Below are 57,430 nucleotides of genomic sequence, written 5' to 3' on the forward strand. Positions count from 1 at the left end.
AGAAGGTGCAGATCCTCCTCGAGCGCGGCGGCACCCTCGAACAGGCCCCTTTCGACGCGGACAGCCAAGCATGATCGCGACCTATCAGAAGCAGTGCCAGGCCCGCGTCGACGCCGCCCTGGAAACCCTCCTGCAGCCACCGCGCGCCGAACTGCAGCGGCTCTACCAGGCGATGCGCTACAGCGTCGTCAACGGCGGCAAGCGGGTCCGCCCGCTCCTCGTCTACGCCGCCTGCGAGGCCCTCGGCGGCACACCGGAGCGGGCCGAGGGCGCCGCCTGCGCAGTAGAGCTGATCCATGCCTACTCGCTGGTCCACGACGACCTGCCGGCGATGGACGACGACGACCTGCGTCGCGGCCAGCCGACCACCCACCGCGCCTTCGACGAAGCCTGCGCGATCCTCGCCGGCGACGGCCTGCAGGCCCTGGCCTTCGAGGTGCTCGCCGATGCCCGGCGCAATCCTCAAGAGGCCGAGCTGCGCCTGGAGATGTCGCGCACCCTGGCCTGGGCCGCCGGTCCGGCCGGCATGGTCGGCGGCCAGGCGATCGATCTCGAAGCGGTCGGCCGGGCGCTCGACCGTCATGCCTTGGAAACCATGCACCGGCACAAGACCGGCGCGCTGATCGAGGCCAGCGTGCGCCTCGGCGCTCTGGCCAGCGGCCGGGCCGACGAAGCCAGCCTGACTGCGCTGGCCGACTACGCCCGGGCCATCGGCCTGGCCTTCCAGGTCCAGGACGACATCCTCGACGTGGAAAGCGACACCGCGACCCTCGGCAAGACCCAAGGTAAGGACCAGGCCAACGACAAACCCACCTACCCCGCGCTGCTCGGCCTCGACGCGGCCAAGGCCTACGTCCTGGCCCTGCGCGACCAGGCCCTCGCCGCCCTGGAAGGCTTCGACGCCGGCGCCGATCCCTTGCGCGCGCTGGCCTGCTACATCGTCGAACGCCACCACTGAGCACCGCCTGCGACCATTGGCAAGGCCCGAACGCGGTCGACGAATTTCTAGACGTCGCCGCGATCGGGTAAAATGCCGCCTCTTTTTATCTCCCGTAACGATCCTCCGATGCCCAAGACGTTCCACGAGATTCCCCGCGAGCGCCCCGCCACCCCCCTGCTGGACCGCGCCGCGACGCCGGACCGGCTGCGCCAGCTCGGCGAGGCGGAGCTGGAAGTGCTGGCCAACGAACTGCGCCAGGACCTGCTCTATACGGTCGGGCAGACCGGCGGGCACTTCGGTGCCGGGCTCGGTGTGATCGAGCTGACCATCGCCCTGCACTACGTCTTCAATACCCCCGAGGACCGTCTGGTGTGGGACGTCGGCCATCAGGCCTATCCCCACAAGATCCTCACCGGACGCCGCGAGCGCATGCTCACGCTGCGCCAGAAGGACGGCATCGCCGCCTTTCCGCGCCGCTCGGAAAGCCCCTACGACACCTTCGGCGTCGGCCACTCCAGCACCTCCATCGGTGCGGCGCTGGGCATGGCCATCGCCGCGCGGATGAAGGGCGAGCAGCGCAAGTGCATCGCGGTGATCGGCGATGGCGCCATGACCGCCGGCATGGCCTTCGAGGCGCTCAACCACGCCTCGGACGTGCAGGCCGACATGCTCGTGGTGCTCAACGACAACGACATGTCGATCTCCAACAACGTCGGCGGGCTGTCCAACTACCTGGCCAAGATCCTCTCCAGCCGCACCTATGCCAGCATGCGCGAAGGCAGCAAGAACATCCTCTCGCGCCTGCCCGGCGCCTGGGAGATCGCCCGGCGCACCGAGGAGTACGCCAAGGGCATGCTGGTGCCCGGCACCCTCTTCGAGGAGCTCGGCTGGAACTACATCGGCCCGATCGACGGCCACGACCTGCCGATCCTGCTCGCCACCCTGCGCAACATGCGCGACCTCAAGGGGCCGCAGTTCCTCCACGTGGTGACCAAGAAGGGCAAGGGCTTCGCCCCGGCCGAGGCCGACCCCATCGGCTACCACGCGATCACCAAGCTGGAGCCGGAAGGCAGCGAACCGAAGAAGCCCAAGGGACCCAAGTACTCCAGCGTCTTCGGCCGCTGGCTGTGCGACATGGCCGCTACCGACCCGCGGCTGACCGGCATCACCCCGGCGATGAAGGAAGGCTCCGACCTGGTCGCCTTCAGCCAGCGCTTTCCGGACCGCTACTTCGACGTGGCCATCGCCGAGCAGCACGCGGTGACCCTCGCCGCCGGCATGGCCTGCGACGGCCTCAAGCCGGTGGTGGCGATCTACTCGACCTTCCTGCAGCGCGCCTACGACCAGCTGATCCACGACGTCGCGGTACAGAACCTCGACGTGCTGTTTGCCGTCGACCGCGCCGGGCTGGTCGGCGAGGACGGCCCGACCCATGCCGGCAGCTTCGACCTCTCCTACCTGCGCTGCATCCCCGGCATGCTGGTGATGACCCCCAGCGACGAAAACGAGCTACGCCGGATGCTCACCACCGGCTACCTGTTCGAAGGCCCGGCGGCAGTGCGCTACCCGCGCGGCAACGGCCCGAATGCGCCCATCGAACCGGGCCTGGAGCCCCTGCCAATCGGCAAGGGCGTGCTGCGCCGCCAGGGCCGCAAGGTGGCGCTGCTGGTGTTCGGCGTGCAACTGGCCGAGGCGCTGCAGGTGGCCGAGACGCTGGACGCCACGGTAGCCGACATGCGCTTCGTCAAGCCGCTGGACGAGGCCCTGGTACGCGAGCTGGCTGCCGGCCACGAGCTGCTGGTGACCATCGAGGAAAACAGCGTCATGGGCGGCGCCGGCAGCGCGGTGGCGGAATTCCTCGCCGCCGAGAGCCTCGTCAGGCCGATCCTCCACCTGGGCCTGCCGGACTACTACGTGGAACATGCCAAGCCCGCCGAGATGCTCGCCGAATGCGGCCTCGACGCCGCCGGCATCGAGGCGGCGGTGCGCCGACGTCTGACGCAGCCGGACTGAACGGGCCGGACAGGGACGTCGAATGGAAAACCAGCACGCCAGCCGCCGGCGCCGCATGACGCCTGCCCGTCTCGCCCTGGCCGCGCTCCTGCTGCCCGCCCCCCTTCTCGCCGCCGACTCGAGCGACGCCCCGCCGGCCTACCGCCTGCCGGCCCAGCCTGTCATCTCGCGGAAATCGGCGGAGCACGTCGAGCCGACGAGCGCCGCCGCCACGGTGTTCGAGCGCGACGACATCGAGCGCCTGCAGGTGCAAAGCGTGCCGGAGCTGCTGAACCGGGTGCCCGGCGTGGTCATGGCCCAGGCCGGCGGGCGCGGCGCGCTGAGCGGCGCCTTCATCCGCGGCGCCAATCCCGGCCAGACCCTGGTGCTGGTCGACGGGGTGCGCGTCAGTGCCGCCGCCACCGGCCTGGCTCGCCTGGAACTCCTCGACCCCGGACGCATCGAGCGCATCGAGGTGATCCGCGGTCCCCTGGCCAGCCAGTACGGCGCCGATGCCATCGGCGGGCTGATCCGGATCACCACCCGCCGCGGCGAGGCCGGCCTGCAGCCGCGCCTGCGTCTGGCGGTCGGCAACCGGGGCACCTTCGAGCGCGAGCTGGGCCTGTCCGGCGGCGACGGCCGGACCCGCTTCGACCTCGGCGCCAGCCAGGTGGAGAGCCAGGGCTTCGACCGCAGCTCCGATGACCGCGGACGCGATGCCGACCATGACGGCTTCCGCCGCCGCGCCCTCGGCCTGACCCTCGAGCATCGCTTCAGCGACAGCCTGCAGGCCGGTCTGAACCTGCTCGACCAGCGCGGCGAGACCGAACTGGACGACGTCTACAGCTTCAGGCCCGGCGACCTCCATGAGCGCTTTTCCGTCAGCAGCCTCGCCGCCCATCTCGAGGCCCGCCCCAGCGATGCCTGGACCAGCCGCATCGAAGTCGGCCACTTCGAGAACCGGATCGAGAACCACGACGACTACAACGCCTTCAACAACTACAGCTTCGACACCTACCGGGACTCGCTGACCTGGTTCAACACCCTGCGGCTCGACGCGCGCCGGCAGCTGCTGCTCGGCGCCGAGTGGTACGAGGAGCGCCTGCACAGCGAGCTCGACTACGACGAAAGCCGGCGCTGGAACCGTGCGGCCTTCATCCGCCACAGCTACCGGGGCGATGGCTTCGGCGCCGAAGTCGGCCTGCGCCACGACGACAACCAGCGCTTCGGCAGCGAAGACAGCTGGAGCGCGGCACTGACCCTGAACGTGGCGCGCGCCACCGAACTGGTCCTGAGCTACGCAGAGGGCTTCCATGCGCCGAGCTTCAGCGAACTCTACTTTCCGCCCACCCCGATCCACGGCGGCAATCCCGAGCTCGGGCCGGAACGCTCGAAGAGCTACGAGATCCAGCTGCGCGGCGAGCACCGCAAAACCCACTGGAGTCTGTCCGCCTATCGCACCGAGGTGGACGATCTGATCGTCGAGACCAGGCGGGCGGGGAGCCTCTTCAGCCGTCCGGAGAACATCGACCGGGCGCGCCTGCAGGGACTGGAGCTGGCCCTGTCGCGCGACGTCCTCGGCTGGCAGGCGGCGCTGGCCGCCAGCCTGGTCGACCCGCGCGACCGCGACAGCGGCCACACCCTGCCGCGCCGGGCCAGACGCAACCTGAGCCTGGATCTCGACCGCCGCTTCGGCGCTTTCTCCGCCGGCCTCGGCTGGCAGGCGGTGTCCAGCCGCTACGAAGACGAGGCCAACGAACACGAAATCCCCGGCTACGCCCTGCTCGGCCTGCGCGGCAGCTGGCAGATGACCGGCGCACTGCAATGGCAGGTCAAGATCGACAACCTGCTGGACAAGGACTATTCGCAGGTGCTCTACAGCCGGCCCAACACTCCCTACTACACCAGCGTCGGCCTGCACGAGTACCAGCAGGAAGGCCGCAGCGCCCTGCTCTCGCTGACCTGGACGCCATAACGTTCTCGCGGCCGCGGTAAATTGGCTCTATCGCACGGCGAGCCTCGCAAGAACACCATCCGACTGAAGCGGGCTGCAGACTCTGGAAACCGCCTCAGTCCCCAGTGAAGGGAAACAGACAAAGGAGTCGATCAGCATGCGTTCGGACAATCCTCATGCACTCCCGGACGATCTGCCCGTCCCCCAGGACGATGGCGCTTGCGACCACCTCCCCGGCGCACGGCTTCCCCCGCTCGCCTTGCGGGCGACCTCCGGAGAAAGCGTGGATCTTTCCGAGGTCGGAACACCCTGGGTCATCGTCTATTGCTATCCGCGGACAGGGAAACCCGATCAGGAACCGCTCGGCGGCACACAGGCATGGAACGCGATACCCGGTGCCCGTGGCTGCACGCCCCAGTCCTGTGCTTATCGCGATCATCATGCGGAACTCCATGCCTTGGGCGCTACGGTCTATGGCTTGAGCACACAGGATACGGAGTACCAGCGGGAAGCCGTCGAGCGGCTGCACCTGCCGTTTCCGCTATTGAGCGACGCACGACTGGCCTTTGCCGGAGCCTTGCGGCTTCCCACCTTCGAGGTAGCCGGGCAGGAACTGATCAAGCGGCTCACGCTGATCGCGCGCGACGGCAGGATCGAGAAAGTGCTCTACCCCGTCTACCCGGCCGACAGCGATGCGGAACACGTCATGGCATGGCTCGCCACCCAAAGGTGCTAGCGCCCCGGGCACCCGGCAAATTTTCGCCGCTCCGCCGAGCTGCTATCATCCGCAGCCCTTTTGCGCGGCGTGGCGCGCTCTGCCCTGCCTTGCCCCGAACCGGGGGCACCGACGGAGATCCGCATGCTGGAGAAGCTGTTCCGACTCGAAGCGCACGGCACCACGCTGCGCACCGAGCTGCTGGCCGGCCTGACCACCTTCCTGACCATGGCCTACATCCTCTTCGTCAACCCGAGCATCCTCGGCGAGACGGGCATGGACAAGGGCGCGGTGTTCGTCGCCACGGCACTGGCCGCGGCCATCGGCTCGGCGCTGATGGGGCTGATCGCCAACTACCCGATCGCGCTGGCCCCCGGCATGGGCCTCAACGCCTTCTTCACCTACGGCGTGGTGCTGCAGATGGGCCACAGCTGGCAGGTGGGGCTCGGTGCGGTGTTCCTCTCCGCCTGCCTGTTCTTCCTGATCTCGATCCTGCGCGTCCGCGAATGGGTCATCGACAGCATCCCGCTGCCGCTGCGAGCCGCCATCGGCGCCGGCATCGGCCTGTTCCTCGCGCTGATCGCCCTGCAGAACGCGGGCATCGTCGTCGGCCATCCGGTGACCCTGCTGACCCTCGGCGACCTCACCCAGGCCCCGCCGCTCCTCGCCGCGCTGGGCTTTCTGCTGATCGTCACCCTGGAGGCGCGGCGGGTGCCCGGCGCGGTACTGCTCGGCATCCTCGCCGTGACCCTCGCCGCCGTCGGCCTCGGCGTCACGCCCTTCGCCGGGGTGCTGGCGCTGCCGCCGTCGCTGGCACCGACCCTGCTCCAGCTGGACATCGCCGGCGCCCTGGAGATCGGCCTGGTCAGCGTGGTCTTCGCCTTCCTGTTCGTCGACGTGTTCGACAACTCCGGCACCCTGATCGCCGTGGCCCGCCGCGCCGGGCTGATGACCCCGGACGGCCGTCTGCCGAAGATGGGCCGCGCCCTGCTCGCCGACAGCGCCGCGGCCCTCGGCGGCTCGCTGCTCGGCACCTCGACCACCACCAGCTACATCGAGTCCGCCGCCGGGGTGAGCGCCGGCGGGCGCACCGGGCTGACCGCCTGCACGGTCGCCCTGCTGTTCCTGGCCAGCCTGTTCTTCGCTCCGCTGGCCGCCAGCATCCCGGCCTTCGCCACCGCGCCGGCGCTGCTGTTCGTCGCCGTACTGATGGTCTCTGCCCTCGTCGAACTCGACTGGAGCGACCTGACCACCACCGCGCCGGTGCTGCTCACCGCCCTGGCCATGCCGCTGACCTACTCGATCGCCAACGGCATCGCTTTCGGCTTCATCGCCTGGAGCGCGATCAAACTGCTCGCCGGCCGCCATCACGAGCTGAATCCGGCGCTGTTGATCCTCGCCGGGCTGTTCGCGATCAAGCTGGGCTGGTTCAACGCATGAGCCATACTCCGAACGGATTGGACGCGCCTGCCGCGTCGATGCCGGCCCCCTGAACACCAGCAGCCGCAATCAAGCGCCTATCCGCCTCCGCAACCCACGAGTGACCCCATGAGCCTTCCGCACTTCGCCCCTTCGCATTACGACGCCCAACTGGCCGAAAAGAAGGCGCGCCTGATCGAGCTGCTGGCGCCCTTCGCCGCGCCCGAGCCGGAGCTGTTCGACTCGCCCCGCGCGCACTACCGCCTGCGCGCCGAGTTCCGCCTGTGGCGCGAGGGCGAGGAGCGCCACTACGCGATGTTCGATCCCGCCGACAAGCGCCAGCCGATCCTCCTCGACGACTTTCCCATCGCCGGCGAGCGCATCAACCAGCTGATGCCGCGCCTGAAGGCCGCCTGGCAGAACAGCGCGACGCTCGCCTTCAAGCTGTTCCAGGTGGAGTTCCTCACCACCCTGGCCGGCGACGCGCTGATCACCCTGTGCTACCACCGCCCGCTGGACGCCTTCTGGCAGACCGCCGCCGAGCAGCTCGCCGCGGAGCTGGGGGTGAGCATCGTCGGCCGCTCGCGGGGCCAGCGGATCGTCATCGGCCGCGACTACGTGGAGGAGGAATTGACGGTGGCCGGGCGGCGCTTCCGCTACCGCCAGCCGGAGGGCGCCTTCACCCAGCCCAACGGCGTGGTCTGCGAGAAGATGCTGAACTGGGCCTTCGCGGCGCTCGGCGAACGCGACGACGACCTGCTGGAGCTGTACTGCGGCAACGGCAACTTCACCCTGCCGCTGGCGACCCGGGTGCGCCGGGTGCTGGCCACCGAGATCAGCAAGACCTCGGTGAACGCCGCGCTGGCCAACCTGGACGACAACGGCGTGGACAACGTGACCCTGGTGCGCCTGTCCGCCGAGGAGCTGACCCAGGCGCTCAACGAGGTGCGGCCGTTCCGCCGGCTGGCCGGCATCGACCTGAAGGGCTACGCCTTCGGCAGCGTGTTCGTCGACCCGCCGCGCGCCGGCATGGACCCGGATACCTGCGAGCTGACTCGGCGCTTCGAGCGCATCCTCTACATCTCCTGCAACCCGGAAACCCTGGCGGCGAACATCGCCCAGCTCCACGACACGCACCGCATCGTGCGCTGCGCGCTGTTCGACCAGTTCCCCTACACCCATCACATGGAGGCGGGAGTGCTGCTGGAACGACGCTGAGAGCCCCTGGGACGCTCAGTTCTGGCGCAGCTTGTCGGGCCGGCCGAGCGACGGCTCCCGGCGATGCCGCAGGCTGCCGAAGTCGTCGTCGAGCTCTTCCGGCAACGGCGTGATCGCCCGGGGCGGCTCCATCACCGGCTCGGGCTTCAAGCGGTACAGGGCGAGCAGCGCCAGCAGTGCGCTGCCCACCTTGTAGGCCAGCGCGCCGAGATCCAGGCTGCGCAGGGCGCCGCCGTCCAGCCACAGCGAGCCCAGGCGCGCCAGTACCAGCGCCGCCTGCATGACGATCAGCAACACCAGGGCGCTGCGCAGCCGCTCCGGACGCCGGGTCGACCACAGCAGGAACAGCGCCAGGCCCAGCTGCAGGCCGCCGTAGTAGACCCGGGTATTGCTCGCCGAGACCGCCTCCATCAGCAGCATGCCGTTCAGGTTGGCCATTTCGTAGGGGCGCAGCCAGTAGGCCAGGCCCAGCCCGCCCATGACCACCACCTGAACCAGCAGGACGATTCGGGCGAAAAGCATGTCGATTCTCTCCATCAGGGGATGTGCCGCCGTCCAACCGGCACGGCATTTGGCCATCTATGCATCGGTCCACAAAAGACCCGCGCCGGCGTCATTCGTTCGCCGCGCCGAACGTCCCGGCAGGCTTGGGCCGCCGAAAGGGAAGGACTATCCTGCACGCCTTCCGCCGTCGGAGATTCCCATGCGTCGTCTCGCCTTGCTCGCCCTTGCCACCGCCACCGCCGTCCAGGCCGCCGAACCCGCCGCCATCGACGTGTACCGCGACCCCGGCTGCGACTGTTGCCAGGCCTGGGTCCAACACCTGCAGGACCACGGTTTCGCCGTCAACGACCACGCCGAGACGAACCTGAGTGCGCTCAAGTTCCGCCTCGGCGTGCCCTACAGCCTGGGCTCCTGCCACACCGCGGTGATCGACGGCAAGTTCGTCGAGGGCCATGTGCCGGCCGCCGACATCCTCCGGCTGCGCCGCCAGCCCGATCTGATCGGCGCCGCGGTGCCGGGGATGCCGATCGGCTCGCCGGGCATGGAGATCGGCGACCGCCAGGAGGCCTACCAGGCGATCGGCGTCACCCGCAGCGGCGAGTGGCGCGTGCTTGCCGACTATCCGGCGCGCTGACTCTTCCCCGGCGGCGGCGGGCGTCGCCGCGCGATACCGGCCTAGACTGAGGGGTATCGTTCAAGCCAAGGGGATACCGCCATGCGCTGGAAACGGGCACGACGCAGCGACAACGTGGTGGATGCGCGCGGCGCTGGCCTGCGCTTCGGCGGCAAGGGCCTGGGCCTCGGCGGCATCGCACTGGTGGTGATCGTCGGCCTGCTGATGGGCCGGGACCCGGGGCAGATCCTCACCGAGCTGACCACCCAGAGCTCGGTCGACTCGCAGCAGACCGGCGCACCGCCCGTCAACGACGAACAGGCCGAATTCGTCCGTGCCGTGCTCGGCGACACCGAGGACACCTGGCGAGCGCTGTTCCAGCAGGCCGGACGCGAGTACCGGGACCCGGCCCTGGTGCTGTTCAGCCAGGGGTGAACTCCGCCTGCGGCTTCGCCAGCCAGGCGGTCGGCCCCTTCTACTGCCCCGCCGACCAGCGGGTCTACCTGGACCTGGCGTTCTTCGACGAGCTGGCCCGGCGCTTCGCCGCCTCCGGCGATTTCGCCCAGGCCTACGTGATCGCCCATGAGGTCGGCCACCACGTGCAGACCCTGCTCGGCGTCTCCGCCCGGGTGAATGCGGCCCGCCAGCGCGGCGAGCCTCTGGAGGGCGCGACCGGCCTGCAGGTGCGCCAGGAGCTGCAGGCCGACTGTCTGGCCGGCGTCTGGGCCAATCACGCCCAGCGGCGCCTAGACTGGCTGGAGCCCGGCGATCTGGAAGAAGCCCTGAACGCCGCCAACGCCATCGGCGACGACCGCCTGCAGCGCCACGGCCGCGGTCAGGTGGTGCCCGACTCCTTCACCCACGGCACCTCGGAACAGCGGGTGCGCTGGTTCCGGACGGGCTTCGAGAGCGGCGAAGTCGGCCGCTGCAACACCTTCCAGACCAGCAGGCTGTGAGGCGTCCGGCGCCCGTGGCGCGGGGTCAACCGGTCTGCAGCTGCGCCAGCAGCTCGAAGCAGTCGCGCACCTGCCAGTCGGTCAGCTCGGGCCAGGGGTTTTCCGTCGCGCAGACCAGCACGGCGCAGGCTCCGGCGCCGCGCGCGCACTCCAGGTCGTTGCGGTAGTCGCCGACCATCACCAGCGCTCCGGGCGCCACGTCCCAGGCGGCGGCCAGTTGCAGCAGGCCGCCGGGATGGGGCTTGGGCGGCGCCTCGTCGCGGCCGACGATGTCCGCGCGGGCGAAGCAGTCGGCCAGACCGATCGCCTGAAGGGTGAGCAACGCCAGTTCGTGGGCGTTGCGGGTCAAAAGGCCGAGGCGACAGCCGCACCCGCGCAAGGTGCGCACCAGCTCCACCGCGCCGGCGGCCGGACGGGCGGCCAGGGCCAGCGCGCGCTCGTGCTCGAGCAGCCAGGCGTGCTTGGCCGCCGCCTGCGCCGCCGGCAGGGCGGCCAGGTGATGGAGGATGTCGTCCTCCGGCGGGATCTCCAGGGCGCGGCGGATCGCGGCGAAGTCGTGGACGGCGACGGTCAGGGTGCCGTCCATGTCGAACACCCAGTGGCGGGCCGCGGCGAACCTCACTGCCAGTCCTCGCGCCGGCGGATCAGGCCTTCCTGGGCCATGGAGGCGACCAGCCGGCCGCGGCGGTCGAACACGTGGCCGCGGGCGAAGCCGCGGGCATTGGCGGCCCAGGGGCTCTCCACCGCGAACAGCAGCCAGTCGTCCAGGCGCAAGTCGCCGTGGAACCACAGGGCATGGTCGAGGCTCGCCACCTGCATGAACTTCTGGAACACCGACACCCGTGCGGCTGCAGCGCGGTGTTCAGCAGGGAGAAGTCCGAGGCGTAGGCGAGCAGGTAGCGGTGCAGCTGCGGAACGTCCGGCAGGCGGCCGTCGGCGCGGAACCAGGCGTAGCGGATCGGTGCGCAGGGCTCGGGGGAGAAGGGATTGACCCGGGTCACCGGGCGGATCTCGATCGGCTTGGCGCTGATCGCCCAGTCGTGGATGCGCTCCGGCAGCCGGTCGGCGACCTGCCGGGCCAGCTCGGTTTCCGAGGCCAGCCCTCCGGCCCCGGCACCTCGGGCATCGTCGGCTGCTGGTGCTCGAGTCCCTCCTCGCCAGCCTGGAAGGAGGCGGAGCAGGTGAAGATCGGCCGGCCCTTCTGGATCGCAGTGACCCGCCGGGCGCTGAAGCTCTTGCCGTCGCGCAGCGGGTCGACCTCGTAGAGCACCGGCAGGCTGGCGTCGCCGGGGCGCAGGAAATAGCCGTGCAGCGAATGCACCTGGCGGCCGGCCTCGACCGTCTGGCTGGCCGCCGATACCGCCTGGCCGAGCACCTGGCCGCCGAACAGCTGGCGCAGGCCGAGGTCCTCGCTGCGGCCGCGGAACAGGTTTTCCTCGATGGGCTCGAGGCTCAGCAGGGCGACCAGGTTGTCGAGAATCTCCGTCATCGGTTGTATATCCCTCGTGCAAGGCTTGTCGACGGCGGCCGGAGGGCCGCCCTGTGGATACGACTCTGCCAGCGCCGGCCGTCCGGGCCAAGAGGAATACCCTTCCGCTACCAGTAGTTCTCCACCGCCACCTGGCCCGGCTTGCGGCTCAGGCTGAGCTGCAGGTCGCGCGCCTTGAGCAGTTCCCGGCAGTCCTTGATCATCTGCGGGTTGCCGCAGAGCATGAGCCGCGAGTACGCCGGGTCGATCGGCAGGCCGGCGGCGCGCTCCAGCTCGCCGCTGCCGAGCAGCGTGGTGATGCGCCCGTGCAGGGTCCCGGGCGCCGCCTCGCGGGTCACCAGCGGCAGGTAGTGCAACTGCCCGGCGCCGCCCGGCGCCGACATGCGCGCCGGCAGCTCGCCGATCTGCTCGCGGTAGGCCAGCTCGCCGGCAATGCGCACGCTGTGCACCAGCAGGATGTGCTCGAAGCGGTGCCAGACCTCGGGGTCGCGCAGAATCGATAGAAAAGGCCCGATCCCGGTGCCGGTGGCCAGCAACCAGAGGTCGCGGCCGTCGGGGAAGCGCTCGAGGGTCAGAAAACCGTAGGGCTGGCGCTCGACGAACAGCGTATCGCCGGCCTTCAGCCGGCACAGTTCGCTGGTGAACTCGCCGCCCGGCACCACCACGGAGAAGAACTCGAGGCAGTCGTCGGCCGGCGCCGAGACCATCGAATAGGCGCGCCAGACGGTGCCGCCGTCGGCCTTGCAGAGACCGAGGCGGGCGAACTGGCCGGCGCGGAAACGGAACTCCGGCGGGCGCGTGCAGCGCAGGCTGAACAGGGTGTCGCTCCAGGGCCAGACCTCGAGCAGCGTCTGCCGGGTGAACTTGTCTTCGCTGGCGGTCATACTTCGCTCCTCGTTCGCCGCCGGTATCCGGGCGAACGCCATGACTGTGTCCGGGCCGGCGCTCTCGGCAGGGGCGGATCGACCGCCCGGCAAAGGCGCCGGTCTCTCTTTTGGTATAGACAAGCGCCGCCCCGCCATGCCCATTCTCGACACCCCGTTCGCCCACCTCGAGCTGCAGCGCCAGCCGCCGCGGCGCGACGATCCCCTGCAGGCCTTCGATGCCGCCGACGAGTACCTGCTGCAGCACCTGCACGCGCAGGGCCTGCCCGCGGAATCGCGGCTGCTGCTGCTCAACGATGCCTTCGGCGCGCTGGCCTGCGCCCTGGCGGGCCACGCCCGGGTGACCAGCAGCGGCGACTCGCATCTGGGCCGGCTGGCCCTGCAGGACAACCTGCAACGCAACGGCCTGGCGGAGGAAGCGGTGACCTTCGTGCCGGCCAGCGCGGTCGCCGAGGGCCCCTTCGACCGGGTGCTGATCCGCGTGCCCAAGACCCTCGCGCTGCTCGAGGAGCAGCTGATCCGCCTGCACGGCCGGCTGGCGCCGGGCGCCCAGGTGATCGCCGCGGCCATGCTCAAGCACCTGCCGCGCGCCGCCGGCGACCTGCTGGAGCGCTACGTCGGCCCGGTGCAGGCCTCGCTGGCGGTGAAGAAGGCGCGCCTGCTGTTCGCCACGCCGGAGCCGAAGCCCGCACCGCGCTCGCCCTATCCGACCCGCTACCGCCTCGACCGGCCGTCCGTCGAGCTGCTCAACCACGCCAACGTATTCTGCCGCGAGGGCTGGACATCGGCACCCGCGCCTTCCTCCCCCACCTGCCCACGAACCTCGGCGATGCACGGGTCGCCGACCTCGGCTGCGGCAACGGGGTGCTGGCCATCGCCTGCGCGCTGGCCAATCCCGAGGCGCGGCTGACCCTGGTCGACGAGTCCTACATGGCCGTGCAGTCGGCCGCCGAGAACTGGCGCGCGGCGCTCGGCGAACGCCCGGCGGAGATCCGCGCCGCCGACGGCCTGGCCGGGCAGGCGGAGCGCTCCCTGGAGGCGGTGCTGTGCAACCCGCCGTTCCATCAGCAGCAAGTGGTCGGCGACTTCCTCGCCTGGCGCATGTTCCAGCAGGCACGGGCGGCCCTGGTGCCGGGCGGCGCGCTGTGGATCGTCGGCAACCGCCACCTGGGTTATCACGTCAAGCTCAAGAAGCTGTTCTCCCGGGTCGAGCAGGTGGCGGCGACGCCCAAGTTCGTGGTCCTCAAGGCAAGCCGCTGAGCAGGAAACGAGCAATCTTGTCCAAGGCCTGCCACAGGCGGGCCCGCGCCATTCGTGCGCAGCTTATCCACAGGCTGCTTCACAGTTCTGCAGGACAAACCGATGGCATTCCGGAATGCGCCCGCGCGCACGCCGCTTTTCCTTGACGCCAGGAAAACCGCCTGTTCCGGCCATATTCCCTGCGTTCTGCTCACTTTTCGCCCAGACAGGCCGCAAGCCGCGCCGCGCCGCGAACAGCGCAGTTGTTCCCAGTTTTATCCACAAGCATACCTACAGAATTCGGGGAAATCCCCCGCGCTACCGGGGGGCTTTCCCCGCGGTTCGCGCCCGTTCCCACGGCCGGGACACTGCGGCGGCGCTGCCGCCGGAGTACCATGGGCGTCCCGTTTTTCAAGGACCACTCCATGCGCCCTCTCGTCGCCACGGTCGATCTGGCCGCCCTCCGTCACAACCATGCCCTGGCCAAGGGCTGCGCGCCGGGCGCGCGGGCCTTCGCGGTGGTCAAGGCGAACGCCTACGGCCACGGCGTGCGCGAGGTGGTGACGGCGCTGCACGACGACGCCGACGGCTTCGCCGTGGCCTGCCTGGAGGAAGCCGCCGAAGTCCGCGCCCTGCACCCGAGCGCGCGGATTCTGCTGCTGGAGGGCTGCTTCGAGCCGCTGGAATATCAGGTCGCGGCGCACCTCGGCCTGGACGTGGCGCTGCAGGGCGCCGAGCAGGCCGAGGCGCTGCTCTCCGCCGAGCTGGAGCGCCCGCTGAACCTCTGGCTGAAACTGGACAGCGGCATGCACCGCCTGGGCTTTTCCGCGCCGGACCTGCGCGACTGGCACGCCCGCCTGCAGGGCGCCCGGCAGGTCGCCGAACTGAACCTGATGAGCCACTTCGCCTGCGCCGACGAGCCGGGCCATCCGCTCACCGCCCGGCAGCTGGACAGCTTCCTGGGCCTCGCCGATGTGCCGTTCGCCGCACGCAGCCTGGCCAACTCGGCGGCCGTCCTCGGCCTGCCGCAGGCCCATCTCGACTGGCTGCGCCCGGGCATCATGCTCTACGGCGCCAGCCCCTTCACCGGACAGGACGCTGCGACGCTGGGCCTGCGGCCGGCGATGAGCCTGACCGCCCGGCTGATCGCCATCCGCGCGGTGGCGCCGGGAGACACGGTCGGCTACGGCGCGACCTGGCGGGCCCGGAAGCCGGCGCGGATCGGCACGGTGAGCTGCGGCTACGCCGACGGCTATCCGCGCAGCGCACCCGCCGGCACCCCGCTGGCGATCCGCGGGCGGCGCGTGCCGCTGGCCGGGCGGGTGTCGATGGACATGCTGAGCGTGGACCTGAGCGAGTTGCCCGAGGCGCAGGTCGGCGATGCGGTGGAGCTGTGGGGCGCCGATCTGCCGGTCGACGAGGTGGCCCGCGCCTGCGGCACCATCGGCTACGAACTGCTGACCCGGGTGAGCGCGCGGGTACCACGGCGCTACCGTTTCTAGCGCCATCCGGCCGCGCGGAACGACGTCTATAACCGACTGTGGCGCTCGGCCTTCTGCTCATTTTTTGTGCTATATTGCGCGCCCTTCGCAATCCCCTCCGGTCACCGCCATGCACCCAGCCAAGCCGCTCTTCGACTATCCCAAGTACTGGGCCGAATGCTTCGGGCCGGCGCCCTTCCTGCCGACGAGCCGGGAAGAGATGGAACAGCTCGGCTGGGACTCCTGCGACGTGATCATCGTCACCGGCGACGCCTATGTGGATCACCCCTCCTTCGGCATGGCGATCATCGGCCGCCTGCTGGAGGCCCAGGGCTTCCGGGTCGGCATCATCAGCCAGCCGGACTGGCGCGCGAAGGACGACTTCATGAAACTCGGCAGGCCGAACCTGTTCTTCGGGGTCGCCGCCGGCAACATGGACTCGATGATCAACCGCTACACCGCCGACCGGAAGATCCGCTCCGACGACGCCTACACGCCCGGCGGCATCGCCGGCAAGCGCCCGGACCGCGCCAGCCTGGTCTACAGCCAGCGCTGCAAGGAGGCCTGGAGCGAGGTGCCGGTGGTGCTCGGCGGCATCGAGGCCTCGCTGCGCCGCATCGCCCACTACGACTACTGGCAGGACAAGGTGCGCCGCTCGATCCTGATGGACGCCACCGCCGACCTGCTGCTGTTCGGCAACGCCGAGCGCGCCGTGGTGGAGGTGGCCCATCGGCTGGCCGCCGGGGAAGGCATCGCGTCGCTCACCGACATCCGCGGCAGCGCCTTCGTCCGCCGCGATACACCGGAAGGCTGGTTCGAGATCGACTCCACGCGCATCGACCGTCCGGGCAAGGTCGACAAGATCATCAATCCCTACGTCAACACCCAGGATCTCGAAGCCTGCGCCCTCGAACAGGCCAGGGGCGAGCCGGAAGATCCGCAGGCGGCGCAACCGGTCGAGCTGCTGCCGCACCCCAAGCTGAGCCGCGAGCGCACGGTGGTCCGCCTGCCGTCCTTCGAGAAGCTGCGCAACGACCCGGTGCTCTACGCCCACGCCAACCGCGTGCTGCACCAGGAAACCAACCCCGGCAACGCCCGCGCCCTGGTGCAGCGCCACGACAGCCTGGACGTCTGGCTCAATCCGCCGCCGATCCCGCTCTCCACCGAGGAGATGGACTACGTGTTCGGCCTGCCCTACGCCCGGGTGCCGCACCCGGCCTACGGCAGCGAGCGCATCCCGGCCTACGAGATGATCCGCTTCTCGGTGAACATCATGCGCGGCTGCTTCGGCGGCTGCACCTTCTGCTCGATCACCGAGCACGAGGGCCGAATCATCCAGAACCGCTCGGAGGAATCGATCCTGCGCGAGATCGAGGAGATCCGCGACCGGGTGCCGGGCTTCACCGGGGTGATCTCCGATCTGGGCGGGCCGACCGCCAACATGTACCGCATCGCCTGCAAGAGCCGGAAGATCGAGGCCGCCTGCCGCAAGCCTTCCTGCGTCTATCCGGGCATCTGCGACAACCTGAACACCGACCATTCGGCGCTGATCCATCTGTACCGTTCGGCTCGCGACCTGCCGGGGGTTAAGAAGATCCTGATCGCCTCGGGGCTGCGCTACGACTTGGCCGTGGAATCGCCGGAGTACGTCAAGGAGCTGGTCACCCACCACGTCGGCGGCTACCTGAAGATCGCCCCGGAGCACACCGAACAGGGCCCGCTGTCGAAGATGATGAAACCGGGCATCGGCACCTACGACCGCTTCAAGAAACTGTTCGACAAGTATTCGAAGGAGGCGGGCAAGGAGCAGTACCTGATCCCCTACTTCATCGCCGCGCATCCGGGCACCAGCGACGAGGACATGATGAACCTCGCCCTGTGGCTCAAGCGCAACGATTTCCGCGCCGACCAGGTGCAGGCCTTCTACCCCTCGCCGATGGCCACGGCGACCGCCATGTACCACTCCGGGCGCGACCCGCTGCGCAAGGTGACCTACAAGAGCGACGCGGTGACCATCGTCAAGAGCGAGCGCCAGCGCCGCCTGCACAAGGCCTTCCTGCGCTGGCACGATCCGCAGAACTGGCCGCTGCTGCGCGAGGCGCTGAAGGAGATGGGCCGCAGCGACCTGATCGGCAGCGGCAAGCACCAGCTGATCCCGGCCCACCAGCCGGAGAGCGACGGCTACCACAGCGCGCGGCGCAAGAACTCCACCCCGGCCGGCGGCAAGAAGGCCGGGAAACCCTTGCTCACCCAGCACACGGTCTGCCGCCGCGCAGCCAGGACGGCAACCCCTGGGACAAGCGCGAACAGGCCAAGGCCGCCGCCGAGGCGCGGCGCAAGGCCGGCAATGGCAACAACGGCAAGCCGGCGAAGGGCGGCAAGCCCAGGCGGCCGGTGGCACCGCGCTAGGGCCTGCGCTGATCCGGGCTTTCCTGGCGCATCGCCTGGATGCGCCATGGCCGCCAGGCTCCGCCCCTGGCCGGCTATCGGCGGAGCAGGCCGTTAATGAGAATTCCTGCCGTTTGTAAATCTCTCGCGTCCCAGCCGAAAACTCAATAAAGTGCCTGCCCCGTAGCGCCCCCTCGTTCATGCAGGACTTCGCAATGCCCCGCTCCTTCCGGCTCGGCACGCTCCGCCAATGGCACTGGATCAGCTCCGCCCTCTGCCTGGCGGGCATGCTGCTGTTCGCCGTCACCGGCATCACCCTCAACCACGCCGCGCAGATCGAAAGTCGCCCGCAGGTGGAAAACCACAGCGCCCGGCTGCCCGCGCCCCTGCTGACCGACCTGCAGGCGGCGCCGCCGGCGGCCGGCCTGCCGCCAGCGCTGCAGCAGTGGCTGGAGGGCGAGCTGGATCTCCATCTGGAAGGGCGCGAGGCCGAGTGGACGGAGGGCACGCTGTACATCGACCTGCCCCGCCCGGGCGGCGAGGCCTGGCTGAGCCTGGACCTCGCCGTCGGCGCGCTGGAATACGAGTCCACCGACCGCGGCTGGATCGCCTGGCTCAACGACCTGCACAAGGGGCGCCACACCGGCGAGGCCTGGACCTGGTTCATCGACGCCTTCGCTGCGGTCTGCGTGATCTTCAGCTTCACCGGGCTGCTGCTGTTGCAGCGCCAGGCCGCTTTCCGCCCGAGCACCTGGCCGCTGACCGGCCTCGGCCTGCTGCTGCCGCTGCTGATCGTCCTGCTGTTCGCCCATTGAAGGAGTCATCCATGCGTCACCGCCTGCTGCTGCCCCTCTGCGCGCTGTTCGCCGCGCCGGCCTTCGCCGCCGAGCTGGAAATCGGTCTGGAAATCCCCCGTCTCGAGGTCGCCGAATACCACCGCCCCTATGTCGCCGTCTGGCTGCAGCGGCCGGACAAGACGCACGTCGCCGACCTGGCGGTCTGGTATGGCATGAAGATGAAGAACAACAAGGGCGAGAAGTGGCTCGACTCCCTGCGCCAGTGGTGGCAGATCAGCGGCCGCCACCTCGACATGCCGGTGGACGGCGTCAGCGGAGCGACCCGCCCGGTGGGCGAGCACCGCCTGACCTTCGCCGGCGACCGCACACCGTTCAAGGATCTGCCGGCCGGCGAATACCACCTGATGGTCGAGGTGGCCCGCCAGGGCGGCAAGCGCGAGCTGCTGGGCGCGGCCTTCACCTGGCCGCCCGCGCAAGCCGAGCAGCTCAAAGCCCAAGGCAAAAGCGAACTGGGCGCCATGACCATCCGCCTGACGCCCTGAAGCACAGGCCCTCAACGCTCCGCCTGCTGCGGAACGCGCCAGGCCAGCAGTCCCAGGGCGGCCAGCGCCGCGAAGGCGGCACCGGCGAGAAAGGTGGCGGCAGCGCCGAAGCGCTGCCACAGGACGCCGGCGATCACGCTGGCCGCCAGCAGCGCCACGCCACTGAGCAGATTGAAGAAGCCAAAGGCGGTACCGCGCAAGGCCAGCGGCGCGCTGTCGGCCACCAGCTTGACCAGCAGGCCCTGGCTGAAGGCCATGTGCAGCCCCCACAGGGCGGCGCCGGCGAAGGCCAGCCAGGGGCTGCCGGCGCCGGCCAGCAGCAGATCGGCGAAGATCAGCAGCGCCAGGCTGAGCAGCAACAGTCGGCGTGCATCGAGCCGGTCGGCGGCCTGCCCGGCCGGATAGGCGCACAGGGCATAGAACAGGTTCATCACCACCAGGGCCAGCGGCACCAGGCCGAGCGGCACGCCCACGTCCTCGGCGCGCAGGATCAGGAAGGCCTCGCTGAAACGCGCCAGGGTAAACACCGCACCGATGCCCGCCACCCACCAGTAGGCGCCGCGCAACCGACGCACGTCGCCCAGGCGCAGCGGCGGCCGGGCGCCTTCGCCCGCATCGGGTCGCGCCGGCTCCTGCACGTAGCGCAGCAGCAGGGCCACGGCGAGGAAGGCCGGACCACCGCCACCCACATCACCGCCTCGATGTCGTTGGCGAACCAGGCCATGAACAGCAGCGCCAGCAGCGGGCCGACCACCGCGCCGAGCGAGTCCAGAGCCTGACGCAGGCCATAGGCCGCGCCGCGCAGCGCCGGCGACACGATATCGGCAATCAGCGCATCGCGCGGCGCGCCGCGGATGCCTTTGCCGACGCGATCGGCGAAGCGCGCGGCAAACACCCAGTCGATGCTCGTGGCCAGGGGAAACAAGGGTTTGCTGAAGGCCGCCAGGGCATAGCCGAACACCATCAGCCGCTTGCGCCGCCCCAGATAGTCGCTGAGCGCCCCGGAGAACACCTTGGCGAAAGCCGCGGTGGCCTCGGCCACACCCTCGACGAGGCCCACGGTCACCAGCGAGGTACCGAGCACGCCGACCATGAACAGCGGCAGCAGGCTGTGGATCAGCTCGGAGGAGATGTCCATGAGCATCGAGCCGAAACCCAGCGCCCAGATACCCGCCGGCAGGACACGCAGGCCGGCGGTAAAGGAGAAAGGACGCGCCGGAGCAGCCATGTCTGGCCTCCCTGTGCAGAATCTGACGCCTTGCTTGACGCTAATCCGCGCGGGCAGGCCTGTCCAGTGCGCTCACTCGTCGAACTGGTAGCTGCCCGGCGCCAGGTTCTCGAAGCGCGAGTACTTGCCGAGAAAAGCCAGCCGGGTGGTGCCGATCGGGCCGTTACGCTGCTTGCCGATGATGATCTCGGCGACGCCCTTGAACTCGGTTTCCGGGTGATAGACCTCGTCACGGTAGACGAACATGATGACGTCGGCATCCTGCTCGATGGCCCCGGACTCGCGCAGGTCGGAGTTCACCGGGCGCTTGTTGGGCCGCTGCTCCAGCGAGCGGTTGAGCTGCGAGAGGGCGATCACCGGGCAATTGAACTCCTTGGCCAGCGCCTTCAGCGAACGGGAGATCTCGGAAATCTCGTTGACCCGGTTGTCGCCGCTGGAGCCGGGAATCTGCATCAGTTGCAGATAGTCAACCATGATCATGGCGATCTCGCCGTGCTCGCGGGCCAGGCGCCGGGTGCGCGCGCGCATTTCCGCCGGGCTGATGCCCGCGGTGTCGTCAATGAACAGCTTGCGCTCGTTGAGCAGGTTGACCGCCGAAGTCAGCCGCGGCCAGTCGTCGTCATCCAGCCGGCCGGCACGCACCTTGGTCTGGTCGATGCGCCCGAGCGAGGCGAGCATACGGATCACGATGGATTCGGCGGGCATCTCCAGGGAATACACCACCACCGCCTTGTCGCTGCGCAGCACGGCGTTCTCCACCAGGTTCATGGCGAAGGTGGTCTTGCCCATCGACGGGCGCCCGGCGACGATGACCAGGTCTGCCGGCTGCAGGCCGCTGGTCTGCTCGTCCAGGTCGGTGAAACCGGTGGACAGCCCGGTGATGGCGTCGCCGGAGTTGAACAGCGAGTCGATGCGGTCGATGGCCTTGACCAGGATGTCGTTGATCGCCATCGGGCCGCCGGTCTTGGGACGTGCTTCGGCGATCTGGAAGATCAGCCGCTCCGCCTCGTCGAGAATCTCGTCGCCGCCACGCCCCTGGGGGGCATAGGCGCTGTCGGCGATCCGGTTGCTGATCCCGATCAGCTGGCGCAGGGTGGCGCGCTCGCGAACGATCTGCGCATAAGCCTTGATGTTGGCCACCGAGGGGATGTTCTTGGCCAGCTCGCCGAGGTAGGCCAGACCGCCCACCTGCTCCAGGTGGCCTTCCTTATCCAGCTGCTCGGACAGGGTGACCACGTCGAACGGCATGTTGCGCTCGGCCAGCACCGTGATGGCACGGAAGATCATGCGATGGTCGTGGCGATAAAAGTCGCCGTCGGACACCTGGTCGAGTACCCGTTCCCAGGTGTTGTTGTCCAGCATCAGGCCGCCCAGCACGGCCTGCTCGGCCTCGATGGAATGCGGCGGCACCTTGAGGGCGGCGGTTTCCAGATCGTACTGCTCGGGGGGCTGATATCGTTCATGGCTGACGAGGATTCCGGGGGTGCAGAAAGACATCGGGCACGCTCCGCGGTGGCGGAGCGTGCCCGATGTTAGGCGTCTGGCAGCCAGACCGCCAGACGAGATGGCGCCTGTTTAGCCGCCGATCACGACCAGACGGATGCTGGCCTCGACGTCGGTGTGCAGATGCAGAGCCACGTCGTACTCGCCGGTCTGGCGAATAGTGCCGTTGGGCAGACGCACTTCGCTCTTCGCCACGTCCAGACCGGCGGCGGTCAGAGCATCGGCGATATCGGCGGTGCCGATGGAACCGAACAGCTTGCCTTCATCACCAGCGGTGGCGGTGATGGTGATTTCCAGCTCGTTCAGCTGAGCCGCGCGCTCTTCAGCAGAAGCCCGCTTCTCGGCAGCCAGACGCTCCAGCTCGGCACGACGGGCTTCGAATGCCGCGACGTTTTCGGCAGTGGCCGCGGTGGCCTTGCCGTGCGGCAGCAGGAAGTTGCGCGCGTAGCCGCCCTTTACATTCACCTTGTCGCCCAGGTTGCCCAGGTTGGCGATCTTTTCCAGCAGGATGACTTCCATTTGAGTCTTACCTCTTAACTTTTAACCTTCACCGTTCGCAGCTCCGGAGCCACCCTTGGGCGTCTGCCGACCGCGAAAATCAATCAGACTGTCGACGATGGCCAGGACCATCAGCAACGGATAGGTCAGCTGCATGAACAGCAGCAGCGTCACATACAGCCCCACCAGCCAGAACCGCCCCAGCCGCCCCTGCGCCACCAGCCCGTGTATCAGGGCTATGCCGGCGAAGACCAGCGGCACGCTGCACAGCGGCGTCAGCATGGCCATCTGCGCACCCAGATTGGGGGCGAGCAGCATGCCGGCCAGTAGTGCGAGTGCCCACAGACCAGGCAGGCGTAGCGTGCGAAACTCGCCCGCGAAGCCGCCCGGGTTGTACAGCAGGCTCTGCCAGTAGCGACCGAGCACTAGGGCGAGCAGACTGACGATCTGCAGCAGTGCCGCCAGCAGACCGGTCAGCACCGGCACCAGCAGGGCTCCCAGGTGCGCCTGCTCGTCCGCCGAGAGCGGACTGGCCGACTCGAGCACCTGCGGCATGAGCTTCTGCAACTCGCCGGCCATGGCTTCAATGGGGGCACGAAACACCTCCCCCAGCACCAGCGCATAGGCCAAGCCGACCAGCACGCTGCCTATCAGCACCAGCCGCCAGGACACGCTGCTGCGCAGCAGCTGAGCCAGCCCAAAGGTGCCGAGCAACAGCAGCAGGGTGCGCGGCTCGCCGAAATACCACCAGGCGGCTGCCGGAAGCAGGGCCAGGGCGACGATACCGAAGGTGTCGCTCAGGCCACGGCGCAGAAGCACTAAACTGCCCGCCGCCGCACTCAGCCAGAACAGCAGCGGCAAGGCGGCAGAGCCGACGACCACGAAGCCGGCCTGCATGCGACCGCGCATGATGAACTCGGCCAGGGCACGCATGCGATCTATCCCTTACCTGTGTCGACGGCCCGCCATCAACGGCCGTGGCTGTCGGTGTAGGGCAGCAGGGCCAGATAGCGGGCACGCTTGATGGCGGTGGCCAGCTGGCGCTGATAACGAGCCTTAGTACCGGTGATACGGCTGGGAACGATCTTGCCGGTTTCGGAGATGTAGGCCTTCAGGGTGTTGAGATCCTTGAAGTCGATCTCTTTGACGCCTTCGGCGGTGAAACGGCAGAACTTGCGACGACGGAAGAAACGTGCCATGGGAGTTGCTCCTCAATAGATCCGTGGATTACTCGTCAGCTTTATCGCTGTCGCTATCGCTGTCGTGACCTTCGTGGCCGCCGTGTTCGGGGCGCTCACGACGCTCGCGACGCTCGCTACGGTTTTCCTCGGCCTTGAGCATCTCGGACTGGCCAGTGATGGCTTCGTCGCGGCGGATGACCAGGTTGCGGATAACGGCGTCGTTGTAGCGGAAGTTATCTTCCAGCTCGGCCAGGGCCTTGCCACTGCACTCGACGTTCAGCATCACGTAGTGAGCCTTGTGCACGTTGTTGATGGCATAGGCCAGCTGGCGGCGGCCCCAGTCTTCCAGACGATGGATCTTGCCACCATCTTCTTCGATCAGCTTGGTGTAACGCTCCACCATGCCACCGACCTGCTCGCTCTGATCCGGATGGACCAGGAAAATGATTTCGTAATGACGCATGGATGCTCCTTACGGGTTGCAGCCTGCCGACACGGTGCGGTCAGGCAAGGAGTGAATGACTCTCGTTGGACTTGCCAGAAGCGGGGCACTGTGTACCCGGCCTAAAGACAAGGGGCGCAATTCTAGAGAAGGGACTGAAGGGAAGCAAGGCGCAGAGCGCCTTGCCGTCATTGCAGAAGACGCTGACGCACCGCCTCGAAGAGACAGATACCAGTGGCAACCGAAACGTTGAGACTGCTGACACTGCCGGCCATCGGCAGACGCACCAGGTAATCACAGTGCTCGCGAGTCAGTCGGCGCATGCCCTTGCCCTCGGCACCCATGATCAACACGGTCGGGCCGCGCAAATCCAGCTCGTAAAGCTCCTGCTCGACCTCACCGGCGGTACCGACCGTCCATAGACCGCGCTGGCGGAGCTTCTCCAGGGTCCGTGCCAGGTTGGTCACCGCCACCAGCGGAACCACCTCGGCGGCGCCACAGGCAACCTTGCGCACCGTGGCGTTCAGGGTGGCCGACTTGTCCTTGGGCACGATCACCGCCTGCACGCCGGCTGCATCGGCGGTACGCAGGCAGGCGCCAAGATTGTGCGGATCGGTGACGGCATCCAGAACCAGCAACAGTGGCGGCCCCTCGCAACGGTCGAGCAGTTCGTCGAGCATCGCCTCGCCCCACACCTGGCTGGGACTGACCTCGGCGACCACGCCCTGGTGTACACCCTCGGCCCACTCGTCCAGCTCACGGCGCTCGCGCTGGCCGACCGGTACCCGTGCCTGCCGGGCCAGGTCGAGCAGCGCCTGCACCCGCGGATCCTGGCGGCCCTCGGCCAGCCAAAGCTGCTTGACTCGCCGAGGATGATGACGTAGCAGGGCCTCCACGGCATGCACGCCGTAGACTCTTTCCAGATCGCTCATGTCTTGGCTTTGCTCCGGGCCTTTCGAGCGGAACCCTTGTCAGCCGGCTTATGCTGCCGGCCGTTTCCGCTCTTTTCGGCGGAGCCCTTGGTCGATTTCCGGCGCTCCGGCTTGGCAGTCTTGGCCTCGGCCAACAGCGCCTGCTTGGTCTCCCTGCTCTTCTTCACATCGGTGTTACCGAGCATGGCCTCGGCCTGGGCCAGCAGCTCAGAGGCCAGCGGCGCAAGCACCTTGTCCTTGCCACTCTTGCTACGCTCCTTGGCCACACGCCCCTCGTCAGCCAGCCCCTCCTGTTCGGCAGCGCGCCGACGGCGCCCGGTCAATTGCCCGCGCTCCCCCTCGACCAGCTCGAAGTCGATTCGCCGCTCGTCAAGATCGACCCGCATGACCCGCACGGCGACACTATCGCCAAGGCGGAAGCCACGCCCGCTGCGCTCTCCGGAGAGGCGATGGTGAACCGGATCGAAGTGGTAATAGTCGCCCGGCAAGGCCGTGACATGCACCAGCCCTCGACATAGATGTCCTTCAGTTCGACGAAAATACCGAAGCCGGTCACTGCCGTGATTACCCCGTCGAAACGCTCACCGACGCGATCCTGCATGAACTCGCACTTCAGCCAGTTGACCACATCACGCGTTGCCTCATCGGCCCGCCGCTCGGTCATCGAGCAGGCTTGGCCGAGCTGCTCCAAAGTGGCGTCATCATAAGGATAGATACGCGCCCGCGGCATGCTTGCTGCCCCTGCGCGGCGGACATGAGGCGTCTCGCGCTTGGAGCGGATCACGCTGCGGATCGCGCGATGTATCAGTAGGTCTGGATAGCGGCGAATCGGCGAAGTGAAATGGGTATAGGCCTCGTAGTTCAGGCCGAAGTGGCCGTGGTTTTCGGCACTGTATACCGCCTGGCTGAGCGAACGCAGCATGACTGTCTGGATTAGGTGGAAATCCGGCCGTCCCTGGATCGACTCCAGCAGCATCTGGTAGTCCTTCGGTGTGGGACCGTCCTTGCTACGGTGCAAACTCAAGCCGAGCTCGCCCAGGAAGGCCTTGAGCTTCTCCAGACGCTCCGCCGGCGGGCCATCGTGCACCCGGAAGAGCCCCGGCAGCTCGTGCTTCTGCAAGAAAGCGGCGGTCGCCACGTTGGCACAGAGCATGCACTCCTCAATCAGCTTGTGCGCATCGTTACGCTCGGTCGGCAGGATTTCCGCAATCTTGCGACCGGAACCGAAGACGATGCGCGTTTCCTGCGTTTCGAAATCAATGGCGCCGCGTACCTGGCGTGCTTTCACCAGCACCTTGTAAAGCGAATGCAACTGCTTGAGATGTGGCAGTACCCCGGCATAGATGCTGCGCAGCCTCTTGCCTTCGGGGCTCTTGGGCTGCTCCAGCATTGTGCTGACCCGGTTGTAGGTCAGTCGAGCATGGGAATGGATGACCGCCTCGTAAAACTGATAATCGGTCATCTTGCCGGAGCGCGAAATGGTCATCTCACAGACCATGGCCAGCCGGTCGACCTGCGGATTGAGCGAGCAGAGCCCGTTGGACAGCTCCTCCGGCAGCATTGGCACCACCCTCTCGGGGAAGTACACCGAGTTGCCGCGCCGACTGGCCTCTTCGTCCAGTGCCGAACCGACCCTGACGTAGTGGGACACGTCGGCTATCGCCACGTACAGGCGGTAGCCACCGGCAAACGGAGCCAAAAGGCTCTTCTCGCAGTAGACCGCATCGTCGAAGTCGCGGGCATCCTCGCCGTCGATGGTGACGAAGGGCAGATGGCGCAAGTCGATACGCTTGAGCTTGTCCTTCTCCTCAACGTCGGGCTTGAGCTTGCGGGCCTCCTTGAGCACGGCCTCCGGCCAGATATGGGGAATCTCGTAGCTACGCAGGGCGACGTCGATCTCTATGCCCGGCGCCATGTAATTGCCGATCACCTCGATGATGTCGCCCTGCGGCTGGAAGCGCAGGGTCGGCCAGTGGGTGATGCGAATTTCGACGAACTGGCCGACCACGGCATTGGCCGTACGACCGGGGGTAACCAATACCTCCTGCTGGATCTTCGGATTGTCCGGAATGACGAAACCGATGCCGCTTTCTTCGTAATAGCGACCAACGACGGTTTCGTGGGCCCGCGAGACCACCTCGACGATGGCCCCCTCGCGACGCCCACGCCGATCGAAGCCGGATACCCGCGCCAGCGCGCGGTCGCCATCAAATAGCAGGCGCATCTGCATCGGACTGAGAAAGAGATCGTCGCTGCCGTCGTCGGGAATCAGAAAGCCGAAGCCGTCACGATGTCCGCTGACCCGGCCGAGCACCAGATCGAGCTTATCCACCGGAGCATAGGTGCCGCGACGGGTATGGATCAGCTGACCATCGCGCTCCATAGCACGCAGACGCCGGCGCAGGGCCTCGAGCTGCTCTTCTTCGCGCAAGCCAAACTCTTCGGCCAACTCCTCACGACTAGCGGGGCACCACGCTCATCAAGTCGCTGCAGAATCAGTTCGCGGCTGGGAATGGGGTTATCGTACTTTTCCGCCTCGCGGGCGGCCTCGGGATCGAGACTTTGCCAATCGGCCATCAGTGCGTTGTCACCTTATTCATAGTGTCCATTTAAAGTATTCGCCATCTGCTTATTGAAGCGCGAAACCCATCTGTCGGTCAGCTTTACGGCGACAATAATTTTTTTCACCGCAAGGGTTTACAAGCCAAAACCTGCTCCGTATAGTTCGCGCCCACAGCGTTGCAGACGTTGTAGCATGAAATCGACGCGATAGCATCGAGATGCAGTGCCCAGGTGGCGGAATTGGTAGACGCACTAGGTTCAGGTCCTAGCGGTGGCAACACCGTGGAAGTTCGAGTCTTCTCCTGGGCACCATATTCAAAAGCACGCTTCCCTGAAGCGGGCTTTTATAGCGGACAGCAGGCTCCGTGTCGGCCAAACCGATAAAAACTGCAAAAGTCGACGCTTAGTTGTCGCATGTGCCCAGGTGGCGGAATTGGTAGACGCACTAGGTTCAGGTCCTAGCGGTGGCAACACCGTGGAAGTTCGAGTCTTCTCCTGGGCACCATCTTAATCAACGAAAGAACCGAGCCTAAGGCTCGGTTTTTTCGTTTTCGCTACGACCTCTTCCAACGGCAAATCTCAACACGAGAGGCAGCCCGCAGGCGCCCCTCGAGTCGAGCGATCCAGCCTCAAGCAAACGGATGGCGCAGCACAATGGTTTCGTTGCGATCCGGGCCGGTAGAGATGATGTCGATGGGCGCCCCGACCAGCGCTTCGATACGCTTGATATAAGCAAGAGCATTGGCCGGCAGCTCATTCAGGCTCTTGATGCCGACGGTCGACTCCTTCCAGCCCGGCATTTCTTCGTACACCGGCTCGAGCCCCACATAGCTGTCGGCATCGGTCGGCGCCTCGATGATGCCCCCTTCGGCATTCCGATAGGCCACGCACAGCTTGACGACCTCCAGACCGTCCAACACATCCAGCTTGGTCAGGCACAGACCGGAGATGCTGTTGATCTCGATGGCACGGCGCAGGATCACTGCATCGAACCAACCGCAGCGACGGGCACGACCAGTGGTGGAACCAAACTCATGCCCCTTGCTGGCCAGATGCGCGCCAACATCATCGAACAACTCAGTCGGAAAAGGCCCAGACCCCACACGAGTGGTGTAGGCCTTGGTGATGCCGAGGATGTAGTCGAGATACAGCGGGCCGAAGCCGGAACCGGTGGCAGTGCCACCGGCAGTGGTGCTGGAGCTGGTCACATAGGGGTAAGTACCATGATCGATATCCAGCAGCGAGCCTTGGGCCCCTCGAACATGATATCGGCCCCCTGCTTGCGCAGCTCGTGCAGACGCACAGCCACATCGGCGATCATCGGCTTAAGCAGTTCGGCGTAGCCCAGCGCCTCGTCGAGCGTCTTCTGGAAGTCCACCGGCTCGACCTTGTAGAAGTTCTGCAGGACAAAATTATGGTATTCCAGCAGCTCCCGTAGCTTCTTGGCGAAACGCTCCGGATTGAACAGGTCCCCGATACGCAGACCGCGGCGCGCCACCTTGTCCTCGTAGGCCGGGCCAATACCGCGACCGGTAGTGCCGATCTTGCCTTCGGAGCGGGCAGCCTCGCGCGCCTGGTCCAGAGCCACGTGGTAGGGCAAAATCAGCGTGCAGGACGGACTAATGCGCAAGCGTTGACGTACCGGTACACCCTTCTCTTCCAATTTGGCGATCTCGCGCAGCAACGCATCCGGTGCTACGACCACCCCGTTACCGATCAGGCACTCTACATTGTCGCGCAGAATCCCGGACGGGATCAGATGCAGCACGGTCTTCTCGCCATCGATGACCAGAGTGTGACCAGCATTGTGGCCGCCCTGATAACGTACAACGGCCGCCGCCTGATCGGTCAGCAGGTCGACGATCTTGCCCTTGCCCTCATCGCCCCACTGGGTGCCCAGGACCACGACATTCTTACCCATAACGCTTGTCCTCTTCGGAAAAACTGAAGCCGGCCCATGGACCGGCTGAAGAAACTCAGGATGCCAGCGGCAGCACCCGCCACTGACCATCGCTCAGTAGCAACTGCCGATCACAGCCGCAACTTGGAGCATCGACAACCTGCTGGCCCGGTAAGGCCTGGACCACCCGCTCGCCCTGACGTCGCAAGCGCTGCACCATCTGCCAAAGATAGACATCGTGACTGTCCGGAGCCCAGATGCCGACCACCGGCTCGGCCGGCTCCAGTTGCCCCAAGGTCACCAGGGTCTTCAGGTCGGTAGAAAAACCGGTTGCCGGACGGGCACGCCCGAAATCGGCGCCGATATCGTCGTAACGCCCCCCTGGGCGATCGACTGACCAACTCCCGGCACGAAGGCGGCGAATACCACGCCAGTGTGGTAGTGATAACCGCGCAGCTCGCTCAGATCGAAATAAAGCGGCAGCTCCGGATAACGCAGACTCAGAGTGTCGGCAATGGCGATCAACTCATCCAAGGCCGCATGTACTTCGGCAGGCGCATCGACCAGACAAGCCTGCGCCAAATCGAGCACTTCGCGACCACCACAAAGCTCGGCCAAGGCGCACAACATCGAGGCCTGAGCCTCGGGCAGCGCGACGGTCAGGGCTTCCACCTCGTCAATAGCCTTGCGCTGCAAGGCATCGAACAGCTGCTGCTCGACGTCGCCGGAAAGCCCCGAGGCCCGAGCCAGCCCCCGGTAGATGCCTACATGCCCAAGATCCATGTGCACGTCCGGCACCACGGCCTGCTCAAGCACCTCCAGCATCAAACTAATAACCTCTACATCACTGGCCGGACTGGCATCCCCATAGAGCTCTGCCCCCAACTGAATAGGGCTGCGCGAAGTGGACAAAGTGCGCGGCTTCGCATGCAGCACACTGCCAGCATAACAAAGCCGGCTAGGGCCCTCGCGACGCAGGGTATGCGCATCGATACGGGCGACCTGCGGAGTGATGTCGGCACGAAAGCCGATCAGACGGCCGGATAACGGGTCCGTTACCTTGAGGGTGCGCAGATCCAGATCCTGACCAGCGCCAGTCAATAGGGACTCCAGGAATTCAATGTGGGGGTGACGACAAATTCGTAGCCCCAGCGCTGAAATAGATCCAGCATCTGGCGACGCACCACCTCGATACGGGCCGCCTCCGGCGGCAGGACTTCCTCGATGCCATCCGGCAGCAGCCAGCGGTCTACCGTTGCCATTACGCCTTTCCTCTCTCGATCCGGGCGGCAAGCCTTCTTAATTAAGCAAATAAAGGAGGGCGGTTCCCAGCAGCATGCCGGCCAACCCAGTGAGACGCAGCTGGCGATCTGACAGTTGCGCTGCCTGCATGACCGCCCTACGCCAGCGTCGCGGATTGAGAAATGGCAGGATGCCCTCAAGCACCAGCATCAGACACAAGGCAATTGCCAATTCCTGCCACATGATTCCCACGGACGCAAAAAAGCCGGGTTTTTCCCGGCTGGCTCATCATAACACGTTTTTAACTCAGAACATCCCGACGGGGCTTGTGGTCCCGTCGGGCCCGCATCATGGCTTGATCTGCTCTAGATAACGGAAGAACTCGCTCTTCGGATCCAAGATCAGTACATCCTTCTTGTCGGCGAAACTGCTGCGATAGGCCTGCAGGCTACGATAGAAGGCGTAGAACTCTTGGTCCTGTCGATAAGCCTGGGCATAGATATCGGCAGCCCGCGCATCACCCTCACCACGAACCTCCTCTGCTTCGCGATAGGCCTCGGCCAGCAACACCCGGCGCTGACGATCAGCATCGGCGCGAATCCCCTCGGCCAGCTCCTTGCCCTTGGCGCGGTGCTCGCGGGCCTCACGCTCGCGCTCGGTGCTCATGCGCTCGAATACGCTGCGATTGACCTCTTTCGGCAAATCGATGGCCTTCACCCGCACATCGATCACCTCGATTCCCAGCTCCTTGCGTGCCAGCCGATCAAGCATCTGGGTGATATCCGCCATTAGCGCATCGCGCTCGCCGGAAACCACCTCATGCAGGGTACGCTTGCCGAACTGGTCGCGCAGCCCGGACTCGAGACGACGCAGCAGACGCTCGTCGGCAACCTGCTTGAGGCCGGAAGTCGCGGTATAGAAGCGCTCGGCATCCGCCACCCGCCACTTGGCATAGGCATCGACCATTACTGCCTTCTTTTCCAGGGTGAGGAAGCGCTGAGTCGGCGAATCAAGCGTCAACAGGCGGGCATCGAACTTGCGCACCTTGTTGACGTATGGAATCTTCACGTGCAACCCAGGCTGGACATCGGTCTCGACGATGCGGCCGAACCGTAACAGGACGGCCTTTTCAGTTTGCGCCACGATGTAGAAGCTGTTCCAGACGACGATTGCCAGAACCACTCCGACGACCAGGGCAACCACGGACTTGTTGCTCATCAACGCCTCTCCCTTGAACGCAGGTCTCGCTGCTGCAGATCATTGACGACTTGCGAGCCCGTGTCGGCAGCGCCCGTCGCGGCAGGCGTCGGCAAACTGGCCGGAGCATTGCCGGCGCGTCCCTCGAGCATCTTGTCGAGCGGTAGGTAGAGCAGATTGTTCTGTCCACCCTCGGTAGCGACCAAGACCTTGCTACTGTTGCTCAGCACTTCCTGCATGGTTTCCAGATACAGGCGTTGACGCATCACTTCAGGAGCCTTGCGATACTCCTCCACCAGCTTGCCGAAACGCTGCGCCTCGCCCTGGGCGCGAGCCACAACCTCCTCGCGATAACCGTTGGCATCTTCGATGATTCGCTGGGCTTGGCCGCGCGCCTCGGGAATCATGCCATTGGCATAGGCTTCCGCCTGGTTACGCTCGCGCTGCTCGTCCTCGCGCGCCCGGATCACGTCATCGAACGCTTCCTGGACCTCACGTGGCGCCTGGGCGTTCTGCACGTTCACCTGACTCACGACAATGCCTGTTCGGTAGGTATCCAGAAAACGCTGCAAACGCTCCCGGACTTCGCTCGCCAGCAGCTCGCGCCCTTCGGTCAGCACCTGATCCATTTCGGTAGAGCCCACCACATGGCGCAGCGCGCTTTCCGTAGCATGCTGCAGACTGACCTCTGGCTGATCCACATTCAGCACAAAATCCTTCAGATTACCGATCTTGTACTGCACAGTGAGCGGTACTTCGACGATGTTCTCGTCTTCGGTAAGCATCTGCCCCTGCTTACTATAGGCCCGCTCGCGAGTGACATTTTCCACGTACTTGCGATCAATCGGCGGGAAATAGATATTCAGGCCCGGCCCGACAGTCTCGTGGTACTTGCCGAAACGCAGCACCACTGCCTGTTCCTGCTCGTCCAGCACGTAGATTGCGCTGTACAGCCAGAACGCCGCCAGCACTGCCAAGGCGATGCCGAACAGACCGAAACTGCCGCCCCTGCCTCCCGCCCGTCGCTACCGCGCCGTTTGCCGCCCAGCATGCCGTTCAGGCTTTCCTGCAACTTGCGGAACGCCTCGTCGAGGTCCGGCGGCCCCTTTCGGTCACCTCCACGACGCCCCCCCAGGGATCCTGATTGTTAGAATTGCCACCCGGCTCATTCCAAGCCATAGCGCTCTCCATCCGAAAAACACAGACGCACCTACGGCACGCCGCCCCATGCTAACCAATTGCCCGCTTCCAGCGGCAAAATCGCCGGCCGCGCTTTCATTGCAAAGTATGTTGCGCGATGAATTCGTCCGGTCGCAGCCCCTCTCGACTGACCAGACGATTCAGCTCGATCCGCGGCAAACGCACTGCCAGCAGGCTTTCCCCCTCCTCGTCATGCGTTTCGCTGCGCACCGCCCCAAGCGCGAAGAATTGCGCGCGTAGCCGACCCAGCCCCTGTGGTAGGCGCAGGGTTCCGATGAACAGATCATCCCCCAACAGCTCGGCGATGGCCTGGCGCAACAGATCCAGGCCACGACCATCGCGGGCCGAAACCCAGACCCGCTGCGGCTTGCCGCCGGCATCGCGCTGGATCTGCGGCTCCATGCCGTCAAACAGGTCCAGCTTGTTGTATACCTCGAGAATCGGCAGGCTATCGGCGCCGATCTCCCCCAGCACAGCCATGACCTGCTCGATCTGCGCCATGCGCTCGGGCTCATGGGCATCGACCACATGCAGCAGCAGGTCGGAATTGCTCGACTCCTCCAGCGTAGCGCGAAATGCCTCGACCAGCTTGTGCGGCAGATGACGGATGAATCCTACGGTATCGGCCAGCACCAACGCCCCCAGGTCATCCAGTTCGAGGCGGCGCAGGGTTGGATCGAGGGTAGCGAACAACTGGTTGGCCGCATAAACCTCGGAAGCCGTCAGGGCGTTGAATAGGGTGGATTTGCCGGCATTGGTGTAGCCGACTAGGGAAACCAGGGGAATCTCCGCACGCTGGCGACCGCGCCGCGCCTGTTCGCGCTGGCTGCGTACCTTTTCTAGGCGTTGGCGGATCTGCCGGATGCGCACTCGCAGCAGGCGCCGGTCGGTTTCCAACTGGGTTTCGCCGGGACCACGCAGGCCGATACCACCCTTCTGCCGCTCCAGGTGAGTCCAGCCGCGGACTAGCCGCGTGCTCATGTGCTCCAGTTGGGCCAGCTCGACCTGCAACTTGCCCTCGTGGGTCCGAGCGCGCTGGGCGAAGATATCCAGAATCAGGCCCGTCCGATCGAGCACCCGGCACTCGAAGGCGCGCTCCAGATTGCGCTCCTGGCTGGGGTCAGGATGTGATTGAAGATCACCAGCTCGGCCTGCTCGGTCCGGACCAGAGCGTGCAGTTCCTCGACCTTGCCGGTGCCGATCAGGTACTTGGCACTCGGCTGGTGGCGCGCCACACCGACAAACGCCACCACATCGGCACCTGCCGAGCGGGCAAGCTCCTGAAACTCCTGCGGATCCTCACGCGCCTCGGGATCCTGCCCCTCCAGATGAACCAGAATGGCCCGCTCTCCACCACCAGGGCGCTCAAAGAACAAGGCGTGCTCCTATCAGGCGTTGCCAGGCTCGGGCTGCTCACCCTCGCCCGCGGTGGGCAGACGCACGGGGCGGCTCGGCACCACGGTGGAAATCGCGTGCTTGTAGACCATCTGGCTGACCGTGTTCTTCAGCAGAATCACGAACTGGTCGAAGGATTCGATCTGGCCCTGCAGCTTGATGCCGTTGACCAGATAGATGGAAACCGGAACGCGCTCTTTGCGCAGCGTATTAAGGTAAGGGTCTTGTAGCGAATGCCCTTTTGACATGTGGAGCTCTCCTTTCAGGATGGTTTGGAAATCGAAGAAAAATGACAGGCCGCCCCCATGGAAAACCCAAAACGGCAGCAAGGAATGAAGTTCAGGCCAATATGGCGGCCGCCTCGAGGTATTTCAAGGTGCGTTGAAGATTGTCGTCCCCCAGGCTGTCCAACCAGTGGAGGTCGGTCCAGCTGCGCAACCAGGTGAATTGCCGCTTGGCTAGCTGGCGTGTGGCGATGATGCCGCGCTCGACCATCTGCTCCTGCGTCAACCGGCCATCCAGATGCTCCCACACCTGCCGGTAGCCGACTGCCCGCATGGAGGGCAGGCCCTCGTGCAGATCGCCACGCCGCCGCAAGGCCTCGACTTCGTCGACGAACCCCTGCTCCAGCATCAAGTGAAATCGCCGGGCGATCCGCTCGTGCAGAATCTGTCGCTGCGCAGGCGCCATTGCCAGATGGGCGACAGTATAAGGCAAATGCCCGGCCACCGAGTTGCCGGATAAAGGATTTTGCGCGACCTGACGCAACCGATGGGCGGTCATCGACAGGCCACTGACCCGATAGACCTCCAAGGCCCGCACCAGACGCTGGGGGTCGTTGGGGTGGATGCGCGCCGCCGACTCCGGATCGACCGCCGCCAGCTCCCTGTGCAGGGCCGGCCAGCCTTCCGCCGCACCCCGCGCCTCCAGCTCCGTGCGCAGCGCCGGATCGGCACCGGGCATGTCTGCCAACCCCTCCAGCAAGGCCTTGTAATAGAGCATGGTGCCCCCCACCAGCAGCGGGATGCGCCCCCGGGCGCTGATCTCCGCCATGGCCGCCAAGGCATCGGCGCGAAATTCAGCCGCGGAGTAGCTTTGCGCCGGATCGCGAATATCGATGAGGCGATGGGGAAACTCCGCCAGCAGCGCTTTCGAGGGCTTGGCCGTGCCGATGTCCATTCCGCGGTAGACCAGCGCCGAGTCGACACTGATCAGCTCGCACGGCAGGACCCGCGCCAGCTCCAGCGCCAGATCGGTCTTGCCGGAGGCGGTCGGTCCCATGAGGAAGATAGCGGGAGGCAGACGGGACATCAGCAAACTCGGCACAAGTGCGAAAGGGGGGACATAGTTTCAGGCGCCGGGTGGCAGGCTGCAAGCGGCCCCGCCCCTCGGCTAGCGGCCGCGCAGGAACAGCTTGTCCAGCTCGTCCATGCCCAGTTGGGTCCAGGTCGGCCGCCCGTGGTTGCACTGTCCGCTACGCTCGGTCTGCTCCATGTCGCGCAGCAAGGCATTCATCTCCGGCAGGGTCAGGCGCCGGCTGGCGCGCACCGCACCATGGCAAGCCATGGTCGCCAGCAACTCGTTGAGGTGGGCCTGGATGCGATCGCTGCTCCCGTACTCCAAAAGATCGGCCAGCACATCGCGCACCAGCTGGCCCGCTTCGGCCTGGCGAAGCAATGCCGGCGTCTGGCGGATCGCCAGAGTCTCCGGCCCGAGGCGCTGCAGTTCGAAGCCCAGCCGCTGGAACCACTCAGCATGCTCCTCGACGCAGTCCGCCTCGCGCTGGCTGAGGGCCAGGCTTTCCGGCACCAGTAGCGGCTGGCCGCGCAAACCCTCGCTAGCCATGGCGACCTTCAGCCGTTCGTACGTGATCCGCTCGTGGGCCGCGTGCATGTCCACCAGCACCAGGCCGTGGACATTCTCGGCGAGGATGTAGATGCCCTTGAGCTGGGCCAGGGCATAGCCGAGCGGCGGAATACCGCTCAGCGGAGTGCCGCCCCCTCTGGCGGAGTCGCGGGCTCGCCTCCGGACTCGGTCAGTGGCGCGAAAAACTCTCGATAGACACCCGCGGACTCGGCGGAGCGCCCTGCCGGCCGCGGCGAAGGCGCCTGATAGCCGGCGCCCGCTCCCGTCCAGGCGGCCGGCCTTTCGGACTCCCGTTTCGCCAGACGCTCGAACAGCGGTATTTCACCCTGCCCGCGGAACTCGCCAGCGGCCGGTCCGGCCGGCGGCGTCGATGGTGTTACGGCCGCAGGCGCCGCCAGACGGTCCTCGGGCCGCACCTCGCCCAGCGCATGATGCAGGGTGCCATAAAGGAAATCGTGGACAATGCGGCTGTCGCGAAAACGCACTTCGTGCTTGGTCGGGTGCACGTTGACGTCCACCACCGCCGGATCGATTTCGAGAAACAGCACGAAGGTCGGATGCCGGCCGTTGAACAGCACGTCGCGATAGGCCTGACGCACCGCATGGGCAACCAGCTTGTCGCGCACCATGCGCCCGTTGACGTAGAAGTACTGCAGGTCGGCCTGGCTGCGCGAGAAGGTCGGCAGGCCGACCCAGCCCCACAGGCGCAAGCCGCCCCGCTCGACCTCAATGGGCAGCGCCTGCTCCAGGAAGGCCGGCCCGCAGACTGCCGCCACCCGCCGCGCGCGAGCCACTTCGTCGCCGGCCTCGTGCAGGGTCAGCGCGCTGCGGCCGTTGTGGCGCAGGTGAAAAGCCACGTCGAAGCGCGCCAGGGCCAGGCGCCTGATGACCTCCTGCAGATGCTCGAACTCGGTCTTCTCCGCGCGCAGAAACTTGCGCCGCGCCGGCGTATTGAAGAACAGGTCGCGCACCTCCACCGAGGTGCCGACCGGATGTGCCGCCGGCTGTACCCGCGCCTCCATGTCGCGCCCCTCGGTTTCCACTTGCCAGGCCTGCCCGGCATCGGCGGTACGTGAGGTCAGGGTCAGACGCGCCACCGAGCCGATCGAGGCCAGCGCCTCGCCGCGAAAGCCCAGGCTCGTTACCCGCTCGAGATCCTCCAGATCGCGGATCTTGCTGGTGGCATGGCGGGCCAGGGCCAGTGGCAAGTCGTCGGCGGCGATGCCGCAGCCGTCATCGCGTATCCGCAGCAGCTTGACGCCGCCCTGCTCCACCTCGATGTCGATGCGCCGGGCGCCGGCGTCCAGACTGTTCTCCAGCAACTCCTTGGCCACCGAGGCGGGGCGCTCGACCACCTCGCCGGCGGCGATCTGGTTGGCCAGCCGCGGACTCAGCAGCTGGATGCGCGCCGGGCCGCTCATGGCTGGGCGGCCAGGGTGGCGGCCGGGATGTCGAGGACCTGGCCGACCTTCAGCTCGTCGCTCTTCAGCCGGTTGGCGCTACGCAGCGCCGCCGTGCCGACCTGATAGCGCTCGGCGATCAGCGCCAGGGTTTCGCCGGAGCTGACCACATGCTCTTGCCGCCCCTGGGCGATCTTTCCGGAATCGCGCAGCCAGGCGATGTAGGTGCCCGGCGGCGGATTCTGGTGGAAGAACTGCCGCACCCCGCCATGGATGGAGCGCGCCAGCGCCTGCTGGTGACTGCGGGTCTGCAGCTTGTCGGACTCGCCGGGATTGGAGATGAACCCAGTCTCCACCAGGATCGACGGGATGTCCGGCGACTTCAGCACCATGAAGCCGGCCTGCTCGACCCGCTCCTTGTGCAGCGGGGTGATCCGCCCCATGTTGCTCAGCACCTTCTGCCCGACGTTCAGGCTGGAGGACAGCGAGGCGGTCATCGACAGGTCGAGCAGCACGCCGGCGAGCATGCGGTCCTTGTCCTCCAGGCTGACGCTGCCGGCGCCGCCGATCAGATCCGAGCGGTTCTCGCTGTCGGCCAGCCAGCGTGCCGTCTCCGAAGTCGCGCCGCGATCGGACAGGGCATAGACCGAGGCACCGAAAGCCGACGAGCGCGGCGCGGCGTCGGCATGGATGGAGACGAACAGGTCGGCGCCCTTCTTGCGGGCGATCTCGGTGCGCCGGCGCAGCGGAATGAAGTAGTCGCCGGTGCGCACCAGCTCGGCGCGAAAGCCCTTCTCGGCGTTGATCTGCTGCTGCAGCTCGCGCGCGATGGCCAGGACCACGTGCTTCTCCTGTGCACCTTCCGGACCGATGGCCCCGGATCCTCGCCGCCGTGGCCGGCATCGATGGCGATCACGATGTCGCGCCGCCCCCTGGACAAAGGCGCAGTCGCCTTGGCTGTCGGCTTGGTCGGCGTCACCACCGGAACCGGCACAGGTACTGGCACGGGCACCGGCTTGGTGGTTGCGACGCGCGTCGGCGGCAGCTCGGGCGCCACGCTCGGCTCCGGCTCCTGATCGTAGAGATCGAGCACCAGACGATGGCCGTACTGCTGATTGGGAGCGAGGGTGAAGCTCTTGGGCACCACCGACTTGGATAGGTCGAGGACCAGGCGCAGATCGTTCGGGGTCCGCTGTGCCGCGCGCAGGCCGCTGATCGGGGTATTGCCGAGGGCGAGCTTGTCCAGCTGGGTGCGCAGCTGGGCGCCGTTGACGTCGATGACGATCCGGTGCGGCGCGGTCAGGGTGAACACACTGTGCTGCACCTGGCCAGTCAGATCGAATACCAGACGGGTATTGTCCGGCGCACGCCACAGGCGCACGCCGCGCACTTCCGCGGCGGCCCAGGCATCGACGCCCAAGGCGGCGAGCAAAAGGCCGACGCCGACGGCCCAGGCACGCATGGGAATAGCCCACATAGTCTTCTAGTTCTCCTGAGCCAGAGAGGCGCACCAGGCTTCGCCCGAGCGCCATGGGGCGACAGGCGCAAGACGCGGCCTCCCGCTTGCTGGGTAATGGTAATGTCAAGGTCCGGCCTCGGCAAAAAGCCCGAGCCGCGCTGCGGCCACTCGACCAGGCACAGCGCGTCACCCTCGAAATAGTCACGGATGCCAAGAAATTCAAGCTCTTCCGGATCACTCAGGCGATACAGGTCGAAGTGATAAGCCTGCCGCTCGCCGATCCGGTAGGGTTCGACCAGGGTGAAGGTCGGGCTCTTCACCGCCCCGGCATGCCCCAGACCGCGCAGGATGCCGCGCGACAGGGTGGTCTTGCCGGCACCAAGATCGCCGTGCAGGAAGATCGTTCCGCAGCCCTGGGAGAGCGCGCCGAGGCGTTCACCCAGGGCCAGTTGGGCCGCCTCGTCGGCGGCGAAAAGGCTCAGCTCAGGCACGGCGAATGCTCCTCCAGCAACTGGCGGATCGGCGCGAACAGATCGCTGGCCAGCAGCCCGCGGCCCATCGGCGCCAGCCGTTCGCCGGCCCGGGCATGCAGCCAGACCGCCAGACAGGCGGCCTCGAAGGGGGCCAAGCCCTGGGCCAGCAAGGCACCGACCAGCCCGGCCAGGACATCGCCGAGCCCCGCCCCGGCCATCGCCGGATGGCCGTGGTCGCACAGCGCCAGGCGCCCTTCGGGGTCGGCCACCAGACTGCCGGCGCCCTTGAGAACGACCGCCGCGCCATAGCGCCGTGCCAGGGCGAGGGCTGCCGCCGGCCGGTCGGCCTGCACCGTCCCGATAGCGCAGCCCAAAAGGCGCGCGGCCTCGCCGGGATGAGGCGTCAGCACGGCCTTCGCCGGTGCGCCCAGTGCGCCGGCAGCGAGCAGGTTCAGCGCATCGGCGTCCCATACCTGCGGCTGGGCGAGACCGGCCGCCGCCGACAGCAGGCTGCGCCCCCAGGCCTCCTGGCCGAGGCCCGGGCCGACCACCAGCACATCGGCGCGAGTCATCAGCGCCAGCGCCTGGTTGGCCGAGTCGACGCCGCGGCTCATCAGCTCCGGACGCCGTGCCAGCGCCGCCGTCACGTGCGCACCGCGGGTCGCCAGACTGACCAGTCCCGCGCCGGCGCGCAGGGCGCTTTCCGCACTGAGCAGCGCCGCCCCGCCGAGACCGAGGTCGCCGCCGACCACCAGCACATGGCCGAAATGGCCCTTGTGCGCAGTGCGCGGGCGTGGCGCCAGGCGCGCCAGACTACCGGCCGCCAGCCGCCGGGCCATGGCCGGGTGCGTAGCGACGATCTGCGGGTCGGCCGCCAGATCGGCGAACACCAGCGCGCCGACATGATCCGACGCCTCGCCAGTGAACAGCCCGATCTTGAGGCCGATGAAGGTCACCGTCAGCTCGGCGCGCACCGCCACGCCCAATGCGCAGCCGGTATCGGCGCTAAGTCCGGAAGGAATGTCCACCGCCAGCACCGGCAGACCGCTGGCATTGATCTGGCGGATCGCCTGGGCGTAGGGTTCGCGTACCGCGCCACCGAGACCGGTACCGAGCAGGGCATCGACGAGCACGCCGTCCAGCGGCGCGCATTCGCTCCAGGACCCGATCGTCACTCCCGCCTGCCGCGCCTCGTCCCAGGCCAGCGCCGCGTCGCCCTGCAACTGCTGCGGATCGCTCACCGCCAGCACCCGCACGCGCCAGCCGGCACGCTGTGCCAGCGCGGCGATCAGGTAGCCATCGCCGGCATTGTTGCCACGCCCGGCCAGCACCGTCACGGCACCGGCCTGCGGCCAGCGCCGACGCAGGGCCCGCCAGGCGGCATGGGCGGCGCGTTGCATCAGTTCGAAGCCGAGTGTGCCGGCGGCGATCAGCCGCGCGTCGAGGTCACGCACCTGAGCGGCGCTGTAAAGGGAAAGCGGCAAATCTTCCTGGATGTCTGGCATGCGTCGATCGGCTCCGAGGTCTGGCAGAATTATCGCATCGAATACAGGTTTTCTTCAGCATGTCCGCCACTCCTCCCGATCCCGCCCGCCTCGCCCAGTCGATCAAGGACTGGGGCCGCGAGCTGGGCTTCCAGCAGGTCGGTATCGCCGGCATCGAGCTGGGCGAGCATGCGACCCATCTGCAGCGTTGGCTGGCCGCCGGCTACCAGGGCGAGATGGACTACATGGCCGCCCACGGCGACAAGCGCTCGCGCCCGGCCGAACTGGTACCCGGCACCCTGCGGGTGATCTCGCTGCGCATGGACTACCTGCCGGGCGACACGCGGATGGCCGAGCGCCTCGCCGCGCCGGAGCAGGCCTACCTGTCCCGCTACGCCCTCGGCCGCGATTACCACAAGCTGATCCGCAAGCGCCTACAGCAGCTGGCCGAACGCATCCTGGGCGAGATCGGCCCGTTCGGCTACCGCGCCTTCGTCGACAGCGCCCCGGTGCTGGAGAAGGCCCTCGCCGAGCAGGCCGGGCTCGGCTGGATCGGCAAGAACACCCTGCTGCTCAACAAGAAGGCCGGCAGCTGGTTCTTCCTCGGCGAGCTGTACGTCGATCTGCCCCTGCCCACGGACGAAGCGCACGCCGGCGAACATTGCGGGCGCTGCTCGGCCTGCCTGGACAGCTGCCCGACCGGCGCCTTCGTCGGCCCCAGGCAGCTCGACGCACGGCGCTGCATCTCCTATCTGACCATCGAGCTGAAGGGGCCGATCCCGGTGGAACTACGTCCGCTGGTCGGCAACCGGGTGTTCGGCTGCGACGATTGCCAGCTGGTCTGCCCCTGGAACCGCTTCGCCCGGCCCACCGCGGAAGGCGACTTCCAGCCGCGCCATGGCCTGGACAACGCCGAACTGGCCACACTGTTCCGGTGGAGCGAGGCCGAATTCCTCGCCCGCAGCGAAGGCTCGCCGCTGCGCCGCGCCGGCTACGAGCGCTGGCTGCGCAACCTGGCGGTCGGCTTGGGCAACGCGCCCTCGACCATTCCGGTGCTCGAGGCGCTCGCGGCGCGCCGCGAGCATCCCTCGGCGCTGGTGCGCGAGCATGTGCTCTGGGCGCTGCGCCGGCATGGCCGGGCCTGATCGCCTCAATATTTGATGAAATGCTCGCGGTAATGGCGCAGTTCGGCGATGGACTCGCGAATGTCGTCCAGCGCCAGGTGGGTGGCGCTCTTCTTGAAGCTGTCGCGCACCTGCGGCGCCCAGCGCCCGGCCAGTTCCTTGAGGGTCGAGACATCGATATGGCGATAGTGAAACCAGGCTTCCAGGGCCGGCATGTAGCGGGCGAGGAAGCGCCGATCCTGGCAGATGCTGTTGCCGCACATCGGCGACTTGCCCTTGGGCACCCATTGCTCGAGGAAGGCGAGGGTCTGCGCCTCGGCCGTCGCGGTATCGATGCGGCTGTCGCGGACCCGCTGGGTCAGGCCGGAACGGCCATGCTGACGGGTGTTCCACTCATCCATGCCGGCGAGGGCCTCTTCACTCTGGTGCACGGCGATCACCGGCCCCTCGGCCAGCACGTTCAGCTCGCTGTCGGTGACGATGATCGCCATCTCGATGATGACGTCCCGTTCCGGATTCAGGCCGGTCATTTCCAGGTCGATCCAGATCAGATTCTGCGGGTTCTGCATAACTAGGCTCCTTGGCTTTGCCGCAGTTTAGCAGGGCCCGGCCCGTGCTAAACTCGCCGCCCCCAGCCACCCGCGACCGAATCCCCGAGCCATGGCCAAACGCCAACTGACCCGCCGCCAGAGCTGGCGCATCGAGAAGATCCAGGAGGAGCGCGCCGCCCGCGCCGCCAAGCGCGAGTCGCGCGCCGTGGAAGAACTGGAGGGCGGCGACCTGGGCCCGGAGCAGAACGGCCTGGTGATCGCCCACTTCGGCGTCCAGGTGGAGGTCGAGGCCGAGGACGGCGAGCTGGCCGGACAGATCTGCCGCTGCCACCTGCGCGCCAACCTGCCGGCCCTGGTCACCGGCGACCGGGTGGTCTGGCGCGCCGGCAACCAGGGCGTCGGGGTGATCGTCGCGCAACTGCCGCGGCGCAGCGAACTGTGCCGGCCGGACATGCGCGGCCAGCTCAAGCCGGTGGCGGCCAACGTCGACCAGATCGTCATCGTCTTCGCCCCACTGCCCGAACCCCACGCCAACCTCATCGACCGCTACCTGATCGCCGCCGAACATGCCGGCATTCGCCCGCTGCTGCTGCTGAACAAGGCCGATCTGGTGAGCGAGGAGAACGCTGCCAACCTCGACGCCCTGCTCGCCACCTACCAGCGCCTCGGCTACCCGCTGCTGGAGGTCTCGGCCCGCCAGGGCGCCGGCATGCCGGCGCTGCAGACGGCGCTGGACGGCCACGTCAGCGTCTTCGTCGGCCAGTCCGGGGTGGGCAAGTCGTCGCTGGTCAACAGCCTGCTGCCCGGCGTGGACACCCGCGTCGGCGCCCTTTCCGAGTTGACCGGCAAGGGCATGCACACCACCACCACGGCCCGGCTGTTCCACTTCCCCGGCGGCGGCCAGCTGATCGACTCGCCCGGCATCCGCGAATTCGGCCTGGGCCACGTCAGCCGCGACGACGTCGAGGCCGGCTTCATCGAGTTCCGCGAGCTGCTCGGCCACTGCCGCTTCCGCGACTGCAAGCACGACCGCGAACCCGGCTGCGCGCTGCTCAAGGCTCTCGAGGAAGGCCGTATCCAGCCGCAGCGCATGGCCAGCTACCGGCATATCCTCGCCAGCCTGCCCGAGCCCGAATACTGACCCCGTGCCGGAGCCCGCCGGGCTGCGGCTACAATCCATCCCCTCCCCCCTCCTGCCTGGAGCATCCCATGGACGATTTCGCCTCGCTGCCGCTGGTCATCGAACCGGCCGATCTGGATGGACGCCTGAACGCGCCCGAGCTGATCCTGGTCGACCTGACCAACGCCGCCCGCTACGCCGAAGGCCATATTCCCGGCGCGCGCTTCGTCGACCCCAAGCGCACCCAGCTCGGCCAGCCGCCGGCGCCCGGCCTGCTGCCGACCCGGGAGCAGCTGGAAGCCCTGTTCGGCGAGCTCGGCCATCGCCCCGAGGCGGTCTACGTGGTCTACGACGACGAGGGCGGCGGCTGGGCCGGGCGCTTCGTCTGGCTGCTCGATGTCATCGGCCACCCGCACTACCACTACCTGAACGGCGGCCTCACCGCCTGGCTGGCGGAAGGCCGGACGCTGTCCCGGGACGTTCCGGCGCCGGCCGGCGGCCCCGTGCCCCTCGTGCTGCACGACGAACCGACCGCTACCCGCGACTATCTGCAGAGCCGCCTCGGCGCCCCCGACCTGGCGATCTGGGACGCCCGCTCGCCGCAGGAGTACCGCGGCGAGAAGGTGCTCGCGGCGAAGGGCGGGCACATCCCCGGCGCGCTCAACTTCGAATGGACCGCCGCCATGGACCCGGCCCGCGCCCTGCGTATCCGCGCCGACATCGCCGACTGCCTGACGGCGCTGGGCATCACCCCGGACAAGGAGGTCGTCACCCACTGCCAGACCCATCACCGCTCCGGCCTGACCTACCTGATCGCCAAGGCCCTCGGCTACCCGCGGGTCAAGGGCTATGCCGGCTCCTGGGGCGAATGGGGCAACCACCCCGATACGCCGGTGGAAATCTAAGGAGACTCGATGAAAGACTGCCTGTTCCTGCTCGGCCAGCACCTGCTGCCCCACCACCTGTCGCGGGCGGCCGGCTGCCTCGCCGAATGCCGTATCCCTTGGGTCAAGAACACCTTCATCAAGGTCTTCGCCCGGCATTTCCAGGTCGACATGCGCGAGGCGTTGGTCGAGGAGCCGACTGCCTACGAGCATTTCAACGCCTTCTTCACCCGCGCCCTGAAGGCCGATGCCCGCCCGCTCGACCCCGCGCCCGGCGCCGTGCTCAGCCCGGCCGACGGCGCCGTCAGCCAGCTCGGCATCATCGAACAGGGGCGCATCTTCCAGGCCAAAGGCCACAGCTTCAGCGTGCAGGAACTGCTCGGCGGCGACCCGGCCGCCGCCGCGCCCTTCCAGGGCGGCCACTTCGCCACCGTCTACCTGTCGCCCAAGGATTACCACCGCGTGCACATGCCGCTGGCCGGCACCCTGCGCGAGATGATCCACGTGCCGGGACAGCTGTTCTCGGTGAACCGCCTCACCGCCGAGAACGTGCCGGAGCTGTTCGCCCGCAACGAGCGGCTGGTCTGCCTGTTCGACACCGAATGCGGCCCCATGGCCGTGGTGCTGGTCGGCGCGATGATCGTCGCCAGCATCGAGACGGTCTGGGCCGGGGCGATCACCCCGCCGTCGCGGCAAGTCAAGCGCTGGCATTACGGCGAAGCGGCGCGCTCGTCCATCCGCCTGGACAAGGGCGCGGAGCTCGGGCGCTTCAAGCTCGGCTCGACGGCGATCATCCTGTTCGGCCCGGACCAGGTGCGCTGGCGCGACGAACTCGCGCCCCTCGGTCAGCTGCGCATGGGCCAGGCCATCGGCCAGGTGCAGTCGCCAGGCGCTGCCTGACCGTCCGTCGGGTATGCGGGATGCCGGTCACAGCCGGCCTTCCCGCACTTTGACTCCCCCAGGCGGGCCTTGTAGATTCCGCCAACTCCTGTTCCGCGGTGGACGGGTCGGAAGAAGCCTCGAACGGCTTTCGGCGGCCCGCAACCGCCCTGTGCCGACTCCGTTCCCGCCATGGCCATCGAGAAGAAAACCGTCCGCCTGCTGATTCTGGAAGACTCGCAGAACGAGGCCGAGCGCCTGGTCAGCCTGTTCCGCAATGCCGGCCGCGCGACCCGGGTGCACCGCCTGACCTCCAGCGAGGACCTCGCCGAGGCCCTGCAGCAGAGCTGGGATTTGCTGATCGCCGCCCCGCACAGTGAGAACCTCAGTCCCGCCGAGGCGATCGCCACCCTCCGCCGCCAGGCCAAGGACATCCCCTTTCTCCAGCTGCTGCCGGACAACGATTCCGATGCAATCACCGAAGCCCTCATGCTCGGGCCCAGGACGCCCTGCCCCAGGGCGAGGACGAGCGCCTGATCCTGGTCGCCAACCGCGAGCTGGCTGCCCTGGACGAGCGGCGCGCCCGGCGCAGCGCGGAAATCGCCCTGCGCGAAGCCGAGAAGCGCTGCCAGCTGCTGCTCGACAGCTCGGTGGACGCCATCGCCTACGTGCACGACGGCATGCACATCTACGCCAACCACGCCTACCTGGAGCTGTTCGGCTACGAGGAAGCCGACGAGCTGGAAGGCATGCCGATGATCGACCTGATCGCCGAGCGCGACCAGACCCGCTTCCGCGACTTCCTGAAGCACTACGCCAGCGGCCGCGGCGAAGGCGCGCTGCACTGCAGCGGGATCAGCGCCGAAGGCCGCCAGTTCCGTATGCGCATCGACCTGTCGCCGGCCAGCTACGACGGCGAGCCCTGCATCCAGGCGGTGCTGCGCGCCGAAAGCATCCAGAGCGAGCTGGAAGAGAAACTGCGCGAGGTCAGCTGCCAGGATCTGGTCACCGGCCTGTTCAACCGCAACCACTTCCTCGAGCTGCTCGACAGCGCCTGCGCGCGGGCGGTCAACGCCGGCCAGCCGTCCTGCCTGGCCTATCTGCGTCTCGACCGCTACGCCCAGCTGCACGCCGACCTTGGCCTCGCCGGCATCGACCGGTTGCTCGCCGACCTGGCCACGCTGCTGCGCGGCGCGTTCCCCGCCGACGTCCTGCTGGCCCGCTTCGCCGACGATGCCTTCACCGTGTTGCAGCCTGGTCTGACCCCGGAACAGGCGCAAAGCGGACTCGCCGCCCTGCTGAAAAAGGTCGAGACCCACCTGTTCGAGGTCGCCGACCGAACCGTGCAACTGACCCTGTCGATCGGCGCTGCCGGCCTCAACGAGACGACGCCCAAGGCCCAGGAGGCGATCGAACGCGCCCACCGTTGCGCCGACGCGCTGGCCGACGGCAACGCCCTGAAACTCTACGACCCGCTCGAGGCATTGGCCGCCGAGGCCAGCCGCGGCAGCGTCGTCGCCATGCTCCGCCATGCGCTGGAGACGGACAGCTTCCGCCTGCTGTTCCAGCCGATCATCAGCCTGCGCGGGGACAGCACCGAGCACTACGAGGTTCTGCTGCGGCTGATCGACCCCCAGGGCAAGGAAGTGCCGCCCGCCGACTTCCTCGCCGCCGCCGACGAAGCCGGCCTGGCCGTCACCCTGGACCGCTGGGTGCTCCTCAGTGCCATCCGCCAGCTCGCCGCGCATCGTGCCAAGGGCCACGACACCCGCCTGTTCGTCCACCTGTCGGCCGCCAGCCTGCAGGACCCGGCGCTGCTGCCCTGGCTCGGCACGGCGCTGCGCGCAGCGCGGCTGCCCGCCGCGGCGCTGATCCTGCAGCTCGACGAAGCCGACGCGACCGTCTACCTCAAGCAGGCCAGGGCCCTGCTCGAAGGGCTCGCCGCGCTGCACGGCAAGAGCGCGCTGATCCACTTCGGCTGCGCCCTCAACCCGTTCAACACGCTCAAGCACCTACCGGTGGACTACGTCAAGGTCGACGACTCCTTCACCCGCAACCTCGCCGAGGAAGAAGGCCGGGAAAGCCTCAAGGCCCTGCTCGCCAGCCTGCATGCCCAGGCCAAGCCAAGCATAGTGCCGAGCATCGAGCAGGCCAGCGTGCTGGCAACCCTCTGGCAGGCCGGGGTCAGCTATATCCAGGGCTACTATCTGCAGGCGCCGGGCCCGGCTATGGACTACGAGTTTCCCAGCGAAGCGTAATGAGCCGGTGCCGCGCGGGCCGTGCCGCATCCTCGCGGTTGACCTGGATCCACGCGGCGAGCGTCAACGGACGTCTAGACTGCCGAATCCCCCTCATTCCGGAAAGGAGACCGCCATGCCCCTGATGAAAGCCGCCGTGTTCGTCGAACCCGGCCGAATCGAACTGCAGGACAAGCCCATCCCCGACGTCGGGCCGAACGACGCCCTGCTGCGTATCACCACCACCACCATCTGCGGCACCGACGTGCACATCCTCAAGGGCGAATACCCGGTGGCTCCCGGCCTGACCATCGGCCACGAACCGGTGGGCATCATCGAGAAGCTCGGCAGCAACGTGCAGGGCTATCGGGAAGGCCAGCGGGTCATCACCGGCGCGATCTGCCCGAGCTTCACCTCCTACGCCTGCCAGGACGGCTATCCGTCCCAGGATGGAGGCTGCGCCTGCCACGGCTACAAGCCGATGGGCGGCTGGCGCTTCGGCAACAGCATCGACGGCACCCAGGCCGAATACGTGCTGGTGCCCGACGCCCAGGCCAACCTGGCGCCGGTGCCGGACGGCCTGAGCGACGAGGAGGTGCTGATGTGCCCGGACATCATGTCCACCGGTTTCGCCGGCGCCGAGGCGGCGAACATTCGGATCGGCGACATCGTCGCGGTGTTCGCCCAGGGCCCCATCGGCCTGTGCGCCACCGCCGGGGCCAGGCTGCGCGGCGCCGGCACCATCATCGCCATCGACGGGGTCGGCGAGCGCCTGGAGATCGCCCGCCAACTGGGCGCCGACGTGACCCTCAACTTCCGCGAGGTGGACGTGGTCGACGAGATCCTCAAGCTGACCGGCGGGCGCGGGGTGGACGCCGCCATCGAGGCGCTGGGCACCCAGGCCACCTTCGAGAGCGCCCTGCGCGTGCTCAAGCCGGGCGGCACCCTGTCCAGCCTGGGCGTCTACTCCAGCGACCTGACCATCCCGTTGGGCGCCTTCCACGCCGGCCTCGGCGACAACCGCATCGTCACCTCGCTGTGCCCCGGCGGCAAGGAGCGCATGCGCCGCCTGCTCAACGTGGTCGCCGCGGGGCGCGTCGACCTCAAGCCGCTGGTCACCCACCACTACCGGCTGGACGACATCGAGGCCGCCTACGACCTGTTCGCCCACCAGCGCGACGGCGTGCTCAAGGTGGCGATCAAGCCGTAGGGGGCACGGCGAACCCTAGCGGATGCCGTCGCGGTCGCGGTAGCCGAGCAGGTAGAGGATGCCGTCCAGGCCGAGATTGGAAATCGCCTGCTTGGCCGACTGCCGAACCAGCGGCTTGGCACGGAAGGCCACACCGAGGCCGGCCAGGCCGAGCATCGGCAGGTCGTTGGCGCCGTCGCCGACGGCGATGGTCTGCTCCAGGGACAGGCCTTCCTGCTCGGCCAGTTGGCAGAGCAGATCGGCCTTGCGCTGGCCGTCGACGATCGGTTCGACGGCTACCCCGGTGACCTTGCCGTCGACGATTTCCAACTCGTTGGCGTACACGTAGTCGATGCCCAGCTTCTGCTGCACCTGGCGGGCGAAGTAGGAGAAGCCGCCGGAGAGGATCGCCGTCTTGTAGCCCAGACGCTTGAGCTCGGCGAACAGCACCTCGGCGCCCTCGGTCAGGCGCAGCGAGGCACCGATCTCCGCCAGCACGTCCTCCGGCAGGCCCTTGAGCAGCGCCAGGCGCTCCTTGAAGCTGGCGCGGAAGTCCAGCTCGCCGCGCATCGCCCGCTCGGTGATGGCCGCGACCTTGTCGCCGATGCCGGCGGCCTTGGCCAGCTCGTCGATCACCTCCGCCTCGATCAGCGTCGAGTCCATGTCGAATACCGCCAGGCGGCGGATACGGCGGAACACCGTGTCGAGCTGGAAGCCGATGTCGACGTTCAGCTCCTGGGCGGCGAGCAGGAACTCTGCGCGCAGCGCCGCCGGATCGGCCGGCTCGCCGCGCACCGAGAACTCGATGCAGCCCTTGCTGCGCTCTTCCGGCGTATCCAGCGCCAGACGCCCGGACAGGCGGTCGATCTGGTCGATCTCCAGCCCGTGGCGGGCGGTGATTGCGCTGACCCGCTCCAGCTGCGCGGCGGTCACCCGGCGCGTCATCAGGGTGACGATATAGCGCGGCTTGCCCTGTCCGGCGACCCAGGCCCGGTAGTCGGCCTCGGAAACCCTGGTGAAGCGCGCCTGCTGCTCGAGCCCGTGGGCGACGAACAGCACCTCCTTCTGCAAGGCCGCCAGCTCGCTCCCGGCCGGTATCTCGACCAGGATGCCGAACGACAGGATGTCGTGGACGACCGCCTGGCCGATGTCGAGGATGCCCACCCCGCAGCGGGCCAGCGCGCCGGTGATGGCCGCGGTCAGACCGGGTCGATCCGTTCCGGTGATGTTAATCAGGACAATTTCGCGCAAGGCGCCGTCTCCCATGGCAAAGAAGGCGGCATTCTAGCAGCCCCGTCGCCGCGGGCGCCTCCCGGCCGCCCGGTCCATCGGGCGGCACCCCGCCGGACGGAACCCCGCCGGGCAGTTTCCCCCCGTCAAGCCTTACGGCGCCCCCCCGGCATTCCGTATACTGCCCGCCCGACCCTCTCCTCACGAGCCGCGATCAGTGACCCGGCCAGCATCCGTCAAGCCCGACAACTTCTTCGTCCTGCTGTTTCGCGCCCTGTGCCAACGGCGCGTACCAGTCTCCCTGCGTATCGTCAGCCACAGCCTGGTGCTGGTGATCCTGGCGCTGGCCCTCTATTCCTGGCTGGTCGGCCTGCAGGTGCGACAGACCATGCACGAGCAGGCCCAGGCCCTCGGCCAGACGCTGATCACCCAGACGGCGGCCTCGGCCAGCCAGTTGCTGGTGGCCAACGACATCCTCAGCCTCAACGTACTGCTGAGCAACCTGACCAAGAACCCGCTGGTCGCCCACGCGGCCCTCTACAACGCCGACAACCACCTGCTCGCTGAAGCCGGCAGCCGCCCGCCGCGCATGCCGCCCGAGGGTGATCCGAGCCTCCACGCCCGGCCCATCACCTTCCAGGACAGCGTCACCGGGCACCTGCGCATCGTCCTGAGCATGCCGCAGTTCCGCGAGCCGTTCATCGCCGGCCTGCGCAACATGGGCTTGATCGGCCTGGGTTTGCTGTTTCTGACGCTGCTCCTCGGACTGCGCCTGGGCTATGGCATCTCCACGCCGCTGCTGCAGCTGCGCGTCTGGCTGCGCGACCCGGACGAGCATGCTCCGGGCGCCGAGCGCCAGGACGAGATCGGCGACCTGGCCCGCCAGCTGCAGACCCGCCTGGCACCGGAGCGGCCGGCTCGCCCCGCCCTCGACGAGCTGGACGACGACGAGCTGTCGCTCGACCTGTCCGACCTGCCCGCCCCGGCCCGAACCGCGCCGCCGCCGGCGGCTGCCGCAAAGCCGGCACCGCGCGCCACGGCCTACGAGGCTCCACAGCCGCCTGCCGCCAGGCCCGAGGCAGCCAGGCAGAGCGCAGCGGCGCCGGCCCGGCCGGCCGTCGCCCCAGCGCCATCCCCCCTGTCCGGGCTGCACGCCGACAGCCGGCTGGACGACGAGGACGAAAATCCGCCGCTGCGCCGGCTGGCCCCGGAGGTCGATGAGGAGCCCGACTTCATGGCGGCGCTGGACGAGGACTTCGCCCCGGCCGTTCCATCCGCCTCGCACCGGCAGTCCCGCGAAAGCACCGTGCTGGCCATCCAGCTCGGCCCTCTGGACCAGCTGCGCAGCCTGTCCCGCGGGCAGCTGGCGGAGCTGCGGCGGCGCTATCGCGGCAGCCTCGAGCAGGCCGCGGCCTTCTACGGCGGGGAACTGCACCCGCTCGACGAGGACGGCGGCCTGCTGCTGTTCCACCGCCGAGTGTGCGGCGACGACTACCTGGCCAACGCCATCTTCTGCGCCGAGCTCTTGCGCTCGCTGAAGAACGAGCTGGAGATCGAGGCCGCCGACGGCGCCAGCCTGCAGCTGCAGCTCGGTCTGGCGCGCGGCGAGAACCTCGCCGGTCTCGGCCAGGCGTCCCTGCTGCTCAGTCCGGGCGGACAGTCCGCGCTGACCCTGGCGCAGTACAGCCAGAACGTCCTGCTGCTGGAACCGCAGATCGGCGACGACCCCGAGGTCCGCCAGCGGGTACGCCTGCGCCCGCTCGCCACGCCGGAAGGCGCCGCCGCCATCGAGCGCCTGCTGGAGCCCTATCCCGCCGAGCTGGCCGGCCAGCTGGCGCGCCTGCGCGAAGAGCTGCAAAGTTACTGAGCCGTGTCCGCCGGTCCCGGAGCCCCATCCCGGCACCGGCGGAATTCGATGTCCGTCACATTTCCCACAAGCACCCGAACCGGCCGATTGTTCGCGTAGCGGCGGCTGGCTAGGGTGCCGACCTCCTGAAATCGCCTGCCGGGAGCGTTCCGATGCCCGATGCCATTGCCTTCTATCTCGCCGGGCTGCCGGCCTTCGTGCTCTATTTCGGCCTGGGCGCGATCCTGCTGGTCCTGTTCGGCCTGATCTACACCACCCTCACCCCGCACCGCGAATGGCGGCTGATCCGCGCCAACGTGCCGGCCGCCGCGCTGGGCTTCGGCGGCAGCCTGCTCGGCTTCGTCCTGCCGCTGGCCAGCGCCATGCGCGAATCGGTCAGCCTGCTCGACTTCCTGCTCTGGGCGCTGGTCGCGCTGTTCGTCCAGTTGCTCACCTTCTGCCTGCTGCGCCTGCTGATCCCCGATCTGGGCCGGCGCATCAGCGACAACGAGATGGCCAGCGCCATCCTGGTGGCCCTGGTATCCATCGCCGTCGGCGTGCTGAATGCCGCGGCCATGAAAGGCTGAACCGGCAGGAAACGCCGTAGCCTCAAGTGCCCGCTGCCGATCGGCAGGCGGGCAGGCGTGCGCGGCATGCTCCGGCCTCCGCCGGTCAGCGGTGTTTTGACAGCCGACGACCCGACAGCTAGACAGAAAACAAGAGTCGGCTAACAAACGCGTTCGCGCGTCGTCATTTACTGGGCAATTACAGGTGAACAACATGAAGAAGAACACCGCGCTCGACCCGAAGAAACACCTCGGACCCGGCCTGGAAATCCACAGCTGCGATGACCAGCTGGAGACTTCCCTGCCCCGCACCCAGGGGACTGGCGCCTGTCGCGCTCGGACCGCCCGCGCCGCACCTGGCGCCTGAGCAAATAATCCCCTCCCGCGTTCCCGTGCCCCGCACGGGAACGGCTTCCGCCTCGCGAATCGCCGTCTCGCCAGCGCCTGCCTCATCGATCACAACCTTCCGCCAACCACTCGTCACGCCAGCCGCTACCGTCCATCCGCTGCCCGCCCCTTCGCCGGAAAGACCGGAACTCTGCCGATAGGCTTCTCTCAGTAACAGGACAGCCAGACGCCAGTTCGGGCTGACTGTGTACCCCCACCAGCACGCGAGGAGAGAGGCCATGCCCAAACACGCCAACCCCGGAAACTTCGCCAACGATCCCGAACGGGCCGCCGCAGCCGGCCGTAAGGGCGGACACAACAGCGGCGGCAACTTCGCCAACGATCCGAAGAAGGCCTCCGAGGCCGGCCGCAAGGGGGGGCGCAACAGCCACGGCGGCGGCCGGCACTGAGCGCCCCGGGCGGGAGCACCAGGCTCCCGCCCGTCAGGCCATCTCCACGGCCAGCGCCGTCGCCTCGCCACCGCCGATGCACAGGCTGGCGATCCCGCGCCGCCCGCCGCTGCGCCGCAGGGCGCCCAGCAGACTGACCAGGATGCGTGCGCCGGAAGCACCGATCGGATGTCCCATGGCACAAGCGCCGCCATGCACATTGACCCGCTGCGGATCGAGCGCCAGGTCGCGGATCGCCGCCAGGGTCACCACCGCGAAGGCCTCGTTGATCTCCCAACAGTCGACCTCGCCGGCCGTCCAGCCGGCCCGCTCCAGCAGCCTGCGCATGGCGCCGACCGGCGCGGTCGGAAACAGCCGCGGCTCGTGGGCATGGCTGGCATGACCGACCACGCTCGCCAACGGCGCCAGGCCGAGCCGCGCGGCGGTGGAGCGGCGCATCAGCAGCAGCGCGGCGGCGCCGTCGGAAATCGAGCTGGAGTTGGCCGCCGTCACCGTGCCGCCTTCGCGAAACGCCGGCTTGAGCTCGGGAATCCGCTCCAGGCGGGCCTTCGGCGGCTGTTCGTCGTGCTCGAGGCGAATCCCGCCATGCCGTCCGGCCAGCTGCACCGGGGCGATCTCCCAGGCGAAGGCGCCGGATTCGATGGCCGCCCGGGCACGGCTCGTCGAGGCGACCGCCCAGGCGTCCTGCTCCTCGCGGCTGAAGCCATAGTCGGCCGCGCAATCCTCGGCGAAGGTGCCCATCAGCCGGCCGCGGTCGAAGTAGGCGTCCTCCAGACCGTCGAAGAACATGTGGTCGAGCGCCTGCCGATGGCCGAGCCGGTAACCGCCACGCGCACCGGGCAGCAGGTACGGCGCGTTGCTCATCGACTCCATGCCGCCGGCCAGCACGACCTCGGCGCTGCCGGCGAGCAGCAGGTCGTGGGCCAGCATGACGGCCTTCATGCCCGAGCCGCAGACCTTGTTGACCGTGGTGCAGCCCACCGACAGCGGCAGGCCGGCGGCGATCGCCGCCTGGCGGGCCGGCGCCTGGCCGAGGCCGGCGGGCAGCACGCAGCCGAGGAACAGCTCCTGCACCCGCTCGCCGGGAAGGCCGGCGCGCTCCAGCGCGGCACGCACGGCGACACCGCCCAGCTGCGGGGCGCTCAGGCTGGAGAGCTCGCCCTGGAAGGCGCCGAGCGGCGTACGGGCCGCGGAAACGATGACAACCGGATCTTCGGACATGGGAGTCCCTCGCGACTGATTGAGATTGAAGGGTGGAAAGGACTTACCGAGCAGCCATGCGGATCGCGCCGTCCAGGCGGATGACCTCGCCATTCAGGTACGGGTTGGCGAAGATGTGCTCCACCAGCGCGGCGAACTCCGCGGGCCGGCCCAGCCGTGGCGGGAAGGGCACCATCTGGCCCAGCGAGGCCTGCACCTCGGCCGGCATGCCCAGCAGCATCGGGGTTTCCATGATCCCGGGGGCGATGCACATGACCCGGATGCCGTGGCGGCACAGCTCCCGGGCCAGCGGCAGGGTCATCGCCACCACGCCCCCCTTGGAGGCGGCATAGGCGGCCTGGCCGATCTGCCCCTCGAAGGCCGCCACCGAGGCGGTGCTGACGATCACCCCGCGCTCGCCCTCGGCCTCCGGCTCGGCATCGCGCATGATCGCCGCGGCCAGGCGGATCATGTTGAAGCTGCCCAGCAGGTTGATCTGCAGGGTGCGCGCAAAGGTTTCCAGGGCATGCGGCCCCTCGCGCCCGACCAGCTTCTCCGCCGGGGCGATACCGGCGCAGTTCACCAGGCCGCGCAGCGTGCCCATGGCGACGGCGGCCTCAAAGCAGGCGCGGGCGCTGTCGGCCGAGGTCACGTCGGTTGCCACGAAGCGCGCTCGCTCGCCCAGCTCCGCGGCCAGCGCGGCGCTGGCCTCGCGGTTGACGTCCGCCAGCACCACCCGGCCGCCCCGCGCGACGATCAGCCGCGCCGTCGCCGCCCCCAGCCCGGAACCGCCGCCGGTCACCACGCACACGTTGTCCCTGATCCGCATGGGCTTTCCTCCCTGTCCTGCCGTAAAGTCTAGCCTTGCTCCAGCCCGGCGTACCGAGCCCCGCGCGCCGGCTCCGTCCGAGAGGTCGCTCATGCTGATCCAGATCCCGCCCCGTTCGCACTGCCCGCCTTCCGCGATCACCCCGGAATCCGTCTACCTGTCGCGCCGGCGCTTTCTCGGCGCCGGGGCCGTGGCGCTGAGCGCCGCCGCCCTGCCCGTCTGGGCCCGCGCCGAAACCCCGCGCTACGCCGGGGTCGAGCCGGGCCAGGCGCCGGCCTGGTTCGCGCAGAAGCTGGGGGAAACCCGCTGGCAGGCGGGCGAGGCACCGGGCGAGGCGATCACGCCGTTCCGCGACGCCAGCCACTACAACAACTTCTACGAGTTCGGCCCGGACAAGGGCGACCCGGCGGCGAACGCCGGCCAGCTGCCCACCGAGCCCTGGACGGTGCGCATTGACGGCGAGGTCGGCAAGCCGGGCCAGTACGGCCTGGAGGAGCTGCTCCGCCCGCACGCGCTGGAGGAACGCATCTACCGCCTGCGCTGCGTGGAAGCCTGGTCGATGGTGATCCCCTGGCTGGGCTTTCCCCTCGCCGCGCTGCTCCAACGCGCCGAGCCCACCGGCAACGCGAAATACGTGGCCTTCGAAACCCTGGTCGACCCCGCGCACATGCCGGGGCAGCGCTCGCGCTTCGCCCTGCTCGACTGGCCGTACCGGGAGGGGCTGCGGATCGACGAGGCGATGCACCCGCTGACCCTCCTCGCCGTGGGCATGTACGGCCGCGTGCTGCCCAACCAGAACGGCGCGCCGCTGCGGCTGGTGGTGCCCTGGAAGTACGGCTTCAAGAGCATCAAGTCGATCGTGCGCATCAGCCTGACCGAGCGCCAGCCCTTCACCAGCTGGCAGAACCGGGCGCCCGAGGAGTACGGTTTCTACGCCAACGTCAATCCCGCCGTGGATCACCCGCGCTGGAGCCAGAAGCGCGAGCGGCGCCTGCCGAACAGCCTGTTCAGCCCCAACCTGCGCGATACCCTGCCGTTCAACGGCTACGCCGAGGAAGTCGCCGGCCTCTATGCCGGCATGGACCTGAGCAAGGACTACTGATGAAGCATTCGCTCTGGCGCTGCGCCGTGTTCGTCGCGGCCCTGCTGCCGCCGCCCCTCTGGCTGTACCAGGCCTGGACCTTCGCCCTCGGCCCGGACCCCGGCAAGGTGCTGCTCGAGCGTCTCGGCCAGGGCGCCCTGCTCCTGCTGCTGCTGACCCTCTGCCTGACCCCGCTGCAGCGCGCGACGCACTGGAGCGGCTGGGCGCTGATACGCCGCCAGCTCGGCCTGTGGTGCTTCGCCTATGCCTGTCTGCACCTTCTCGCCTATCTGGTCTTCGTCCTCGGCCTGGACTTCGCCCAGCTCGGCGGCGAGCTGCGCGAGCGCCCCTACATCCTGGTCGGCGCGCTGGCCTGGTGCTGCCTGCTGCCGCTCGCCCTCACCTCGAACCGCTTTAGCATGCGCCGCCTGGGCCGGCGCTGGAAACAGCTGCACCGCCTGGCCTATGCGGCCCTCGGCCTGGCCCTGCTGCATTTGCTGTGGATCGTCCGCTCGGACATCGGCCAATGGCTGCTGTATTGCGCCTGGGCGCTGCTGCTCCTAGGCCTGCGCCTGCCCGGCGTGGGGCGCCGGCTCGGCCGGCGGGCCGGCAGCGCTCCGTAGGCTGGGTGCAACCCGCCGATTTCGCTGCAGGCCCTTGCCACGTCTGGCGGGTTTCACCCGCCTACCCCATCCGCGCAGGAAAAATCCTTTTTAAATCATTCAGATAAAATAAAATCCAGCACTCTGCCCGACTGGCACGCCTTCTGCCTTTAGACTTAAAGCCAAGCGGCAGAGCCTCCCC

Annotated in this window: 40 protein-coding genes, 2 tRNA genes and 15 pseudogenes (1 of these 57 only partly in view); 28 read left to right on the plus strand and 29 right to left on the minus strand. The window is 67.7% G+C overall.

The features are described 5' to 3' along the window. From Atro_RS09920 to trmA, 7 genes are all read left to right on the plus strand, one after another. Nucleotides 1-74, plus strand: partial view of an exodeoxyribonuclease VII small subunit gene (locus Atro_RS09920; protein ID WP_497927455.1) — the end only. It extends 169 nt beyond the left edge of the window; 74 of the gene's 243 nt are visible here — the last part of the coding sequence; the start codon falls outside the window, past its left edge; it ends in the stop codon at nt 72-74. Beyond that, on the plus strand, nt 71-958 hold the full coding sequence (gene ispA / locus Atro_RS09925) for a (2E,6E)-farnesyl diphosphate synthase (RefSeq protein ID WP_497927456.1): 888 nt from the start codon (nt 71-73) through the stop codon (nt 956-958). Before Atro_RS09920 ends, ispA begins: the two co-directional genes overlap by 4 nt. A gap of 108 nt (nt 959-1,066) precedes the next feature. Further along, entirely contained in the window at nt 1,067-2,953 is a 1,887-nt protein-coding gene (gene dxs, locus Atro_RS09930) for a 1-deoxy-D-xylulose-5-phosphate synthase (RefSeq protein ID WP_497927457.1), read from the plus strand. A gap of 55 nt (nt 2,954-3,008) precedes the next feature. Further along, nucleotides 3,009-4,907: a TonB-dependent receptor domain-containing protein gene (locus Atro_RS09935; protein WP_497927659.1), complete on the plus strand. Its 1,899-nt coding sequence runs from the start codon at nt 3,009-3,011 to the stop codon at nt 4,905-4,907. A 136-nt stretch (nt 4,908-5,043) separates the two neighbouring features. Continuing rightward, a complete protein-coding gene (locus Atro_RS09940; RefSeq protein ID WP_497927458.1) occupies nt 5,044-5,622 on the plus strand; it encodes a peroxiredoxin in 579 nt (192 codons plus the stop codon). 123 nt (nt 5,623-5,745) lie between these two features. After that, the gene (locus Atro_RS09945; RefSeq protein WP_497927459.1) at nt 5,746-7,041 is read left to right on the plus strand and encodes an NCS2 family permease; all 1,296 of its coding nucleotides are present in this window, start codon (nt 5,746-5,748) and stop codon (nt 7,039-7,041) included. 108 nt (nt 7,042-7,149) lie between these two features. After that, nucleotides 7,150-8,238, plus strand: coding sequence for a tRNA (uridine(54)-C5)-methyltransferase TrmA (gene trmA, locus Atro_RS09950; protein ID WP_497927460.1), 1,089 nt, complete (start codon nt 7,150-7,152; stop codon nt 8,236-8,238). Between the two features lie 15 nt (nt 8,239-8,253). Here the strand turns inward: trmA and Atro_RS09955 are convergent, their stop codons facing one another. Next, the gene (locus tag Atro_RS09955; protein ID WP_497927461.1) at nt 8,254-8,760 is read right to left on the minus strand and encodes a DUF4345 family protein; all 507 of its coding nucleotides are present in this window, start codon (nt 8,758-8,760) and stop codon (nt 8,254-8,256) included. 181 nt (nt 8,761-8,941) lie between these two features. On the opposite strand from Atro_RS09955, the gene Atro_RS09960 reads away from it, so the two are divergent. Continuing rightward, complete coding sequence (locus Atro_RS09960) at nt 8,942-9,376, plus strand: DUF411 domain-containing protein (RefSeq protein WP_497927462.1); 435 nt, start codon at nt 8,942-8,944, stop codon at nt 9,374-9,376. Nucleotides 9,377-9,457: 81 nt separating this feature from the next. Next, a pseudogene (gene ypfJ / locus Atro_RS09965) lies at nt 9,458-10,311 on the plus strand (KPN_02809 family neutral zinc metallopeptidase). A 25-nt stretch (nt 10,312-10,336) separates the two neighbouring features. Here the strand turns inward: ypfJ and Atro_RS09970 are convergent. The 3 genes and pseudogenes from Atro_RS09970 to Atro_RS09980 form a co-directional block, all read right to left on the minus strand. Further along, on the minus strand, nt 10,337-10,933 hold the full coding sequence (locus tag Atro_RS09970) for an HAD family hydrolase (RefSeq protein WP_497927463.1): 597 nt from the start codon (nt 10,931-10,933) through the stop codon (nt 10,337-10,339). Continuing rightward, nucleotides 10,930-11,800 (minus strand): annotated as a pseudogene (gene tesB, locus Atro_RS09975) (acyl-CoA thioesterase II). The gene Atro_RS09970 and the pseudogene tesB overlap by 4 nt, the downstream one beginning before the upstream one ends. Before the next feature lie 107 nt (nt 11,801-11,907). Continuing rightward, nucleotides 11,908-12,684 carry a ferredoxin--NADP reductase gene (locus tag Atro_RS09980; protein ID WP_497927464.1) on the minus strand — a complete coding sequence of 259 codons (777 nt, stop codon included), beginning with the start codon at nt 12,682-12,684 and terminating at the stop codon, nt 11,908-11,910. 136 nt (nt 12,685-12,820) lie between these two features. Between Atro_RS09980 and Atro_RS09985 the strand changes: the two are divergent. From Atro_RS09985 to Atro_RS10005, 5 genes and pseudogenes are all read left to right on the plus strand, one after another. Next, nucleotides 12,821-13,944 (plus strand): annotated as a pseudogene (locus Atro_RS09985) (methyltransferase). Nucleotides 13,945-14,348: 404 nt separating this feature from the next. Beyond that, on the plus strand, nt 14,349-15,425 hold the full coding sequence (gene alr / locus Atro_RS09990) for an alanine racemase (RefSeq protein ID WP_497927465.1): 1,077 nt from the start codon (nt 14,349-14,351) through the stop codon (nt 15,423-15,425). Between the two features lie 109 nt (nt 15,426-15,534). Next, nucleotides 15,535-17,813 (plus strand): annotated as a pseudogene (locus Atro_RS09995) (YgiQ family radical SAM protein). A gap of 194 nt (nt 17,814-18,007) precedes the next feature. Beyond that, entirely contained in the window at nt 18,008-18,607 is a 600-nt protein-coding gene (locus Atro_RS10000; RefSeq protein WP_497927466.1) for a PepSY-associated TM helix domain-containing protein, read from the plus strand. A gap of 11 nt (nt 18,608-18,618) precedes the next feature. Further along, entirely contained in the window at nt 18,619-19,131 is a 513-nt protein-coding gene (locus Atro_RS10005; protein WP_497927467.1) for a DUF2271 domain-containing protein, read from the plus strand. An 11-nt stretch (nt 19,132-19,142) separates the two neighbouring features. Here the strand turns inward: Atro_RS10005 and Atro_RS10010 are convergent. From Atro_RS10010 to rnr, 8 genes and pseudogenes are all read right to left on the minus strand, one after another. Continuing rightward, nucleotides 19,143-20,359: pseudogene (locus Atro_RS10010) on the minus strand (MFS transporter). A 72-nt stretch (nt 20,360-20,431) separates the two neighbouring features. Beyond that, nucleotides 20,432-21,822 (minus strand): annotated as a pseudogene (dnaB, locus tag Atro_RS10015) (replicative DNA helicase). Between the two features lie 112 nt (nt 21,823-21,934). Next, on the minus strand, nt 21,935-22,381 hold the full coding sequence (gene rplI / locus Atro_RS10020) for a 50S ribosomal protein L9 (RefSeq protein ID WP_497927468.1): 447 nt from the start codon (nt 22,379-22,381) through the stop codon (nt 21,935-21,937). Between the two features lie 21 nt (nt 22,382-22,402). Continuing rightward, entirely contained in the window at nt 22,403-23,293 is an 891-nt protein-coding gene (locus tag Atro_RS10025; protein ID WP_497927469.1) for a hypothetical protein, read from the minus strand. 35 nt (nt 23,294-23,328) lie between these two features. Continuing rightward, nucleotides 23,329-23,559 carry a 30S ribosomal protein S18 gene (gene rpsR / locus Atro_RS10030; protein WP_012699436.1) on the minus strand — a complete coding sequence of 77 codons (231 nt, stop codon included), beginning with the start codon at nt 23,557-23,559 and terminating at the stop codon, nt 23,329-23,331. A gap of 28 nt (nt 23,560-23,587) precedes the next feature. Continuing rightward, nucleotides 23,588-24,004 carry a 30S ribosomal protein S6 gene (gene rpsF / locus Atro_RS10035; protein ID WP_131298863.1) on the minus strand — a complete coding sequence of 139 codons (417 nt, stop codon included), beginning with the start codon at nt 24,002-24,004 and terminating at the stop codon, nt 23,588-23,590. A gap of 167 nt (nt 24,005-24,171) precedes the next feature. Further along, entirely contained in the window at nt 24,172-24,915 is a 744-nt protein-coding gene (gene rlmB, locus Atro_RS10040) for a 23S rRNA (guanosine(2251)-2'-O)-methyltransferase RlmB (protein WP_497927470.1), read from the minus strand. Next, nucleotides 24,912-27,492, minus strand: a pseudogene (gene rnr, locus Atro_RS10045) (ribonuclease R). Before rnr ends, rlmB begins: the two are co-directional and overlap by 4 nt. A gap of 210 nt (nt 27,493-27,702) precedes the next feature. On the opposite strand from rnr, the gene Atro_RS10050 reads away from it, so the two are divergent. Together Atro_RS10050 and Atro_RS10055 are read left to right on the plus strand one after the other, a co-directional pair. After that, nucleotides 27,703-27,789 (plus strand) — tRNA-Leu (locus Atro_RS10050). Between the two features lie 106 nt (nt 27,790-27,895). Further along, nucleotides 27,896-27,982, plus strand: a tRNA-Leu gene (locus Atro_RS10055). Nucleotides 27,983-28,106: 124 nt separating this feature from the next. Here the strand turns inward: Atro_RS10055 and Atro_RS10060 are convergent. The 13 genes and pseudogenes from Atro_RS10060 to Atro_RS10120 all read right to left on the minus strand — a co-directional run bounded on the left by Atro_RS10060 (nt 28,107) and on the right by Atro_RS10120 (nt 41,114). Next, nucleotides 28,107-29,398 (minus strand): annotated as a pseudogene (locus Atro_RS10060) (adenylosuccinate synthase). A 55-nt stretch (nt 29,399-29,453) separates the two neighbouring features. After that, nucleotides 29,454-30,639, minus strand: a pseudogene (locus Atro_RS10065) (ATP phosphoribosyltransferase regulatory subunit). Nucleotides 30,640-30,676: 37 nt separating this feature from the next. Further along, a complete protein-coding gene (locus tag Atro_RS10070; protein WP_497927471.1) occupies nt 30,677-30,862 on the minus strand; it encodes a DUF2065 domain-containing protein in 186 nt (61 codons plus the stop codon). A 105-nt stretch (nt 30,863-30,967) separates the two neighbouring features. Beyond that, nucleotides 30,968-31,837: a protease modulator HflC gene (hflC, locus tag Atro_RS10075; RefSeq protein WP_497927472.1), complete on the minus strand. Its 870-nt coding sequence runs from the start codon at nt 31,835-31,837 to the stop codon at nt 30,968-30,970. After that, complete coding sequence (gene hflK / locus Atro_RS10080; RefSeq protein ID WP_497927660.1) at nt 31,837-32,787, minus strand: FtsH protease activity modulator HflK; 951 nt, start codon at nt 32,785-32,787, stop codon at nt 31,837-31,839. Before hflK ends, hflC begins: the two co-directional genes overlap by 1 nt. Beyond that, nucleotides 32,679-33,007, minus strand: a pseudogene (locus Atro_RS10085) (protease modulator HflK N-terminal domain-containing protein). Before Atro_RS10085 ends, hflK begins: the two are co-directional and overlap by 109 nt. 84 nt (nt 33,008-33,091) lie before the next feature. Beyond that, a pseudogene (gene hflX / locus Atro_RS10090) lies at nt 33,092-34,392 on the minus strand (ribosome rescue GTPase HflX). Between the two features lie 12 nt (nt 34,393-34,404). Beyond that, nucleotides 34,405-34,659 (minus strand): RNA chaperone Hfq, encoded by a 255-nt coding sequence (gene hfq / locus Atro_RS10095; protein ID WP_090619822.1) that lies wholly within the window; start codon nt 34,657-34,659, stop codon nt 34,405-34,407. 91 nt (nt 34,660-34,750) lie between these two features. Beyond that, the gene (miaA, locus tag Atro_RS10100) at nt 34,751-35,722 is read right to left on the minus strand and encodes a tRNA (adenosine(37)-N6)-dimethylallyltransferase MiaA (RefSeq protein WP_497927473.1); all 972 of its coding nucleotides are present in this window, start codon (nt 35,720-35,722) and stop codon (nt 34,751-34,753) included. 81 nt (nt 35,723-35,803) lie between these two features. Continuing rightward, a pseudogene (gene mutL / locus Atro_RS10105) lies at nt 35,804-37,698 on the minus strand (DNA mismatch repair endonuclease MutL). Then, nucleotides 37,695-39,139: pseudogene (locus Atro_RS10110) on the minus strand (N-acetylmuramoyl-L-alanine amidase). The pseudogenes mutL and Atro_RS10110 overlap by 4 nt, the downstream one beginning before the upstream one ends. 21 nt (nt 39,140-39,160) lie before the next feature. Continuing rightward, nucleotides 39,161-39,627: pseudogene (gene tsaE, locus Atro_RS10115) on the minus strand (tRNA (adenosine(37)-N6)-threonylcarbamoyltransferase complex ATPase subunit type 1 TsaE). Beyond that, nucleotides 39,615-41,114, minus strand: a complete 1,500-nt coding sequence (locus tag Atro_RS10120) for an NAD(P)H-hydrate dehydratase (RefSeq protein ID WP_497927474.1) — start codon at nt 41,112-41,114, stop codon at nt 39,615-39,617. The pseudogene tsaE and the gene Atro_RS10120 overlap by 13 nt, the downstream one beginning before the upstream one ends. A 59-nt stretch (nt 41,115-41,173) precedes the next feature. Between Atro_RS10120 and queG the strand changes: the two genes are divergently transcribed. Then, nucleotides 41,174-42,238 carry a tRNA epoxyqueuosine(34) reductase QueG gene (gene queG, locus Atro_RS10125; RefSeq protein ID WP_497927475.1) on the plus strand — a complete coding sequence of 355 codons (1,065 nt, stop codon included), beginning with the start codon at nt 41,174-41,176 and terminating at the stop codon, nt 42,236-42,238. A gap of 5 nt (nt 42,239-42,243) precedes the next feature. Here the strand turns inward: queG and orn are convergent, their stop codons facing one another. Beyond that, nucleotides 42,244-42,786, minus strand: coding sequence for an oligoribonuclease (gene orn, locus Atro_RS10130; protein ID WP_497927476.1), 543 nt, complete (start codon nt 42,784-42,786; stop codon nt 42,244-42,246). Between the two features lie 91 nt (nt 42,787-42,877). On the opposite strand from orn, the gene rsgA reads away from it, so the two are divergent. The 5 genes and pseudogenes from rsgA (at nt 42,878) to Atro_RS10155 (ending at nt 49,098) form a co-directional block, all read left to right on the plus strand. After that, on the plus strand, nt 42,878-43,909 hold the full coding sequence (gene rsgA / locus Atro_RS10135) for a small ribosomal subunit biogenesis GTPase RsgA (protein WP_497927477.1): 1,032 nt from the start codon (nt 42,878-42,880) through the stop codon (nt 43,907-43,909). A gap of 68 nt (nt 43,910-43,977) precedes the next feature. After that, nucleotides 43,978-44,793, plus strand: a complete 816-nt coding sequence (rhdA, locus tag Atro_RS10140) for a thiosulfate sulfurtransferase (RefSeq protein WP_497927478.1) — start codon at nt 43,978-43,980, stop codon at nt 44,791-44,793. Nucleotides 44,794-44,802: 9 nt separating this feature from the next. Then, nucleotides 44,803-45,672, plus strand: a complete 870-nt coding sequence (gene asd / locus Atro_RS10145; protein WP_497927479.1) for an archaetidylserine decarboxylase — start codon at nt 44,803-44,805, stop codon at nt 45,670-45,672. Between the two features lie 171 nt (nt 45,673-45,843). Further along, a pseudogene (locus tag Atro_RS10150) lies at nt 45,844-47,909 on the plus strand (EAL domain-containing protein). Between the two features lie 115 nt (nt 47,910-48,024). Beyond that, nucleotides 48,025-49,098, plus strand: coding sequence for an NAD(P)-dependent alcohol dehydrogenase (locus tag Atro_RS10155; protein WP_497927480.1), 1,074 nt, complete (start codon nt 48,025-48,027; stop codon nt 49,096-49,098). Nucleotides 49,099-49,113: 15 nt separating this feature from the next. Here Atro_RS10155 and serB read toward each other — a convergent pair whose 3' ends face one another. Beyond that, nucleotides 49,114-50,328 (minus strand): phosphoserine phosphatase SerB, encoded by a 1,215-nt coding sequence (gene serB, locus Atro_RS10160; RefSeq protein ID WP_497927481.1) that lies wholly within the window; start codon nt 50,326-50,328, stop codon nt 49,114-49,116. A 196-nt stretch (nt 50,329-50,524) separates the two neighbouring features. Between serB and Atro_RS10165 the strand changes: the two genes are divergently transcribed. From Atro_RS10165 to Atro_RS10180, 4 genes are all read left to right on the plus strand, one after another. Next, nucleotides 50,525-52,174, plus strand: coding sequence for an AhpA/YtjB family protein (locus Atro_RS10165; RefSeq protein ID WP_497927482.1), 1,650 nt, complete (start codon nt 50,525-50,527; stop codon nt 52,172-52,174). 152 nt (nt 52,175-52,326) lie between these two features. After that, complete coding sequence (locus tag Atro_RS10170) at nt 52,327-52,740, plus strand: DUF350 domain-containing protein (RefSeq protein ID WP_497927483.1); 414 nt, start codon at nt 52,327-52,329, stop codon at nt 52,738-52,740. 193 nt (nt 52,741-52,933) lie between these two features. After that, nucleotides 52,934-53,086 carry a hypothetical protein gene (locus Atro_RS10175; protein WP_497927484.1) on the plus strand — a complete coding sequence of 51 codons (153 nt, stop codon included), beginning with the start codon at nt 52,934-52,936 and terminating at the stop codon, nt 53,084-53,086. Between the two features lie 259 nt (nt 53,087-53,345). Further along, a complete protein-coding gene (locus Atro_RS10180) occupies nt 53,346-53,516 on the plus strand; it encodes a con-10 family general stress protein (protein ID WP_039805990.1) in 171 nt (56 codons plus the stop codon). A 33-nt stretch (nt 53,517-53,549) separates the two neighbouring features. On the opposite strand, the gene Atro_RS10185 is transcribed toward Atro_RS10180, so the two are convergent. Together Atro_RS10185 and Atro_RS10190 are read right to left on the minus strand one after the other, a co-directional pair. After that, entirely contained in the window at nt 53,550-54,737 is a 1,188-nt protein-coding gene (locus Atro_RS10185; RefSeq protein ID WP_497927485.1) for an acetyl-CoA C-acyltransferase, read from the minus strand. Between the two features lie 43 nt (nt 54,738-54,780). Beyond that, nucleotides 54,781-55,545: an SDR family NAD(P)-dependent oxidoreductase gene (locus Atro_RS10190; RefSeq protein ID WP_497927486.1), complete on the minus strand. Its 765-nt coding sequence runs from the start codon at nt 55,543-55,545 to the stop codon at nt 54,781-54,783. Between the two features lie 91 nt (nt 55,546-55,636). On the opposite strand from Atro_RS10190, the gene msrP reads away from it, so the two are divergent. Together msrP and msrQ are read left to right on the plus strand one after the other, a co-directional pair. After that, nucleotides 55,637-56,647 carry a protein-methionine-sulfoxide reductase catalytic subunit MsrP gene (gene msrP / locus Atro_RS10195; RefSeq protein WP_497927487.1) on the plus strand — a complete coding sequence of 337 codons (1,011 nt, stop codon included), beginning with the start codon at nt 55,637-55,639 and terminating at the stop codon, nt 56,645-56,647. Next, a complete protein-coding gene (gene msrQ / locus Atro_RS10200; RefSeq protein ID WP_497927488.1) occupies nt 56,647-57,249 on the plus strand; it encodes a protein-methionine-sulfoxide reductase heme-binding subunit MsrQ in 603 nt (200 codons plus the stop codon). Before msrP ends, msrQ begins: the two co-directional genes overlap by 1 nt. Nucleotides 57,250-57,430: the final 181 nt, after the last annotated feature.

The sequence above is a fragment of the Azotobacter tropicalis genome (assembly GCF_059739045.1).

What these genes read in the sequence shown, in the direction of transcription:
- ispA (WP_497927456.1), top strand. Translation starts at nt 71, where the DNA reads ATGATCGCGACCTATCAGAAGCAGTGCCAGGCCCGCGTCGACGCCGCC.
- dxs (WP_497927457.1), top strand. Translation starts at nt 1,067, where the DNA reads ATGCCCAAGACGTTCCACGAGATTCCCCGCGAGCGCCCCGCCACCCCC.
- Atro_RS09935 (WP_497927659.1), top strand. Translation starts at nt 3,009, where the DNA reads ATGACGCCTGCCCGTCTCGCCCTGGCCGCGCTCCTGCTGCCCGCCCCC.
- Atro_RS09940 (WP_497927458.1), top strand. Translation starts at nt 5,044, where the DNA reads ATGCGTTCGGACAATCCTCATGCACTCCCGGACGATCTGCCCGTCCCC.
- Atro_RS09945 (WP_497927459.1), top strand. Translation starts at nt 5,746, where the DNA reads ATGCTGGAGAAGCTGTTCCGACTCGAAGCGCACGGCACCACGCTGCGC.
- trmA (WP_497927460.1), top strand. Translation starts at nt 7,150, where the DNA reads ATGAGCCTTCCGCACTTCGCCCCTTCGCATTACGACGCCCAACTGGCC.
- Atro_RS09955 (WP_497927461.1), bottom strand. Translation starts at nt 8,760, where the DNA reads ATGCTTTTCGCCCGAATCGTCCTGCTGGTTCAGGTGGTGGTCATGGGC.
- Atro_RS09960 (WP_497927462.1), top strand. Translation starts at nt 8,942, where the DNA reads ATGCGTCGTCTCGCCTTGCTCGCCCTTGCCACCGCCACCGCCGTCCAG.
- Atro_RS09980 (WP_497927464.1), bottom strand. Translation starts at nt 12,684, where the DNA reads ATGACCGCCAGCGAAGACAAGTTCACCCGGCAGACGCTGCTCGAGGTC.
- alr (WP_497927465.1), top strand. Translation starts at nt 14,349, where the DNA reads ATGCGCCCTCTCGTCGCCACGGTCGATCTGGCCGCCCTCCGTCACAAC.
- Atro_RS10000 (WP_497927466.1), top strand. Translation starts at nt 18,008, where the DNA reads ATGCCCCGCTCCTTCCGGCTCGGCACGCTCCGCCAATGGCACTGGATC.
- Atro_RS10005 (WP_497927467.1), top strand. Translation starts at nt 18,619, where the DNA reads ATGCGTCACCGCCTGCTGCTGCCCCTCTGCGCGCTGTTCGCCGCGCCG.
- rplI (WP_497927468.1), bottom strand. Translation starts at nt 22,381, where the DNA reads ATGGAAGTCATCCTGCTGGAAAAGATCGCCAACCTGGGCAACCTGGGC.
- Atro_RS10025 (WP_497927469.1), bottom strand. Translation starts at nt 23,293, where the DNA reads ATGCGTGCCCTGGCCGAGTTCATCATGCGCGGTCGCATGCAGGCCGGC.
- rpsR (WP_012699436.1), bottom strand. Translation starts at nt 23,559, where the DNA reads ATGGCACGTTTCTTCCGTCGTCGCAAGTTCTGCCGTTTCACCGCCGAA.
- rpsF (WP_131298863.1), bottom strand. Translation starts at nt 24,004, where the DNA reads ATGCGTCATTACGAAATCATTTTCCTGGTCCATCCGGATCAGAGCGAG.
- rlmB (WP_497927470.1), bottom strand. Translation starts at nt 24,915, where the DNA reads ATGAGCGATCTGGAAAGAGTCTACGGCGTGCATGCCGTGGAGGCCCTG.
- Atro_RS10070 (WP_497927471.1), bottom strand. Translation starts at nt 30,862, where the DNA reads ATGTGGCAGGAATTGGCAATTGCCTTGTGTCTGATGCTGGTGCTTGAG.
- hflC (WP_497927472.1), bottom strand. Translation starts at nt 31,837, where the DNA reads ATGAGCAACAAGTCCGTGGTTGCCCTGGTCGTCGGAGTGGTTCTGGCA.
- hfq (WP_090619822.1), bottom strand. Translation starts at nt 34,659, where the DNA reads ATGTCAAAAGGGCATTCGCTACAAGACCCTTACCTTAATACGCTGCGC.
- miaA (WP_497927473.1), bottom strand. Translation starts at nt 35,722, where the DNA reads ATGTCCCGTCTGCCTCCCGCTATCTTCCTCATGGGACCGACCGCCTCC.
- Atro_RS10120 (WP_497927474.1), bottom strand. Translation starts at nt 41,114, where the DNA reads ATGCCAGACATCCAGGAAGATTTGCCGCTTTCCCTTTACAGCGCCGCT.
- queG (WP_497927475.1), top strand. Translation starts at nt 41,174, where the DNA reads ATGTCCGCCACTCCTCCCGATCCCGCCCGCCTCGCCCAGTCGATCAAG.
- orn (WP_497927476.1), bottom strand. Translation starts at nt 42,786, where the DNA reads ATGCAGAACCCGCAGAATCTGATCTGGATCGACCTGGAAATGACCGGC.
- rsgA (WP_497927477.1), top strand. Translation starts at nt 42,878, where the DNA reads ATGGCCAAACGCCAACTGACCCGCCGCCAGAGCTGGCGCATCGAGAAG.
- rhdA (WP_497927478.1), top strand. Translation starts at nt 43,978, where the DNA reads ATGGACGATTTCGCCTCGCTGCCGCTGGTCATCGAACCGGCCGATCTG.
- asd (WP_497927479.1), top strand. Translation starts at nt 44,803, where the DNA reads ATGAAAGACTGCCTGTTCCTGCTCGGCCAGCACCTGCTGCCCCACCAC.
- Atro_RS10155 (WP_497927480.1), top strand. Translation starts at nt 48,025, where the DNA reads ATGCCCCTGATGAAAGCCGCCGTGTTCGTCGAACCCGGCCGAATCGAA.
- Atro_RS10170 (WP_497927483.1), top strand. Translation starts at nt 52,327, where the DNA reads ATGCCCGATGCCATTGCCTTCTATCTCGCCGGGCTGCCGGCCTTCGTG.
- Atro_RS10175 (WP_497927484.1), top strand. Translation starts at nt 52,934, where the DNA reads ATGAAGAAGAACACCGCGCTCGACCCGAAGAAACACCTCGGACCCGGC.
- Atro_RS10180 (WP_039805990.1), top strand. Translation starts at nt 53,346, where the DNA reads ATGCCCAAACACGCCAACCCCGGAAACTTCGCCAACGATCCCGAACGG.
- Atro_RS10185 (WP_497927485.1), bottom strand. Translation starts at nt 54,737, where the DNA reads ATGTCCGAAGATCCGGTTGTCATCGTTTCCGCGGCCCGTACGCCGCTC.
- Atro_RS10190 (WP_497927486.1), bottom strand. Translation starts at nt 55,545, where the DNA reads ATGCGGATCAGGGACAACGTGTGCGTGGTGACCGGCGGCGGTTCCGGG.
- msrP (WP_497927487.1), top strand. Translation starts at nt 55,637, where the DNA reads ATGCTGATCCAGATCCCGCCCCGTTCGCACTGCCCGCCTTCCGCGATC.
- msrQ (WP_497927488.1), top strand. Translation starts at nt 56,647, where the DNA reads ATGAAGCATTCGCTCTGGCGCTGCGCCGTGTTCGTCGCGGCCCTGCTG.